Genomic DNA, 55767 nt, shown 5'->3' with positions numbered 1-55767 from the left:
CAGGCCTCTACCTGTGGCGGGGGCGCGGGCTGACCACGCCGGTCGCGGCGCCGGTCCGGATCCCGGCGCCCCGGCGGCCGGCCGGCGACGGGGTGCTCAGCCGCGGCGGGTCCTGAAACGGCGACGAGCGGCCGTACCCGAACCGGGTACGGCCGCTCGCGGCGTCGTGGGAGATCAGCCGGGCAGCGCGGCCAGGTGCTGCTTGACCTGGGTGATCGAGGGGTTGGTCAGGGCGCTGCCGTCGGTGAAGCGCAGCGTCGGGACGGTCTGGTTGCCGCCGTTGACGCTCATCACGAAGTCCGCGGCGGCGGGGTCCTGCTCGATGTCGACCACCTCGTACGCGATGCCCTCCCGGTCGAGCTGCGACTTCAGCCGGTGGCAGTAGCCGCACCACGGGGTGGAATACATCGTCAGCATGGTCTGCTCCTCCAAGGGGTGACTCGCGCCCGGTCCGATCAGGCCAGGCTAACCGCTGCAACGTCGGACGATGCTGGGATGATTCCCTGCTGTGGGCGTTCACTCAGGTGCGGAACGGGTGCTGGCCGGACTGGATCCGGAGCAGCGGTCCGCGGTGACCGCCCCGGCCGGGCCGGTCTGCATCCTGGCCGGCGCCGGCACCGGCAAGACCCGGGCGGTGACGTCGCGGATCGCGTACCGGGCGCTGACCGGCGACATCGCCGGCCGGCACGTGCTGGCGGTCACGTTCACCGCCCGCGCCGCCGCCGAGATGCGGAGCCGTCTCACTGTGCTCGGGGTGCGGGGTGTGCAGGCGCGCACCTTCCATGCGGCCGCGCTGCGGCAGGTCCGCTACTTCGCGCCCCGGCTGCTGGCCGGGCGGGCGATGCCGGAGCTGCTGGACAGCAAGGTGCGGGTGGTCACGCTCGCCGCCGCCAAGGTCGGCCTGCGCGCCGACCGGGCCGCCGCGCGGGACCTGGCCGCCGAGATCGAGTGGGCCAAGTCGTCGCTTGTCGAGCCGGGGGAGTATGTCGTCGCCGCCGCCAAGGCGCTGCGCGAGACGCCGTACGAGCCGGCCCGGGTCGCCGACGTGTTCGACGCGTACGAACGGCTCAAGCGCGGCAACGGCGTGATCGACTTCGAGGACATGCTGCGCGCCGCGGTCTGGGGCATCGAGGAGCACCCGGACGTCGCCGAGCAGGTGCGCAGCCAGTACCGGCACTTCGTGGTCGACGAGTACCAGGACGTCAACCCGCTCCAGCAGCGGCTGCTGGAGGCGTGGCTGGGCGGCCGGGACGACCTGACGGTGGTCGGCGACGCCAGCCAGACGATCTACTCGTTCACCGGCGCCACCTCGTCGTACCTGGTCGACTTCCCGCGACTGCACCGGGGCGCGACTGTGGTCCGGCTGGTCCGCGACTACCGCTCCACCCCGCAGGTCGTCGGGCTCGCCAACGCGGTGATCTCGCAGGCCCGGGGCGCCGAGGCGCGGCTGCGGCTGGAGCTGCACGGCCAGCGCCGGCCCGGCCCGGAGCCGGACCTGCGGATCTTCACCGACGAGCCGGCCGAGGCCAACGCGGTCGCGGCCCGCTGCCGGGCACTCGTGGCGGGTGGCACCCCGGCGCGGGAGATCGCGGTGCTGTTCCGCACCAACGCCCAGTCCGAGGCGTACGAGAAGGCGCTCTCCGAGGCCGGGGTGCCGTACGTGCTCCAGGGTGCGGAGCGGTTCTTCGAACGGCCCGAGGTGCGCCAGGCGATGATCGCGCTGCGCGCCGCCACCCGATCGGCCGACCCGGGAACACCGCTGCCGACCGCCGTGGTCGAGGCGCTCACCGCCGTCGGCTGGGCGCCAGACGCGCCCCCGCCCGGCGGTGCCGCGCGCGAACGGTGGGAGGCGCTCGCCGCGCTGGTCCAGCTCGCCGAGGAGTACGCGGCGCAGGCCGAGGAGGAGCCCGGCCTGACCGGGTTCACCGAGGAACTCGCCCGGCGGGCCGCCCAGCAGCACGTGCCCACCGTCGAGGGGGTGACACTCGCGTCGCTGCACTCGGCGAAGGGGCTGGAGTGGGACGCGGTGTTCCTGGTCGGGCTGGCCGAGGGCACGCTGCCCACCACGTACGCGAAGACGATGGAGCAGGTCGAGGAGGAACGGCGGCTGCTCTACGTCGGGATCACCCGGGCCCGGGAGTGGCTCTGGCTGTCGTACGCCACGTCGCGCTCGCCGGGTGGCCGGGCCCGGCGGCCGTCGCGGTTCCTGCCCCAGCTCGACCGCTCCGGCGGCGGTGAGCGGGCCGGCGGCGCGGGCCCGGCACGGCGGGCCGAGCGGCGCCGGCCGCAGGTGGTCTCCTGCCGGATCTGCGGCGCCACGCTGCTCGCCGGCGCGGACCGCAAACTGGGCCGTTGCCCGACCTGCCCCTCGGACATCGACGAGGAGCTGTACGAGCGGCTGCGCGAGTGGCGGCAGCGGGTGGCGGGCGCGCAGAAGGTGCCGGCGTACGTGGTCTTCACCGACGCCACGCTCACCGCGCTGGCCGAGCGGAAGCCCGGCCGCACCGAGGAACTGGTGGCGATCGCCGGGATCGGGCCCCGAAAAGTCGGGCTTTACGGGGATACGGTGCTAGCCCTGGTGGCGGGCGCCACGGTGGACGACGTCTGCCCACAGAAAACTTCTGAAAACTAGCCGTAAATCGTTTGCCCTCCCCCGAGGGCGAGGAATAGCCTCATGACACACCTCGCGAGCGGCGCCGTTCTGGCTGCTCAAAGGGGATGAGTCCACGGTCGGCACGAGGAGAGTAGGGAGGTGGCACCAATGAAGATCTTCACTTATGAGCGTCTTGCGGCGATGCCGTCTGCCGTCGCTCCGCTGTCGGCTGTCCGGGTGGCCCCGGCTGCTCGACCGTCGGCTCCGCAGGTGCACCAGGTTCAGGTTCAGGCCGAGCTGATCCTGACCGTTGCGCCGATCGCCGGAGTCGAGGGGACCAGTGGCTTCGCGGGCAAGGGCATCGATGGCGCCAAGAAGCGCACGGATGTCCGCGGCGTTCCACCTCGAGGTAGACCGGTCTGATCCATCAGACCACCGGCTCACCTCGAGGCCGCGGAACCCGCATACCGGGATCCGCGGCCTCAGTTTTTTGTCCCGCCGAAGTACGTCGGAATGCGATCCACGAGATCGAAGTGAGAGAGAGGTGACCGGAGGATGAGTCTGGCGTTGGCCCCCCTCGACGTGAGCGTCGACGTGGAGGCGAACCTGCCCTGCCGGAAGTTCGACCCCGACCTGTGGTTCTCCGACTCGCCCGCCGAGCTCGAGCTGGCCAAGTCGCTCTGCGGGGACTGCCCGCTGCGCGTCGAGTGCCTGGCCGGGGCGGTGGAGCGAGCCGAGCCCTGGGGCGTCTGGGGCGGCGAGATCTTCGAGCGTGGCGCGGTCGTCCCGCGCAAGCGGCCCCGTGGCCGTCCGCGCAAGGAGGACCTCGCCCGTGACGCGCAGCTCCGGGTCGAGGCGGAGGAGCGACTGGCGGCCAGCGGGCTGTCCGAGTCGCGGAACTCCGTCCGGCTGGCAGCCTGACAAACCTACGTTCCGAAACCGACCGATGCCGGTGTCCCTCCACCGGCCGACCTGAGAGAGAAATTCTGATGCTGAACATGCCGAACGGATTCGAGATGCAACTACTCCACGAAGCGTTGTCCAGGGCCCGAATGCGCCGGCCTCAGGCCGGTCGCACCACCACGAGCACTGAGGCAACCCGTTCCGCCCGTACCGTCGCCATGCGGAGTCGCAGTCAGTCGGCCCGCGACCTGGGCGTTCTGTAGAACGATCGTGAGAAGGGGCGGTGACCGACAGGTCACCGCCCCTTCGCTGTGCTCACTCGGCGGCCGCGCTCTCGCTCGCCGGCCCGCTCTGGTCAGGCCACCGGCGCGAAGCCTGGTAGCCAGCGTTCCAGGATCGACCGGTAGGACGCCTTCGCCTCCAGCTGGCAGAGCACCCCGATCGAACCCAGCGTGACCCGGTGGATCATCAGGTACGACGGGGGCAGGTTGAGCTGGCGGCTCAGCTGGTAGGCGGGGGAGCGGGGACTGGCCAGCCGGGTCGCCTCGGCGCGCAGCCAGGCCCGGGTGAAGCGGAACTCGTCGGCGGCGATCGGCTCCAGCATCGGGCGGAGGAAGTCGAGCACCGCCGGGGCGTCGATCGACTCGGTACGGCTGACGAAGCCCTCGGCGCGCAGCCCTTCCACCACCGCGTCGGCGTCCTCGCGCAGCGCCAGCGCCGCGATCCGGCCGATCGGCTCCGGCGTGCCCTGCGGCATCCGGGCCACCGCCCCGAAGTCGATCACGCCGAGCCGCCCGTCCGGGAGCAGCCGGAAGTTGCCCGGGTGCGGGTCGGCGTGCAGCAGCCCGGCCCGCTCCGGCGCGGACAGGTGCAGCTCGGCCATCAGCCGGCCGGCCTCGTTCCGCTGCTCCTCGGTGCCCTCGCGGATGATCTGGGACAGCGGGATGCCCTCCACCCACTCGGTGATCAGCACCCGCGGTGCGGCGTCGAGCACCTCCGGGATGAAGATGTCCGGATCGTCGGCGTACGCGGCGGCGAACGCCCGCTGCGACTCCGCCTCCAGCTCGTAGTCCAGCTCCTCGGTGATGCGTTCGCGCAGCTCGGCCAGGAGCGGCTTCACGTCCAGCCCCGGCTGGATGGCCCGGAACATGCCGCCGAGCCGGGAGAGCTGCTTGAGGTCGGCGAGCAGGGCGTCACCGGCGCCCGGGTACTGGATCTTCACGGCCACGTCCCGGTGCAGGGGGCCGCCGTCCGGCCCGTACCCCGGGTCGCGCCAGACCGCGCGGTGCACCTGCCCGATGCTCGCCGCGGCGGCCGGAGTGTCGTCGAAGGAGACGAACCGGTCGCGCCAGTCCGGGCCGAGTTGCTCGGCCAGCACCCTGTGTACCGTCGCCGCCGGCAGCGGCGGCGCGGCCTCCTGGAGTTTGGTGAGCGCCTGCCGGTAGGGCGCGGCGACCTCCTCGGGCAACGCCGCCTCGAACACCGAAAGGGCCTGGCCGAACTTCATCGCCCCGCCCTTGAGCTGCCCGAGCACGCTGAACAACTGCTCGGCGGTGCGCTGCTGGATCTCGGCGGAGATGACGTCGGACGCGAGGCCGGTCACCCGCTTGCCCATGCCGAGGACGGTTCGACCGGCGAACCCGAGCGGCAGGGCGGCGAGTTTGGCGGTGCGGGACACGGCCCGGCGCGGGATGTCGGTCACCCGGCCATTGTTACCGACTCGGGGCCTCCGCTGCTGCCGTGCGGCGGGTAGCGACCGGCGTCGACCGGATCGGGCGACGCCGGCAGCAGCCGCAGGAGGGGTGCGGCGGCCACCGTCGGTGACGGACGCGACCCGGACCGCGGATCTCCACCGCGCCGCCGAGCGTCTCCGGCTGGGCGCCGTCGAGCTGGGCCAGCACCTCCGCCGTCGCGAAGGCCGCCCCGGCCAGCCCGGTGGCGACGGCGCAGGCCCGCTCGCCCCGGTCGGCGGCGAGCTGGGCGGCGAGCGCGGGCCAGTCCGGATCCCGGTCGCCGCGATGCAGGTCGAGGCAGCGCAGGCAGGGCCCGACGGGCGGGCGGACCAGCGGACCGATCACCGGTACGCCGCCGCGCAGGTCGAGCAGCAGGTGGGGCTGGCGTCGGCGGGCGTACCCGGTGGCGAGCAGTTCCGCCGGACGGTCCACGCCGAGCTGCACCACCAGGTCCGGCCGGGTGCCCCGCAACGGGGCGGTGACCGTGCCGGGCGCGCACCGCTCCAGCGTCGCGCGTACCGCCGGGGCCAGCGGCCGGCCCAGCTCCGCGGTGGTCAGGCCGGTCCCGGCCAGGTCACCGGCGCCCACCGGGCCGGCCAGATCGGGTACGACGTGCCCGACGCCGGCGTGGGCCAGCGCGACGGCGACCGCCGCGCCGAGTCGTCCCGTGCCGGTGACCAGCACCCGCGCGCCCCGGCGGCGGCGCAGCAGCCGGGCCGGGGTGCCGGGCAGGTCGGGTGACGCGAGCGCCAGCGCGGCGGCCTCGGCGGCCAGCCGGGCCCGGGCCGAGCCGGTGAGGTCACGGGGGAGCAGCGCCTGCGCCGGCACCACCAGTCCGGCCTCCCGGAGCGTGTCGAGCAGGGCGCGGGCCTCGTCGGGGGGGATCCGGACGGCGCCCGCCTCGGCCAGCACGGCGCGTTCGCTGCGGGTGCCGTCGAGCAGGTCGAGCAGGCGGGCGGTCCCGGGCGAGGACATCTCCAGCAGCACCGCCCGGCCGGGCTGCTCGCCGAGCTGGAGCGTGTGCCGGTCGCGCCAGAGCCGGGTCAGGCCGGGTAGCAGAATGGGACGGACGAGCGGTGTCGGGTCGGTCACGCAACTGATGGTGACCGTCTCCACGCGCTCCGTCGCTCGTTGTCCACAGGTGCGGCGTGCCGTGGCCAGTGCTGTCCACAGGATCTCGCCGGTTTTCCACAACCAGCCGGTAACCGTGTCGGCTACGCGACGGGGGAGGGCGGCCACCGGCCGCCCTCCCCCGTGTGTGTCCTACGGGTCAGACCTTGGCCTTGCCCAGGATGCGGTTCACTGTTGTGCCGCACACCGGGCACTTGCCCTTGGCCATGTTCATGCCGGTCTTCGAGACCTCCACGTGCCCCTCGAAGTCCCGCTTCTCCTTGCACTTCACGCAGTAACCGTTGTAGGTCTGGGCCTGGTCGGCCACGGTAGCCTCCTCGTCTCGTCCGCCGGAGGTGTCCGGCGGGTCTCCCTGCGGCGGCCCACGCGTGGCACCGGCGCCGGGGGTTCTCCGCGGCCAGTCACCTGACCGTGGTTGGCGGACCCTACCCAGGTCTGGGCGGTTCCATGTCAGCTGTACGCCGACTCTGTGAGCAAGTCGACGTCGAGAGTGTGCATGCCGAGTAACGTCGGATAAGTCAGTTTCGCGCGGACACGCCGGATGAATGCACCCAGATCCGCTTCGCGCCGCCCCGCCGGCCGTCACCCGTCGTAGATCACTTAACGTGAACAGGGCCGGTCAGGTGATGGTCAGCTACCGTCGCAAAGAATTTTTTCCGGACTCCGGACAATCAACCATCATTTTCCGGGCGCGTGTCGTCGTGTTGACTCTTGCGGAGCCCTGGTCAGTACGCATTACCTTTCCCTCGTGACAGTCAACCGAGGCTGCGCGGACCGGTAATGGCCGTGACGCGGAAGCCCGTCGTCGAGGTGCGGCGCAGCCAGCGCCGGCGGCGCACGGTGTCCGCGTACCGGGACGGGGAGCGCGTCGTCGTGCTGATCCCCGACCAGTTCTCCCGGGCCGAGGAGAGCGAGTGGGTCGACCGGATGCTCGCCCGGCTCGCCGCCCGCGAGGGCCGCCTGGCCCGCTCGGACGCCGAACTGCTCGCCCGCGCCGCCCGCCTGATCGACAGCTACCTGACCGAGTACGGTTCGGCCGCCGCCCCGGCGAGCGTCCGCTGGGTCACCAACCAGAACGGCCGCTGGGGCTCCTGCACGCCCGCCGACCGCACCATCCGGATCTCGCACCGCGTCCAGGACATGCCCGACTGGGTGATCGACTACGTGCTGCTGCACGAGCTGGCTCATCTCATCGTGCCCAGCCACAACGCCGAGTTCTGGGCGCTCGTCGCCCGTTACCCGAGGTCGGAGCGGGCCCGCGGCTACCTGGAGGGCGTTGCCGCCACCGCCGCCGTCCCCTGACCATCCCGCCTTTGCGGTCGATCATGAAGTTGGCCCGGCGTTTCGTCCGCTTCGTCACCGCCAACCTCATGATCGTGCACGGAAGCGGGTCGGGGCGGGGGTTAAGGTCGGCGGATGTCGCGACGTGTGGTGGTGGCGCTGCTCGGCCCGGTGACCTGGTCACCGCCCGGAATCGATCCGACGCGATGGCGTGCCGCGCTCGCCGAGGACGTGGTGGACCTGCTGGCCACCCTGAACGAGGTGGAGACAGCGGTGGCGGTCACGGCCCGGGACCGATGGCTGGCCGACGCCGTGGTCTGGCCCGGCACCCAGGTGTACGAGGTGACCGAGCCGACGCCGAACGCGGTGTTCGCGGCGATCATCGGCGACCAGGCGGTCCACGAGGACGGCGCAGCCGGCTACGACCAGGTGGCGGTGGTGGCGGCGGACACGCCGGACCTGCCCGGGCTGACGCTCGGCAAGCTGCTGCGGCCGCTCACCACCCGGCCGGTGGCGGTGGCCCCGGCCGAGGGAAGCGGAACCGGGCTGCTGGGGGTGGCGGCGCGACTGCCCGTACCGGCGTGGCTGCCGGCGCTGGATCTGGACACGACCGCCCCGACCGAGGTGCGGCGGGCGGCACCGAGCCCGGGGGACGTGGCGGTCACCGCCGGCTGGCACCGGCTGCGCGGCCCCGCCGACCTGGCCGCCCTCGATCCGGCGGTCGAGGGCTGGGAGGCCACCCGGGCCCTGCTGTCCGGCCGCCCCGTCTGACCGCCGCCCGCCCCGCCCGCCGCCCGCTCCGCCCGCTCCCCGCCCCGTCGATCTTGGAGTTGTGGCACCTGACAGAAGCCGCCTTCGGGACATCCTGGGCGCCACAGCTCCAAGATCGACGGTGAGATGGGCGGGGTGGGGTGGCGGGCGGGGCGGGGGGTGGGACGTGGACGGGGCCCGCACGGTGATCCGTGCGGGCCCCGTCGCGTACTGCGTCAGCGCTTGTCGTCGTCCTCGCCGGGGGCCTTCTCCTCCGGGGCGCCGGGGGCGGAGAAGTCGAAGTTCGCCAGCTCGTCGTCGAGATCGGTGCTGGTCGTGGCGAACGCCTCCGGGGCGGCGAAGTCGTCGTCGGAGGGCAGCAGGTCCGGGTGGCCCCAGACCGCGTCCCGCCCGGCGATGCCGCGGTGCTCGGTCAGCGCCGCCCACAGCACCGACGCCTCGCGCAGCCGGCGGGGCCGCAGTTCGAGGCCGACCAGCGCGGCGAACGTCTGCTCGGCCGGGCCACCCGCGGCGCGGCGGCGGCGGAACGCCTCGCCGAGGCGTACCACGTTGGGCAGGCGGTCACCGGCGGCGCTGTCGACGACGTGGCAGACCCAGCCCTCGACCAGCGCGAGCACTGTCTCCAGCCGGGCCAGCGACGCCTTCTGCGCGGGCGTGTCCTCCGGCGTGAAGATGCCCTCCAGCGCGATCGCCTGCATCGACTCCGGGTCGGTCGGGTCGACCCGGCCCATCGCCTCCTCGATCGCCTCCCGGTTGACCCGGATGCCGGCGGCGTAGTTCTCCACCGCCGTCAGCACGTGCCCGCGCAGCCACGGCACGTGCTGGAACAGGCGCTGGTGAGCGGCCTCGCGCAGGGCCACGTAGAGGCGTACCTCGTCCTCGGGCAGCTCCAGGCCCTCGCCGTACACCTTGATGTTGGCGGGAACGAGCGCGGCGGTGCCGGCGGGGCCCAGCGGCAGGCCGATGTCACCGGCGGAGAGCACCTCGGCGGCGAGCGAGCCGAGCGCCTGGCCGAGCTGGCCGCCGAAGAGGGCGCCGCCGAGCGTGGCGACCATCGACTGCATCGGGCCGAGCTGGGCGCGGGCCTCCGGTGGCACCAGGTCGCCCATCGCGCCGACCATCCGGCTGGCCACCGGGTCGCAGAGCTTGCGCCACACGTCGAGCGTCTTGAAGATCCACTCGTTGCGGTTCCAGGCGACCGAGGTGCGGATGCCGGAGGGCCACGAGGTCGCCGGCTCCAGCCAGAGGTCGGCGATGCGCAGCGCCTCCTCGACCGCGTTGCGTTCGAACGGCGACACCGCCGGGTCGCCGGCGGCGGCGAGCTGACTGGCGGCCACCTGACGGGCGAGGTCCCAGTTGACCGGCCCGCTGCCCGGCGCCGAGAGCAGGTGCTGCAACTGCGACATGAACTGCTGCATCGCCGCGGGGTCGTTGGGGTCTGGTGGTTGACCACCCGGGAGCGCGAAGCCGAACGGAATATCAGGCACGACGTCTACGGTACGCGGGGCCCGCCGCAGGTCGGGCCACTCGGCGTTGCGCTGAGGGCGAAGTCCGCCGGTCACCGCGCCGGATGGCGGGGGTCGGATCGGTACGCTCTGGCGCATGAGACGTCGCGGCGTGACCGTCCTCCTCGGTGCCCTGCTCACCGCCCTGCTCAGCATCGGTGTGCTGAGCGTGCCGCTGCCGTACGTGGTGCTCGGCCCCGGTCCGACGGTGAACACGCTGGGCCGCGAGGACGGCAAGGAGGTCATCCAGGTGACCGGCCGCGCGACGTCCACCTCCGCCGGTCAGCTCCGGCTCACCACTGTCGGTGTGCAGCCGACGGTGCGGCTCCGGTCGGCGCTGGCCGGATGGTTCTCCTCGGACGAGGCGGTGGTGCCGCGGGAACTGGTCTACCCGCCGGGGGAGTCGCAGGAGGAGGTCGAGAAGCGCAACGCGGAGGACTTCCAGAACTCGCAGACCAGCGCCGAGACGGCGGCGCTGCGCCAACTGGGCTACCCGGTCAAGGTGCTGGTCAAGGCGGTCACGCCGGGCGGCCCGTCGGTCGACGTGCTGCGGCCCGACGACGTGCTCACCTCGGTCGACGGGGTGCAGGTGACGAGCGCGGCCAAGCTCACCGAGCTGATCCGGTCCAAGCCGGCGGGCACCGCGCTGAAGATCGGCTACACCCGGGGCGACACCCCGGGCACCGCCACTGTGACCAGCCGCGAACAGGACGGCCGGCCGCGCATCGGCGTGGAGATCGACCAGCAGCAGCCGCACCCGTTCAACCTCAAGATCGACCTGGGTGACATCGGCGGTCCCAGTGCCGGGCTGATGTTCTCGCTCGGCATCATCGACAAGCTGGAGCCGGCCGACCTCACCGGCGGGAAGATCATCGCCGGTACCGGCACCATCGACGACGAGGGCCGGGTCGGCCCGATCGGCGGCATCGCGCAGAAGCTGGTCGGCGCCAAGGACGCGGGCGCGAAGGCGTTCCTGGTGCCCGCCGACAACTGCGCCGAGGCGGTCCGCAACCCTCAGCCGGACCTGCCGCTGCTGAAGGTCGCCACGCTCGACGAGGCGTTGAAGGCGCTCGAAACGTTGCGGTCCGGGGGCCAGCCGACGCGCTGTTGAGGCGGGCCGGCCGGCGGCCACCGGGCGGATCGTGACGTGACCTTGACCCGACGTGCTCAGGAACACCCCGTACTCTTGGTGCCTGGTCGGAGCCGATCACATCGAGCGTGCGGAGCCAAACAGTGGTCATGCGTAGCAGTCCCTTACCGAGGATGAGCCGGCGCGGACGCGTCACCATCGGTGTCCTGATCGGGGTGTTCGTCTTGTTCACCCTCCTCGGGTGGGGCGTCAACGCCTGGACCGACTGGCTCTGGTTCGACGAGGTCCGCTACACCCAGGTCTTCACCGGCGTGCTCGCCACCCGGCTGCTGCTGTTCCTGGTGGTCGGCGTCGGCATGGCGCTGATCGTCGGCGGCAACTTCTGGCTGGCGTACCGGCTGCGGCCCCGGATGCGTCCGCACTCGGCCGAGCAGGCGACGCTGGAGCGCTACCGGATGCTGCTGAGCCCGCGGCTCGGCACCTGGATCGCGCTCGCCGCCGCCGTCGTCGGGCTGTTCGCCGGCCTCTCCGCGCAGAGCCGGTGGGCCCAGTGGCTGCTGTTCCGCAACGGCGGCGACTTCGGGGTGAAGGACCCGGAGTTCGGCGTCGACGTCGGCTTCTACGTCTTCCAGCTCCCGTTCTGGCGCTACCTGCTCGGCGTCGGCTTCACCGTCGTGGTGCTGTCGCTGCTCGGCGCGCTCGCCGTGCACTACATCTTCGGCGGGGTGCGGCTCCAGGGCGTCGGCGACCGGATGACGAACTCCGCCCGCGCCCACCTCAGCTCGCTGGTCGCCGTGTTCGTGCTGCTCAAGGCCGTCGCCTACGTGCTGGACCGGCGGGCCATGCTGCTGGAGTACAACGAGGGCGCCAAGCTCTACGGCGCCGGCTACGCCGACGTGAACGCGCTGCTGCCGGCGAAGGAGATCCTCGCCTGGATCTCGATCGTGGTGGCCCTGGCGATCATCGTGTTCTCCAACGCGGTCATGCGGAACCTGGTCTGGCCGGGCATCTCGCTCGCCCTGCTCGGCGTGTCCGCGGTGGCGATCGGCGGCATCTACCCGTGGGCGGTGCAGACGTTCGAGGTCAAGCCGAGCGCCCGGGACAAGGAGGCGCCGTACATCGAACGCAGCATCAAGGCCACCCGGTCCGCGTTCGGCCTCGACGGCACGAAGACCACGCCGTACGCGGCCAGCAACCTCGTACCACCCGCCAGCCTGGCCACCGACACCTCGGTGGTGTCGAACATCAGGCTGCTCGACCCGCAGCTCGTCTCCGAGACGTACACGCAGCTCCAGCAGGTCCGTGGCTTCTACGACTTCGGCTCGAAGCTGGACATCGACAGGTACTCGGTGAAGGACAAGACCTCCGACTACGTGGTCGGCGTCCGTGAGATCAACTACGGCGAGCTGACCGACCAGCAGAACAACTGGATCAACCGCCACACCGTCTACACCCACGGGTACGGCCTGGTGGCCGCCCCGGCGAACCAGGTGGTCTGCGGCGGCCAGCCGTACTTCGTCTCCGGCTTCCTCGGCGAGAAGGCGCAGGAGGCGTGCTCCGCGCCGACCGAGGAGATCCCGGCCCAGCAGCCGCGGATCTACTACGGCGAGCGGATGGAGGCGAACGACTACGCGATCGTCGGGCAGAACGGCGACCGCAACGTCGAGTTCGACCGCCCCACCTCCACCGGCGGTGAGCAGTACTACACCTACACCGGCGAGGGCGGCGTCAAGATCGGTTCGTTCCCGCGCCGGCTGCTCTACGCGATCAAGGAGCAGGAGTCGAACTTCCTGCTCTCCGAGGCGGTGAACGAGAACTCGAAGCTGCTGTACGTGCGCAACCCGCGCGACCGGGTGGAGAAGGTCGCGCCGTTCCTCACGCTCGACGGCGACCCGTACCCGGCGGTCGTGAACGGGCGCGTCCTGTGGATCATCGACGGCTACACCACCGCGGCGACCTACCCGTACGCCGAGCGGGTCAACCTCCAGGCCGAGACGGCCGACGAGCTGACCGGCCGGGGCACGTTCCAGCTCGCCCGGGAGAACGTCAACTACATCCGCAACTCGGTGAAGGCGACTGTCGACGCGTACGACGGCACGGTCAAGCTCTACTCGTACGACGACGCGGACCCGGTGCTCAAGGCGTGGAACAAGGCGTTCGGCGGTGACGTGGTGCTGCCCAAGGGCGACATCCCGGCCGAGCTGGCCGAGCACTTCCGCTACCCGGCCGACCTGTTCAAGGTGCAGCGCAACCTGCTCACCAAGTTCCACGTCACCGACCCCGGCGACTTCTACTCCGGCCAGGACTTCTGGCAGGTGCCGAACGTGCCGGACGCGCCGGACAGCGGGCAGAAGCAGCCGCCGTACTACCTGTTCACCCAGTTCCCCGGGCAGGAGGGGCCGCGCTTCCAGTTGACCTCGGCGGTCACCCCGAACGGGCGGCAGAACCTGGCCGCGCTGGTCTCCGGGTCGTACGTCGACGGGCAGCCGAGACTTGAGGTGCTGGAGCTACCGGACCAGACCCGGATCTCCGGGCCGACACAGGTGCACCAGCAGATGACGAACAACGGCGACATCCGGCAGCAGCTCAACCTGCTGTCGTCCAACCAGGCACAGGTGCAGTACGGCAACCTGCTCTCGCTGCCGTTCGCCGACGGCATGCTCTACGTCGAGCCGGTGTACGTGAAGAGCAGCAGCCAGGATGCGTACCCACTGCTGCAGAAGGTGCTGCTCTCCTACGGTGACGGCGGCTCGTACGTGGTGCTCGCCAACAACCTCAGCGACGGCATCAAGCAGCTCGTCGAGCAGGGCAAGCGGGCGCCGAACAACAACCCGCCGCCCAGCACCGACGACAGGCCCACGCCCGACAGCCCCACGCCGTCGCCGACCGCGGGTGACACCAACACGCCGCCGGTGAGCGGGGAACTGGCCCAGGCGGCCGCCCGGGTGCAGACCGCGATCGGTGAGGTCAAGGCCGCGCAGGCGTCCGGCGACTTCGAGCGGTACGGGCGGGCGCTGAAGGCGCTGGACGAGGCGATGAGCGCGTTCCAGCAGGCCCAGGCCGCGTCGAACGGCTCGGGCAACCCGGCGCCGTCGGGCAGTGTCTCGCCACCGGCGCCGACGTCACCCGCGCCGTCACCGGGCGGCTGACGCCCCGGCCGACAGCACGAGCCGACACCACGAGCCCGTGGTCCGGGACCGCAACGGTCACCCGGGCCACGGGCTCGTCTCGTCTCGTCCGTCGAGCGGGACGCCCGGCCGCGTCGCCACCGGGTACCCGTTTTGCGCCTCACCGGGTCGGTGCGCTACGGTTGTCGAGCCGACGCGGGGTGGAGCAGCTCGGTAGCTCGCTGGGCTCATAACCCAGAGGTCGCAGGTTCAAATCCTGTCCCCGCTACTCGTGACGAAGGCCCCGGAGTTCTCTCCGGGGCCTTCGTCGTTTCGCCCGGCAAGCGCCACCAGCCGGCCGCGTCGCCTTTCCGCCGGCCGCGCGCCGGATCGGGGGACCCGGCTGATCTCCAGGATCGGAGTGCGATAAGCTGTACGAGCCGACGCGGGGTGGAGCAGCTCGGTAGCTCGCTGGGCTCATAACCCAGAGGTCGCAGGTTCAAATCCTGTCCCCGCTACCAAAGTTCAGGCCCGGAATCCACGGATTCCGGGCCTGAACTCATTCCGGGGCCGTCTCGGTGAGGACGAGCAGTTCCGCACGGGCCAGCCGGAGCTGTTCGTCAGTGACATAGGCGGTGCCGATGGCGATGGCGAGCCCCTCCGCGGCGTACCGGACGGCCCAGACCCGGCCCGGTGGCAGGCCGTCGGCCTCGAAGGCACGGTTCCAGCGTGCCGGGTCCTCGGGGTCCACCGCCAGCACGTGCTCCATGCTGTCGACCCCGAGTTGGGCGAGCAGGCCGGTGGCGCTGCCCAGTTCCGCCAGGTACGCGCTGTCTCCGGTGAGGGCGCGCACGTAACCACGGGTGAAGGCGCCCGGCCGCTCGTCGCCGCTGTCGACGTGGGCGTTCACCTCTTCCCAGACGCGTGTGACCACCTGCTCGACCAGGGCGGCGAGCAGGTCCTCCCGGGAGGGGAAGTGGTGCATCAGGCCGCTCTTCGTGACGCCCGCCTCCCGGGCGACGGCGGCCAGGCTGACGTTGGCGCCGTGGCGGGTGATCATCCGTTCGGCGGCGTCCAGCACCGCTCGCCGGGTGCGCGCACGATCGCGGATGGGACGACGTTCAGTGGTCGACACGTGCACCTCCAGGAGACACGGGCTCGGAGGGAATGATCTTCCAGGCCACTACCGAGGCGACCACCAGGATCACGGCGGCGACGAAGGTGGCGGACTGCATCGCCTGGGCGAACGCGTCCTGCGCCGCGGCCACCACGCCGGGTGCCGGTGCCCCGTACACGGCCGCCGCCAGGGAGTCCTCCGCCAGTGCCCGATCGGCGGCGGTGGCCTCGGCGGGGAGGGCCAGCGACGAACGGTAGAGCAGCCCGTGCAACGAGCCGAGGACCGCGATGCCGAGCGCGCCCCCCAGCTCGTACGCCGTCTCGGCCACCGCCGAAGCGGCGCCCGCGCGCCGCTCCGGGACGGCGCCGACGACGGCGTCGGTGGAGAGGGTCATGGCGACACCGATGCCGAGCCCGATGACGGCGAGGCCGATGCCCAGCCCCCAGTAGGTCCGGAGGTCGACGCTGAGCCCCATGACGGTGAGCCCGGCGGCGGCGACCAGCAGTCCCAGCCCGATCGCGCGGCCCGCACCGAGCCGCGACAGCAGGACGCCGATCAGCGCCACGACGAGCACCGCGGCGAGTGTGCCGGGCAACTCGGCGACGCCTGCCTTGAGCGGGCCGAAGCCGCGAACCAGTTGCAGGTACTGGGAGAAGAAGAACAGCAGCCCCAGGAACCCGAAGATGGCCAGCACGTTGGCGGCGAGCGCACCCGAGAACGCCGGCACCCGGAACAGTGAGACGTCGAGCAGGGGCACCGCCAGGCGGTTCTGCCGCCGTACGAACCACCATCCGGCCAGCAGCCCGACGGCGGTGGCCGTCACGGTGAGCGCGTCGACCCCGTCGCTGAAGAGGCGCTTGAGGGCGAAGACCAGCGGGACGATCGTGGCGATGGACAGCGCCGAGGAGCCGACGTCGATCCGGGCCGGCGCCTCACCCTTCGACTCCGGCAGCAGCAGCCATCCCGCCACCAGCGCCAGCACCATCACCGGCACGTTGATCAGGAAGACCGATCCCCACCAGAAGCGCTCCAGCAGCACGCCGCCCACCAGCGGGCCGAGCGCGGCGCCGGCGGTGGCCCCGGCCGACCAGAGCGCGATGGCCCGGGCCCGCTGGGCGCGATCGGCGAACATCGACCGGACGATGGAGAGCGTCGACGGCATCAGCGTGGCGCCGGCCAGGCCGAGGAGGGCGCGGGCCGCGATCAGCACCTCCGGGGTGGTGGCGAAGGCCGCCAGCACGGACGCCGAGCCGAACCCCACGGTGCCGATCATCAGCAGCCGCTTGCGACCGATCCGGTCGGCGAGGTTGCCCATCGTGATCAGGAGCCCGGCGAGCACGAAGGCGTAGATGTCCCCGATCCACAGGATCTGGGTGGCGGTGGGCCCGATGTCCTCCGTCAGCGACGGGACCGCGAGGTAGAGGACGGTCCCGTCGACGGCCAGGAGGAGGACCACGAGAACGAGCACCACGAGGGCCGCCCACTCCCGCTTTCCGGCAAGGGCCCGTGCGGAGGTCGAGGGCAGGGAGGAAGTCACCAGGGAACCCTAACAGTCCAAATGGACGGTTAATCGTGAGTCGGGCCACGCGGACTGTGCCGGCGACCCCGCGCCGTGTCCGGCGACATCCGCCCTGTCCGCCGTGCCCCGGTTGCGGGTCTCGGCGAGGATGGGGGCATGTCTGCATGGAACAAGTGGTGGGGCCGCCTGGGCGCGGTCCTCGGTACGGTCGTGCTCTCGGTCTTCGTGCCGGTCGCGGCCTGGGCGTCGAGCGGTACCGGCGAGATCGTGGTGGAGGCGGCCCGCCGCCGCTCCCGTGGTGGGTTCGGCATCATCGGCCTGCTCTGCTGCCTCGTGGTGGTCGGCGGCATCGTGCTGCTGGTGGTGCTGCTCACCCGCGGCCGCCGCAACCGGCCCCCGCGCTGACGCCCCTGCCCACCCCGCCCACGCCGGGCGGGGTGGGGCGGGTCACCCGGCGAGAGCGGTGTTGGCCTGGGCCATGAAGCGGGAGGTGGCGGTGCGGGCGCCGGCCCGCTTGGCGCGGATGCTCTCGGCCGCCTCGATCAGCAGCGTGCGCACCGCCGCGTGCCCCTTGGGCGGCGGCGCGGGCGACGGGCCGGCCAGATCCGCCAGCTCGGCGCCGAGCGCGGCCATGCGCCTCTCGGCCCGGCCGGTCACCTCCTCGGCGACGAACGAGCGCACCTGCTTGCTGGCGTTCAGGCCGCGTTCCAGGCCGAGGAGACGGCCGGCCGCCACGTTCGTGGTCAGGAAGTCGAGCACGTCCACCACCGCCCCCGGGTGGCGGGTGCCCCGGAAACCGGCCCAGTACATCGACGCGCGCGGCCACTGCGCGGCGGGCGTGCCCGGGAAGGCGACCGCGCCCAGCTCGTCGTCGGTCAGGCCCTGCAGCTCCGGCAACTGGTGCGACCAGGCGAAGGAGGCGGCGGTGTGCCCGGTGACCACGAGCTGGCGGGCCAGCTCGCCGCTGTCGGCCTGCTCGACCAGGGCGGCGCTCGGTGTGGCCCGGTCGAAGCGCGCCACCTCCCAGAACTCGAACCAGGCGAGCAGTTCGGCGGAGCTGAACCCGAGCTGCCGCCCCTGGTACAGCTCGCTGCCCTGGCCGCGCAGCCACAACCAGAACGCCCGGTAGTCGCCGGAGGCGTCCATGGTGCCGGCCACCCGGTTGCCGGAGGCGCGCGTGACCCGGGCGGCCCAGGACGCGTACTCCTTCCAGGACATCCCGGTACGCGGCTCGGGCTGGCTTAGCCGGCGCAGCAGCCGGCGGTTGAACACCAGCGCCGCGCTCGTCTGCGCGGCCGGCACACCGACCGTCCGCTCGTCCACCTGGCCGTAGCGGGCCAGTTGCTCCGGCACCTCGCGCAGGTCGAGCCGCTTGTCGGCGACGTACCGGGTGAGATCGAGCAGGATGTCCCGGCCGGCGTACTCGGCGAGCAGGGTGTCGTCGATCTGGAACAGGTCCGGCGGGTTCCCGCCGGTGGCCTGGGTGGCGATCCGGTCGTAGTAGCCGCCCAGCCCCTGCCAGGTGACCCGGAAGCTGACTCGCGGGTTCTGCTGCGAGTACAGCCGCAGCGCCTGCTCGGTGGCCGCGGCCCGGCGGGCGCCGCCCCACCAGAACACAGACAGCTCGATCGGGCCGTCGTCGGCGGCCACCTCGTCCGGGCCGCACCCGGCGAGCACCGGCAGCCCGGCGGCCAGCGGCAGCCCGGTGAGCGCGCCGAGGAACCGTCGCCGGTCGAGCCCGGGACGGGGTACGGACTGCGGAGCGCGCACGGGGTCTCTCCCGAAGGTGGGGTGAACGGATCATTTCACCGGCCCCCGCCCGGGTGTCAACGCCGGGCGGGACGGCGGTGGGCGCGCCGGGCGGTCCACGCCGGTCATGGTGTACTAGCGCCGTGGAACTTCTGCACTCGGGCAAGGTCCGGGACGTCTACGCCGACGGCGACGACCTGATCCTGGTCGCCACCGACCGCGTCTCCATCTACGACGTGGTGCTGCCGACCCCGATCCCGGACAAGGGCCGCCTGCTCACCGCGCTGTCGCTGTGGTGGTTCGAGCAGCTGTCCGACCTGGTGCCGAACCACGTGATCTCCGCGACGGACGTGCCGGCGGAGTTCGCCGGCCGGGCGATCCGCTGCCGGCGGCTGGAGATGGTGCCGGTCGAGTGCGTGGCCCGGGGCTACCTGACCGGCGGCGGCTTCGCCGAGTACCAGCGCACCGGCTCGGTCTCCGGGGTGCCGCTGCCCCGCGGCCTGGTCGAGGCGTCGATCCTGCCCGAGCCGATCTTCACGCCGTCGACGAAGGCGCCGAAGGGCGAGCACGACGAGCCGATCACCTACGAGCAGGTGGTGGACAAGGTCGGGCCGGAGGTCGCGGAGCGGCTGCGGCAGATCACCATCGACGTCTACCGGCGTGGCGCGGAGATCGCCGCCGAGCGGGGGATCCTGATCGCGGACACGAAGCTGGAGCTGGGCTGGGCGCCGGACGGCACGCTGGTCCTCGGCGACGAGGTGCTCACCTCCGACTCGTCCCGGTTCTGGCCGGCCGAGTCGTACCAGCCGGGCCGCGCCCAGTTCTCCTACGACAAGCAGTACGTGCGGGACTGGGCCACGGCGAGCGGCTGGGACAGGCAGCCGCCCGCGCCGGAGGTGCCGGCCGAGGTGATCGAGGCGACCCGGGCCCGCTACGTCGAGGTGTACGAGAAGCTCACCGGCAACCGCTGGGACTGACGCTCAGTCGGCCCAGTCGAGCGTGCGCTGGACCGCCTTGTGCCACTGGCGCAGCTCGCGCTCCCGGTGCGCCGGGTCCATGGTCGACTCCCACTGCGCGTCCGAGCGCCACTTCTCGCGCAGCGTGGCCAGGTCGGGCCAGAACCCCACGGCCAGACCGGCGGCGTACGCGGCACCGAGGCAGGTCGTCTCGGTGATCCGGGACCGGACCACCGGCACGTCCAGCACGTCGGCGAGGAACTGCATGAGCAGTTCGTTGCCGGTCATCCCGCCGTCGACCCGCAGCCGCCGCAACGCCACGTCGGAGTCGGCGTTCATCGCGTCCACCACCTCGCGGGTCTGGAAGGCTGACGCCTCCAGCACCGCGCGGGCCAGGTGCCCCTTGGTGATGTAGCCGGTCAGCCCGGCGACCACGCCCCGGGCGTCGCTGCGCCAGTGCGGCGCGAACAGGCCGGAGAAGGCCGGCACCACGTAGCAGCCGCCGTTGTCGTCGACGGTGCGGGCCAGCTCCTCGACCTCCGGTGCGGTGGAGATCAGGCCGAGGTTGTCGCGCAGCCACTGCACCAGCGAGCCGGTGACCGCGATCGCGCCCTCCAGCGCGTACGCGGCGGGCTGACCCTCGATCCGGTACGCCACAGTGGTGAGCAGGCCGTGCCGGGACGGCACCGGGCTGGCGCCGGTGTTGAGCAGCAGGAAGCTGCCGGTGCCGTAGGTGCACTTGGCCTCGCCGGGCTGGAAGCAGGTCTGCCCGAACAGCGCCGCCTGCTGGTCGCCGAGCGCGCTCGCCACCGGCACTCCGGCCAGCACCCCCTGGGCGGTGCCGTACACCTCGGCGGAGCTGCGGATCTCGGGCAGCACGGCGGCCGGGATCCGCAGCGCGTCGAGCAGTTCCGGGGCCCAGTCGAGCGTCTCCAGGTCCATCAGCATCGTGCGGCTGGCGTTCGTCACGTCGGTGACGTGCCGGCCGGTCAGCTTCCAGATCAGCCAGCTGTCCATGGTGCCGAACAGCACCTCGCCGCGTTCGGCGCGCTCGCGCAGCCCGTCGACGTGGTCGAGCAGCCAGCGCAGCTTCGGGCCGGCGAAGTAGGTGGCCGGGATCAGGCCGGTGCGGGTCCGCAGCCGCTCCTCGTCGTACGTCTCGGTCAGCTCGCGCAGCAGCGGGCCGGTGCGGGTGTCCTGCCAGACGATCGCGTTGGCCACCGGGCGGCCGGTCGCCCGGTCCCACACCACTGTGGTCTCCCGCTGGTTGGTGATGCCGACCGCGGCCAGCGCCCCGGTGCCGATGTCGGCGCTCGCCAGCGCCTCGCGTACCACGTGCTCGACGTTCGTCCAGATCTCCTCGGCGTCGTGCTCGACCCAGCCGGGCCGGGGGAAGATCTGCCGGTGCTCGCGCTGGGCCACGGCGACGATCTCACCAGCCCGGTCGAAGACGATGCAGCGCGAGGACGTGGTGCCCTGGTCGATGGCGGCGACGAACTCTGCGGTCACGGCAGCACCGTACCCGCCGTGACCGCCCACCGTCTCCCTCCGGCGACCCGTACGATCATCAGACGTGCGTGACATTGCCGTGTTCAGCGGGACCGCCCACCCGGACCTCGCCGCCGAGATCTGCGCCCACCTCCACGTTCCACTGCACCCGGTACGGGTGTCCCGGTTCGCGAACGACTGCCTGGAGGTGCAGTTGCAGGCGAACTGCCGGGAGCGCGACGTCTTCCTCATCCAGCCGCTGGTGCCACCGGTGCAGGAGCACCTGGTCGAGCTGCTGCTCATGATCGACGCGGCCCGGGGCGCGTCGGCCGCGCGGATCACAGTGGTGCTGCCGCACTACGCGTACGCCCGGTCGGACAAGAAGGACGCGCCGCGCATCTCCATCGGCGGCCGGCTCGTCGCCGACCTGCTCACCTCCGCGGGCGCGGACCGGGTGCTGGCCATGACGCTGCACTCGCCGCAGGTGCACGGCTTCTTCAGCGTCCCGGTGGACCACCTGCACGCGCTGCGCGAGCTGGCCGCCCACTTCAAGGGGTACGACCTGAGCAACGCGGTGGTGGTCTCGCCGGACCTCGGCAACGCCAAGGAGGCCGCCGCGTTCGCCCGGATGCTCGGCACGCCCGTCGCGGCCGGGGCCAAGCAGCGTTACAGCGACGACCGGGTGCAGATCAGCACGATCATCGGCGACGTGACGGACCGGGACGTGATCGTGCTGGACGACGAGATCGCCAAGGGCAGCACCGTGATCGAGCTGATCTCGCACCTGCACGAGCGGCGGGTCCGTTCGATCCGGCTGGCCTGCACGCACGGCCTGTTCTCCAGCGGGGCGCTGGAGCGGCTGAGCGCACAGGAGGGCGTACTGGAGATCGTCTGCACGAACACGGTGCCGATCCCGGTCGAGAAGCGGGTGCCGAAGCTTGAGGTGCTGTCGGTGGCGCCGGCACTGGCCGAGGCGATGCGGCGGATCCACAACGGGGAGTCGGTGAGCGCCCTGTTCGCCTGACGGGCCGGGGTCAGCCCTCCAACGGGCCGGTGACGGGCTGCCGGGTGGTGAGCGCGGCGGTGATCCGGACGACGGTGCCGGCGTCGCCGCTGTCCACCTCCATCGAGTCGCTCAGCTCCCGGGCCAGCCAGAGACCCCAGCCGCCGGCGGTGTCCGGCGCGGGCCGGTCCCGGTCGCGCAGTCGCCGTTCGCTGATCCCGGGCCCGTGGTCGGCGACCTCGCAGACCAGGTCGTCGCCGCGCTGCCAGAGCCGCAGCCAGCCCTGCCCGCCGCCGTGCCGGACCGCGTTGGTGATCAGTTCGTTGACCGCCAGCACGAAGTCGTCCAGCCGTTGGCCGGACAGGCCCGCGCCGTGCGCGTGTGCGGTGACCGAGTGCCGCAGCCCGGTCACCTGCGCCTGGTCGAAGGCCGTGGCGAGAAGCAGGGAAGGTTCGATGGGCACAACCGTACGCGGTGCGGGGAGTTCTGCGTCTGTCATGACCCCGTCCCGACGATGGTTCTCGACGACTTTCGCGGCATTTCCACCGTACGTCAGGGTTTCTCGGGCCGCACCGGCCGGGGTGCCCTGGACGGGCTGTGACAGGGTGGCGCACATGCCGTCGTCCTCCGGCCTCGAGGGCCCGTTCTGGCGATCGATAGCGGTGTTCCGCTTCGCCGCGCTCGCGTACGTCGGACTTGTCGTGCTGCGTGACGCGGGCCGCTACGCGCACCCGGTCGCCGCGGGCGGTGTCCTGCTGGCGATGCTGGCCTGGAGCGGCGTGACGGCGGCCGGCTACGGCCGTCCGGCCGGGCGGCGCTGGCCGCTGCTGCTGACCGACCTCGGCGTGGTGCTGGCGCTCATCCTGGTCACCCCGTGGGTGATCGGGAGCGCGGCGCTGGCCGCCGGGGTGCCGATGCTGACCGCCGCCTGGCTGGCCGGGCCGGTGCTCGCCTGGGCGGTCGCCTGCGGGCGGCGTGGCGGCGTGGTGGCCGCGATCGTGCTCGGCGGCGCCGACCTCGCCACCCGGGACCGGATCAGCCCGTCCGCGCTGACCGGTGCGATCCTGATGCTGCTGGCCGGTGTGGTGGTCGGGCACGTGGCGCGGCTGGCGGTGGAGGCGGAGGAGCGGTTGCAGCGGGCGGTGGAGCTGGAGGCGGCCACCCGGGAACGGGAACGGCTGGCCCGCGACATCCACGACTCGGTGCTCCAGGTGCTGGCGCTGGTCCGTCGACGCGGCGCGGAGCTGGACGGCGAGGCGGCCGAGCTGGCGCGGCTGGCCGGCGAACAGGAGGAGGCGCTGCGGGCGCTGATCGGCCGGGCGGGGGCGGCGCCGGACCCGGCCGGGGCCGAGCAGGACCTGCGTGACCTGATCGACAGGTACGCCTCGGCCACGGTCGGGGTGGCCGCGCCCGCCACACCCGTGCCGCTGCCGGCGCGTACCGCCGGTGAGCTGGCCGCGGCGGTCGGCGCGGCGCTCGACAACGTGGCCCGGTACGCCGGCGGGCGGGCCTGGGTGCTGATCGAGGACGAGGAGGAGACGGTGACCGTCTCGGTACGCGACGAGGGACCGGGCATCCCGGAGGGGCGGCTGGCGGAGGCCGCCGCGCAGGGGCGACTCGGGGTGGCGCAGTCCATCCGGGGCCGGGTGGCGGACCTGGGCGGGGAGGTGCGGATCGCCTCCGCGCCCGGCGCCGGCACCGAGATCGAGCTGGTCGTGCCGAGGAGTCGCGGATGAGCGTCCGGGTGATGGTGGTCGACGACCACCCGATGTGGCGTGAGGGCGTGGCCCGCGACCTCACCGAGGCGGGCCATCAGGTGGTGGCGACAAGCGGTGAGGGGCGGCAGGCGGTACGGGTGGCCGCGGCGGCCCGCCCCGACCTGGTCGTGCTCGACCTCCAGTTGCCGGACATCTCCGGCGTCGAGGTGATCCGGGGCCTGCGCGCCGCGCTGCCCGACGTGCGGGTGCTCATGCTCTCGGCCAGCGGGGAGCCGCAGGGCGTGCTCGACGCGGTGAAGGCCGGCGCCACCGGCTACCTGGTCAAGTCGGCCGCCCCGGCGGAGTTCCTGGACGCGGTGCGCCGCACGGCTGCCGGTGAACCGGTGTTCACGCCCGGCCTGGCCGGGCTGGTGCTGGGGGAGTACCGGCGGCTGGCCGCCGCGCCGCCCGACCCGGACGACGACGCACCCCGGCTCACCGAACGGGAGACCGAGGTGCTGCGCCTGGTGGCCAAGGGGCTGTCCTACAAGCAGATCGCCGACCGGCTGGGCCTGTCCCACCGGACCGTGCAGAACCACGTGCAGAACACGCTGGGCAAGCTCCAGTTGCACAACCGGGTCGAGCTGACCCGGTACGCCATCGAGCGGGGCCTGGACGGCTGAGCGGTCAGCGCGCCTCCGGCGGCCGGGTCTCGTGCACCGCCAGCTCCTCCGCGCTGGCCCCGCCGCCGGCCGCCCCGGCGTCGTAGGCGACGTTGTCGGTCTCCTGGTCGGTGTGCGCGCCCTCGTCCGGCTCGACCAGCCGGCCCACCTGGTGGTCGGCGACGGTGCCAAGCTGCCCGTGGTCGTACACGGAGACCGGGGAGTTCGGGTCCGAGACCGGGCCCGGGTCGATCACGTCGGCGTCGAGCTGGGCCTGCGCGGCGGCCTCCTCGCTGTCCGCCTCGGCGGCGATGTCCGGGTCGACCGGGCCGGCGAGCGGATCGTCCGCGGGGCGCTCGTACCGCTCGCGCTGGAGCTTGTAGTCCAGCGACTCGCCGTCGAGCTGCTCCTCCGCCGTGGTGCCGAACTGGTCCACGGCGACCGGCGTGCGGTCACCGGGGAGCTGGGCCGGCTCGGGGCCGTCCGCCTCGCGCCCGGTCAGCACGTCGTCGTTCGCGGTGGAGTCGTCGTCGGCGGTGTCGGGCAGGCCCGCCGCCTCGGGATCGGACACGGGGGTGGGGTACTCGTCGTCGCGCATGCTCGGCATCTACCCACTGCGCTCCCCGCACTAACCGCGACCGGCCGGGTGGATCGGGAGTAACGGGGCGAAAAGGTGCCTCAGTTGCGGAACATCGCCTCGTCCTCGGCGTACAGCACGCACCACACCACCTTGCCGTCGGGCAGCGCGGTGCTGCCCCAGCGCCGGGCCACCGTGTCGATCAGCAGCAGCCCCCGCCCACCCACCGAGTCCGCCGGCGCCGGCCCCCGGTACGCGGGCCGCCCGGTCGAGTGGTCCCGGACGGCCAGGTGCAGCGCGCCGCCGCGCGGGGCCAGCCGCAGCGTCATCGGCGTGACGGCGTGCGCCACCACGTTGTTGACCATCTCGGTGACCGCGATGCAGGCCGGCTCCGCCAGCTCCGGCAGCCCCCACCTGGCGCACCCGGCGGTCACCAGCACCCGCGCCTCGCGGGCGGCCTCGACCACCGGGGGCAGGTCGGCGTCGAGCGGCTCGGGCGGCGCGTCCGGCGGCGGCGCGGCCGGATCGAGCAGCAGCTCGGCGGCGGGCCAGTCGGCGACCGCCCGGCAGACCTCGTCCAGCGCGTCGCGTGCGCCCGGATCGGGAATCCGCACTCCGGACAGGTCCACCAGCAGCACCCCGGGTCGCCGCCACAGCCGGGCGAGCAACGCGTCCCGCACGGTCTCCACCTCGGACCGGTCGAGCACTCCGGTCAGCCGGACCGTCGGGGAGGAGTCGTCGGTCTCCACCAGGCAACGCGCATCCGTCGGCATGATCGCCCCATTGTGCACGTCGGCCCGCGCCCGCGCACCGGTCCGGTCGACGGGACTCACGGCCGACCGGACCGCGACCGGCGGCTGAGCGCCGCCACCGTGCCGACGGCGGTGCCGGCGGCCAGCCCGACGGCCGCTGTCAACCGCAGCACCTGACCGCGTCGGCCGGACCACCCGTCGGTCCGCTCCGCGTCCGAGTCCGGCGTGAACACGGCGCCGGTGGAGCCGGCGCGAAGGCCGGGGCCGAACTGGGTGCGCGCGGTGTACCAGCCCAGCACCCGCTCGGCCACCGCCGGGGCGAGCCGCCACTGGAGCCCGATCAGCCGGGCCGCGCCGCCCGCGTACGCCTCCCGCCGGGGCCGGCGCAGCAGCTTGACGATCGTCTCGGCGACCATGTCCGGCGGGTACACCGGCGGCGGCGCGGTCAGCTCCCGGCCGGAGTGGTTGGCCGCGTGCCGGAAGAACGGCGTGTCGATGGTGGCGGGCAGCACCGTGCAGACTGAGATGTTCCCCCGGCCGGTCACCCGCAACTCCTGCCGTACGGTGTCGGCCAGCCCGCGGATCGCGTGCTTCGTCGCGTTGTACGCCGACTGGTACGGCATCGCCACCTCGGCCAGCACCGAGGCGTTGTTGACGAGCACCCCGCCGCCGGCCGCCTCCAGCCAGGGCAGCGCGGCCCGCGTCCCGTACACGGCGCCGAGCAGGTTCACGTCCACCACCCGGCGGAACTCGGCCACCGGGATCTCGTCGAACAGCCCCACGGTTCCCACGGCGGCGTTGTTGATCCAGGCGTCGATCCGGCCGAACTCGGCCACGGCCCGCTCGGCCAGCCGCTGGACCGCCTCCGGGTCGGTCACGTCGGTGGGCACGACCAGGGCCCGCCCGCCCAGTTCCCGGCAGAGCAGGGCGACCCGGCGCAGCGCGGACTCGGTCCGGGCGGCCAGCACCACGTCGGCGCCCCGGCGGGCCAGCGCGTACGCGGTGGACGCGCCGATCCCGCTGGAGGCACCGGTGACGACGACAGTGGCGTCGGAGAGACTGCGGGTGAGCGGCATTCCTCGTCGGTACCCCCGGCCCGGGCCGTCATGCCGACCGATTTCGCCCGTGATCGGGTTCGGTCGGCTGTCCCGTCGGCGGGACGCGGTGGCCGGGTGACCCCCCGATCTGTCAGGTTTGGGCGCACCGGACCTGGGTTAATGGGACGCTCTGACCGGAGACCCCGCTCGCGAGAACGCATGGAGGTGCACCATGCGCGTCGGCCTTGTATGCGCGCACGCCGGCTCGTCCACCGACGGTCCCGCCGTCGGGACGCAGGAGCACATTGCGCGCGTGGCGGCGGAACTCGCCGCCCGGGGCCATGACGTCCGCGTCTACGAGCGCCGTGCCGCGTCCGCCCAGCCCGCCCTGACCGAACTCGACGGCTACCGGGTGGAACGTGTCCCGGTCGGCCCGCCCGACACGCTCTCCACCGCCGAACTGGTCCCCTTCGTCGCCGAGTACGGCCGCTGGCTGGCCGGGCAGTGGGCCGGTGACTGGACCCCCGACGTGGTGCACGGGCACTACTGGATCGGCGGGCTGGCCGCCGCCCACGCGGTACGCGCCACCGACATCCCGGTGGTGCAGACCTTCCACTCGCTCGGCGTGGAGCAGTTGCGCCACCTCGGCCGTGACTACACCGGGCCGGGGGAGCGCATCCCACTGGAGCGGGCGCTGACCCGGGCCGTGGACGTGGCGGTGGCCCAGTGCAACGACGAGGTCGACGAGCTGACCCGGATGGGCCTGCAACGCACGTCGGTGGCGATGGTGCCGACCGGCGTGGACACCGGCCGCTTCCACCCGGACGGCGAGGCGGCGCCCCGCGACCGGCGGCCCCGGATCCTCTCCGTCGCCGGGCTCGCGCCCGGGCACGGCCAGGACGACCTGATCCGGGCGATGCGGCTGGTCGGTGACGCCGAACTGGTGATCGCCGGTGGCCCGCCGCCCGAGCGGCTGGACGGGCACGCCGAAGCGCGCCGCCTGCGCGAGCTGGCCGAACGCGCGGGCGTGGCGGAGCAGGTGAAGCTGGTCGGCGCGGTGCCGCACGACCAGATGGCCACCTGGTACCGCTCCGCCGACGTGGTGGCCTGCACGCCGCACTACGCGTCGGCCGGGCGGGTGTCGCTGGAGGCGATGGCCTGCGGCGTGCCGGTGGTCGGCTACGCCATGGGCGGCATCGCCGACGCGGTGGTGGACGAGGTGACCGGCAAACTGGTGCCGCCGGGTGACGTCCGCACGCTCGGGGTGACGCTGCGCCGGCTGCTGTCGGACAACGCCGGGCGGTTCGCGTACGGGCACGCCGCCGTGGACCGGGTCCGGTGCAGCTACACCTGGGAACGGACCGCCGCCGCGCTGGAGCGCCTCTACGAGCGGGTGATCGGGCGTCGCCGTCCGGCCACCCCGATCGAGCCGACGCCGGTCGAGGTGACCGCGCCGGTCGAGGTGGCCGCGCCGGTCGAGGTGGCTGTCTCGGAACGGGGACCGGTCGAGGCGGCCTGAACCGGCACCATCCCGGCGCCCACGATCGCCTTCTGGCGGGCGCTGGCGTGGTGGTGCTGCGGTTCGGCGTACCGGGTCAGGCCGACCACCGCCGCGAGCGTCACCAGGAAGCCGAGCCCGGCCAGCCACTCCCGGCCGGGCCAGATCTTGTCGTTGAGCAGCAGCAGCCCGACGACCGCCGCGGGCACCGCGCCGGCCGCGTCCATCGCGGCGACCGCCGCCGTGGTCGACCCGCGTTGCATGGCCAGCCCGAGCAGGAGCTGACCGATCACCGAGTGGACGACGAGCAGGTAGAGCAGCGGGTCGCGGAAGAACGCCTCCGCCGATCCGGCCGAGGCGAGCGGGCGGGCCGCCACCGCCGCGGCGGAGAACGCCATCCCGGCGAGCGAGCCGAGCACCACGGACCCGAGCGCGCCGTGCAGCCGGGCGGCGAAGAAGCCCGAGCCGGCGATCGCCACCACGGCCACCGCCAGGCCGACCAGCCCGGCGGTGCCGAGCTGCCGTGACGGCGCCGGCTGGGCCGACAGCACGAGCGCGGTGATGCCGGCGAACAACAGCACCAGCAGGACCACCTCGGCGGCCGGCAGCCGCCACTTGAGCACCAGCACGCCGAGTACGGCGGTCACCCCGAGCCCGGCCGCCACGCTGGCCTGGACCAGGAACAACGGCAGGTCCCGGCGGGCCAGGAAGGCCAGCACGAAGCCGACCACCTGGCAGGCCAGGCCGATCAGGTACGTCCGGTGCCCGGCGAGGCGCAGCAGCAGCCCCGGGTCGAACGTGTGGTGCACAGTGGTCCGCGCGGCGGCGACCGACTGAAGGAGGTTGGCGAAGCCGTACGCGATGATCATCGCCGCCAGGAAGCACCAACCAGAGGAAACCACCTGGCGAGGATAGAGGCTCCCCCCGGGTCAGCGCTCGGCTGGACGGCCGAGCCGGGCCAGGATGTCGTCGTGCAACGCGCCGTTGCTGGCCACGGCGCTGATGTCGGCCGAGTCGGTGCCGGCCGGCGCGGGCCGCCCGGCCAGGTCGGTGATCCTTCCGCCGGCCTCGGTGACGATCGGCACCAGCGCGGCGATGTCCCAGAGCGACAGTTCCGGCTCCACCATCACGTCCAGTGCGCCCTCGGCCAGCAGCATGTAACCGTAGAAGTCGCCGTACGCGCGGCTGCGCCAGGTGTCGCGCATGAGTTGGAGCACCGCGTCCAGCCGGCCGGCCTGTTCCCAACCGGTCAGCGACGAGTAGCAGAAGCTCGCGTCGCCGAGCGCGGTGACGCCGGAGACCCGGATCGGCGTGCCGTCGGCCGGGCCGGTGCCCGCGAACGCGCCCGCGCCGAGCGCGCCCCACCAGCGGCGGCCCAGCGCCGGGGCGGAGACCAGGCCGAGCACCGGCCGGTCGTGTTCCAGCAGCGCGATGAGCGTGGCCCAGACCGGTACGCCCCGGACGAAGTTCTTCGTGCCGTCGATCGGGTCGACCACCCAGCGCCGCCCGTCCGGTCCGGCCGGCGGCTGCTCGCCGTACTCCTCGCCGAGCAGGCCGTCGGCGGGACGGTGGGCGGCCAGCAGCGCGCGGATCTCCCGCTCGACGGCGGTGTCCGCGTCGGAGACCGGGGTCAGGTCCGGCTTGGACTCCACGCGCAGGTCGAGTGCGCGGAACCGGGCCGAGGAGACGGCATCCGCCGCGTCGGCGAGCAGGTGGGCGAGGGCGAGATCGTCGGCGTACCCGGTCATGTCCGACACGCTAGTGGCGGCGGCCCGGCCCGCGACGGCGGGTCGCCGCCGGTCCGCCGATCAGGACCCGGCGAGCGGGTCGCCGGGGTTGCGCTCCGGTTCGCGCGGGTCGCCCTCGCCGCTGCGCGAGGCCAGCAACCGGCGGTACGAGGCGAGCCGGCGCGCGTCCGCCTTGCCGGCGGCCACCCAGGCGTCGAGCGCGCAGTCCGCCTCGTCGGCGGTGTGCGGGCAGTTGGCCGGGCAGTCCACTGTCGCCTCGACCAGGTCGGGGAAGCCGTGCAGCAGGCTCTCGGCGGACACGTGGGCCAGCCCGAAGCTGCGTACCCCAGGGGTGTCGACGATCCAGCCGGTGTCGCCGTCGGCGCCGCGCTCGGCGGGCAGGCGCAGCGCCACCGCGCTGGTCGACGTGTGGCGGCCCCGGCCGATCGCGCTGACCGTGCCGACCGCCCGTTCGGCGTCCGGGACGAGGCGGTTGACGAGCGTCGACTTGCCCACCCCGGAGTGCCCGACCATGACCGAGACCCGGCCGGTGAGCAGCGCCCGCAGCGCGGCCAGGTCGGAGTCCGGGCGGATCAGCACGTACGGCAGCTCCAGCTCGGTGTAGTAGCCGAGCACCGCCTCCGGGCCGCCCAGGTCGGCCTTGGTGAGGCAGAGCAGCGGCTCGATGTCGGCGTCGTACGCGGCCACCAGACAGCGGTCGATGAACCCGGTGCGCGGCGGCGGGTCGGCGAGCGCGCTGACGATCACCAGCTGGTCGGCGTTCGCCACCACCACCCGTTCCAGCCGCCCCTCGGCGGTGGTCTCGTCGTCGTCGGCGGTACGCCGCAGCACCGAGGTCCGTTCGGCGATGCGCACGATGCGGGCCAGCGCGCCGGGTGCCCCGGAGGTGTCCCCGACCAGCCCGACCCGGTCGCCCACCACCACCGACTTGCGGCCCAGCTCGCGGGCGCGCATGGCGGTCACGAGCGGCGCGTCCGGCCCGGCCCCGGACAGCACGCACGTGTAGCGGCCCCGGTCGACGGCGATGACGAAGCCCTCGACGGCGTCGGCGTGCCGGGGCCGGGTGCGCGTACGCGGGCGCGACGACCGGCCCGGTCGGACCCGTACGTCGTCCTCGTCGTACTCGCGCCGCTTCGTCGCCAGGACGTCCCCCCGCTGTCAGTTCTTGCCGGTCACCATCCCCGACCATAGTGCCGGGAACTCCGGCATGGTCTTCGAGGTGCACGCCACGTCGTCGACCTCGATGCCGGGGACGGCGAGCCCGGCCACCGCCGCCGCGTGCGCCATCCGGTGGTCGGCGTACGTCTGGAACGTCCCGCCGCGCAGCGGCCGGGGCCGGATCTCCAGCCCGTCGTGGGTCTCGGTGATGTCCGCGCCGAGCGCGGTGAACTCCTTCGCCAGCGCGGTCACCCGGTCGGACTCGTGGCCGCGGATGTGGCCGATGCCGGTGAGCCGGGACGGGCCGTCGGCCAGCAGCGTGAGCGCGGTCAGCACCGGGGTCAGCTCGCCGACGTCGGAGAGGTCGGCGTCGAGCCCGCGTACCGTGCCGGTGCCCCGCACGGTCAGGCCGTCGGTGCCGAGCGTCACCTCGCCGCCCATCCGGTGCAGCAGCTCCCGCAGCCGCTCGACCGGCTGGAGGCTGCTGCGCGGCCAGCCCTGCAGCGTCACCTCGCCGCCGGTGACCAGCGCGGCGGCGAAGAACGGCGCGGCGCCGGACAGGTCGGGCTCGATCTCCCAGCCACGCCCGGACAGCGTGCCCGGCTCGACCGTCCAGACGTCCGGCGTGGTGTCGTCCACCGCGGCGCCGGCGGCGCGCAGCATCTGCACCGTCATCCGCACGTGCGGCGCGGACGGGACCGGGGGACCCTCGTGCCGGACCACCACGCCCCTGTCGAACCGGGGCGCGGCCAGCAGCAGCCCGGAGACGAGCTGGCTGGACGCGGAGGCGTCGATGACCACCTCGCCGCCGGCCACCCGGCCGGCGCCGAGCACGGCGAGCGGCAGGCTGCCCGTCGGCGGTGCGTCGATGCGGACGCCGAGCGCCCGCAGCGCGCCGATCAGCGGCCCGAGCGGGCGGGTTCGGGCGTGCGGGTCGCCGTCGAACGTGACCCGGCCGGCGGCCAGCCCGGCCACCGGGGGCAGGAAGCGCATCACCGTGCCGGCCAGGCCGACCTCGACGTGTGCCGGTCCGGCCAGCGGGTTGGGGCGGACCAGCCAGCGGTCGTCGTCCGAGATCGACACGTGGGCGCCGAGCGCGCGCAGCCCGCCGGCCATCAGCTCGGTGTCCCGGGCGCGCAGTGGCAGGGCGAGTGTCGACGGCCCGCCGGCGAGCGCGGCGAGCACCAGGGCCCGGGCGGTCATGGACTTGGAGCCGGGCAGGCGCAGCGTCGCGGCGACCGGGTCGCTCGCGGTCGGCGCGGTCCACTGCTGCGGCGGACGCGTCGCGGTCGGATTGCTCACCGTTACATTCTGCCAAGCTCCCGGCCCGGTGGCACCGTTCGTCGCCCCCGCTCCCGTTGGGCGGGACAGCCGGGACGTCCGAATGCGGCTAGCGTGGGCGCCATGTGCGGGAGGTACGCCACGACCCGGAGCGCCGCCGATCTGAGCGCGATCTTCGAGTCTGCCGACGAGACCGGCGGGGTGACGCCGGACTTCAACGTGGCGCCGACCGATCCGGTGCCGCTGGTCCGGCTCGCCCCGGAGGGGCACCGCCTGCTCTCCCTCGGCCGCTGGGGCCTGCTCCCGCAGTGGTCGCGCAGCGCCGCCGGGGCCGCCCGCATGATCAACGCACGGGCCGAGACGGTCGCCACCAGCCGGGCGTACGCGCCGTCCTTCGCCCGCCGCCGCTGCCTGGTCCCCGCCGACGGGTGGTACGAGTGGGTGCGCCTCGCCGACGGCGGACGCCAGCCCTACTTCATGACCCCGCGGGACGGCTCGGTCCTGGCCCTCGCCGGCATCTGGTCGGTGTGGGAGCCGGCCGGGGCGGCCCGGCTCACGTTCAGCGTGCTCACCACCGCCGCGGTCGGCGAGCTGGCCGAGGTGCACGACCGGATGCCGCTGCTGCTGCCGCCGGAGCGCTGGGCGGCCTGGCTGGGCCCGGCCGAGGAGCCGGCTGAGCTGCTCGCGCCGCCGCATGCCGGCCTGCTCGCCGGCCTGGAGATCAGGCCCGTGTCCCGGGCCGTGGGCGACGTCCGCAACGACGGCCCGGAACTGATCGTGCCGGTGGTTCCGGCGGGCACCGGGACGGCCGCCGGAGCGACCCTGTTCTGATCACGCTCTGCCACATTCACGCGGCCCTTTCTGTCGGGGTTGGGTGGGAAAGTCGCCCAGACGTTCAGTCACTTTCATCGAAGACCCTTGTCCTTACGCATGCGAATGCGATAGAACACAGCGCCGGTGATGGGCGTCTGTTCGCACGGGGCGGATGACATCCATCGATCTTTTAGAGATCTTCGCCGGTTCCCACGGGGGAGGTGGGTGTATTGACACGGGCACGCATGCCCCGTCCGCACGAGGTAGCCGCCGCGCGGCGCGATCCGCGACTGCTGCGGGCGCTTGACGAACGACGCCAGGACGACGCCTGGCGCACCAGGGGCACCTGTCAGAACGTCGATCCGGAGACGTTCTTCCCGGCGCCGAACGAGCCGGCCGACGCCGCCGTGGCGCTCTGCCGCACCTGCGACGTCCAGGGCTCCTGCCTGGCCTGGGCGCTGGAGGTGGGCGACTGCCACGGCGTCTGGGGCGGCACCACGCCGCGTGAGCGGCGGGCCATGCTGGTGGCCTGGCGCAGCGAGGTGCAGCCGGATCCGGACGCGCTCGACGACGCCGGCCCGCCGGTGCGCGACCGTCTGCTCACGCTGGTTCCGCTGAGCTGATCCCGACGTCGCCCGTGGCCCGCCGCAGTGGGCCACGGGCGACGTCGGCGTTTCCGCGCCCGGCCGCCGGTGGGCCGCCCGGCCCGCGCAGAATGAGCCGGTGCGGCACGACGACGAGATCGACACCCCGAGAGGCCCCGCCCGGCTGCGGTTCGATCCGCCTACCGGCGGCGCGACGGTGCTGGTGCTCGGGCACGGCGCCGGCGGTGACGTGGACGCGCCGGACCTCACCGCGGTACGCGACGCGGCGCTCGCCGCCGGGGCGGGGGTGGCCCTGGTGACCCAGCCGTACCGGGTGGCCGGACGCCGCGCGCCCGCCCCCGCCGGGCACCTCGACGAGGCGTGGACGGCGGTCCTGGCCGAGCTGCGCCGTCGCGCCCCACTGGTGCGCCACTGGGTGGTCGGGGGCCGGTCCAGTGGTGCCCGGGTGGCTTGCCGTACCGCCGCCGCCGTCGGGGCGGCCGGAGTCGTGGCGCTGGCCTTCCCGCTGCACCCGCCGGGGCGACCGGAGCGTTCCCGGGCCGGGGAACTGCGCACCGGGCTGCCCACGCTCGTCGTGAACGGCGACCGGGACCCGTTCGGCGTACCCGGGCCGGGCCCCGGCATCGAGGTGGTGGTCCGGCCGGGGGAGCGCCACGACCTGCGCGGAGATCCGTCCGGCACGGCCGCCGTGGTGCGGGACTGGCTGCGCGTACACGGGTGGTCGTCCTGACCGGCGGCGCGTGCCGTGACCGTCCGACGCGGCGGGTCGTTGCACCGGTTGGTGCCGGCCGCCCGGTTCGGGCGCGCCGGGGCCACCCTCCCAGGCCCTTCCTGGTCCCAGCCTCGGTCGCGGCCGAGGCCGGGACCAGGATCGGGTGGGGTGGAGGAATGCCGCACCCCGCACCTCGCGTTACCTCCCTTGGACGACGACAGAGCCAGGCGAGGGGGGTGACCGGTGCCGATCGAGACACGGAGCCGGGAACGGGACGAACGGGACGAGCGCCAGCTCCGGCGGCTGCTCGACGCGCCGGAGTGGCCCGCGGCGGCGTCGGTCGTGAGCACCGGCACACACTCCGGAAGTGAATCTGCCGGTAAGTGGGTACGCGTATCCTCGGCGGGAAAGCATCCGACGCGAGGGGATGTGCGGTTGACCACCGAGAAGACGGACGAGCGCAGGGCCCGCTTCGAGCGGGACGCGATGCCCTTCGTCGATCAGCTCTACGCTGCCGGGCTGCGGATGACCCGCAACCCGGCGGACGCGGAGGACCTGGTTCAGGAGACGTACCTGAAGGCGTACGCCGCCTTCCACCAGTTCGAGCAGGGCACGAACCTGAAGGCCTGGCTCTACCGGATCCTGACCAACACCTACATCAACACCTACCGCAAGCGGCAGCGCCAGCCCATCCAGGCGCCGACCGAGGAGATCACCGACTGGCAGCTCGCCGAGGCCGAGTCGCACACGTCCAGCGGCCTGCGTTCGGCCGAGACGGAGGCGCTCGACCGGCTGCCGGACAGCGACGTCAAGGAGGCCCTCCAGCAGCTGCCGGAGGAGTTCCGCATGGCCGTCTACCTGACCGACGTCGAGGGCTTCTCGTACAAGGAGGTCGCCGACATCATGGGTACGCCGATCGGCACCGTGATGTCCCGTCTGCACCGTGGCCGACGTAATCTGCGGAAGCTGCTGGAGCAGTACGCGGCGGAGCGGGGTTTCAGCGCCGCCTCGTCGAAGAAGGGTTCGACCGCCGCCGCCGGCCGGGAGGTGTGACCGTGAGCTGTGGACAACCGCACGAGACGGACTGCCGCGAGGTCCTCGCCGAGGTCTACCTCTACCTCGACCTGGAGTGCGCCGAGGAGCGCCGGGTGCTGATCCGGCACCACCTGGACGAGTGCGGGCCGTGCCTGCGCGAGTACGGCATCGAGCAGGAGGTCAAGGCGCTCGTGGCCCGGTGCTGCGGCAACGAGGCGGCGCCGGAGAAGCTGCGGGAGCGGCTGCGCCTGCGGCTGACCGAGCTGGTGGTCTTCGAGACCACCGAGTCCCGCGAACTGGCCGACTGACAAGCCACGAACGGCCCGGGTCCGTGATCGGACCCGGGCCGTTCCGCGTTTCCGGCTTCTGCCGCGCTGATCCGATGATCAGGAGTTGGGGCGCTTGCCGTGGTTGGCGCTGCTCTTCTTCCGGGCCTTCTTCTTCCGGGCCTTCTTCGCCATGCTCTGCCTCCTTGTGCTGGTCACGGTTCCGTCCGCGGCTGGGCGCGGCGGAGGTCGCGGTGTGGCCCCCGGGCTCGCCGTTGGCCGACCCGCACGATGCTAGTGCGGTGGTCGCCCGCCGGGACGCGGTGGGGCGGATCGCGCGCCCGGTGGTGCGCGGCCCGGCGTGACCGGCGTCATGATTGGATACCGTTCGCAGGATTGTCGGGGAGCTGTCGGAGAGGGAGGGCCACAAAATGGCCGAGGAGATCCGCGCCGAGATGGTGGCCAACGTCTGGAAGGTCGTCGTGTCGGCCGGCGACACGGTGTCCGAGGGCGACACCCTCGTCATCCTGGAGTCGATGAAGATGGAGATCCCGGTCGTCGCCGAGTCCGACGGCGTGGTGCGGAGGCTCGCGGTCAACGAGGGTGACGTGGTGCAGGACGGCGACCTGATCGCGGAGATCGGTTGACCGGCCTGCGGGTGCGCCGCGCCGAGCCGGCGGACCTGCCGGCAGTGGCCCGGCTGACGGTGGCCGCGTACGAGGCGGACGGCCAGCTCAAAGACGAGAGCGGGTACGCGCCGGTGCTCGCCGACGTGGCCACCCGCGCCGAGAGCGGCGAGGTTCTGGTGGCCGTCGACGACGCCACCGGCCACGTGCTCGGCGCGGTGACGTTCGTGCTGCCCGGCAGCCCGTACGCCGATCTCGCCGAACCGGGCGAGGCCGAGTTCCGGATGCTCGCGGTGGATCCGGTCGCACAGGGCCGGGGCGCGGGCGCGGCGCTCGTGTCCGCGTGCGTGGCGCGCGCGACGGAGCTGGGCTGCACGGCGTTGGTGATCTGCGTACGCGCCGGGATGGCGGCGAGCGCGCACCGCCTCTACGAGCGGCTGGGTTTCGTCAGGTACCCGGAGAAGGACTGGATGCCGATGCCCGGCATCGAGCTGCGCGGCCTGCGGCTGGACCTGACCGCGGCCCGCTGAGCGCGGCTCAGGCGTCGCCTTCCGCGCCGGTCTCGCCGATCTTGGCGAGCAGCTCGTCGGCGACCTGGAGCGCGATCCGCTTGCGCTCGTCGTCGGTGATGCCGGGCGCGCGTACCGCGAACCAACTGCTGTGCACCGCGAACAGCGTGAGCGCGGCGCGGAGCTGGGCGGCGGGGGAGTCGTCGCCCCGGCACAGCTCGTGCGCCAGGCGCATTATCCGGTCCCGCATCTGCTGGCCCGCGACAAGGCTCTTGAGCACCGTCTGGTTCTGCTCGAAGAAGCGCATCACCTGGGGCAGGTCGCCGGCGAACATGCTGTCGGCGTACCTGCCGATCAGGGCGCGCCGGGTGGCCAGCGTGGGTGGTTGGTCGGCGGCCCAGGCGATCAGCTCGTCCATCCGGCGCAGCCGGTCGTCGACCAGGCTGGTGACGATCTCGTCCTTGCTCTTGAAGTGGTAGTAGAGCGCCGCCTTCGTCACGCCGAGCCGCTCGGCGATCTCCCGCAGGGACGTCTTCTCGTAGCCCTGCTCGGTGAAGAGTTCCAAGGCGACGGCCTGGATCCGCTGCCGTGTGCCCCCTGTGGTCTCCCTCACCAGCCGACATCCTTCCAATCCGCTTGACGTGCGCCCGCCATCAGCTTACCGTCCGGCTAGTAAGTCAACTAGCCGGGCGGCAAGTAAGTCGATCATCCGATCTTCGGGGGAGCCTACCGATGAGTCAACCAGCCCAGGTGACCACGAGACCCAACGTCCGTATCGTCCTGTTCGGCCTGATGATCGCGATGATGCTCGCGATGCTCGACAACATGATCGTCAGCACCGCGCTGCCGCGGATCGTCTTCGAGTTCGGCGGCGCTGACCACTTCACCTGGGTGGTCACCGCGTACGTGCTGGGCACCACGGTCTCCACACCGATCTGGGGCAAGCTCGGCGACCTCTACGGCCGCAAGACGGTCTTCCTCACCGCGGTCGTCGTGTTCCTGGTCGGCTCCGCCCTCTGCGGCATGTCCGGCTCCGGCGTCTTCGGCGGCACGGAGACCGGCATGACCGAGCTGATCGCGTTCCGTGCCGTGCAGGGCCTCGGCGCGGGCGGCCTGATGGTCGGCGTCATGGCCATCATCGGTGACCTGGTCCCGCCCCGCGAGCGCGGCCGCTACCAGGGCATGATCGCCGGCATCATGGCCATCGCCATGGTCGCCGGCCCGCTCGTCGGCGGCTTCATCACCGACAACCTCTCCTGGCGCTGGGCGTTCTACGTCAACCTGCCGCTGGGCGGCGTGGCGCTGCTGGTCCTCGCCACCACCATGCACCTGCCGAAGTACCGCACCGAACACAAGATCGACTGGCTGGGCGCGGCGCTGCTGTCCGTCGGCATCACCGCCATCGTGCTGGTGACCACGTGGGGCGGCAACGAGTACGACTGGGTCTCGCCGCAGATCCTCGGCCTCGCCGTGCTGGCGCTGCTCGCGCTCGGCGCGTTCGCGCTGGTCGAGCGACGTGTGCCGGAGCCGATCCTGCCGCTGAGCCTGTTCGCCAACCGCAACTTCGCGCTGATCTCGGTGATCGGTTTCCTGCTCGGCTTCGCCATGTTCGGCGCGATGAACTTCCTGCCGCTCTACCAGCAGACCGTCCAGGGGGCCTCGGCCACGAACAGCGGCCTGCTGCTGCTCCCGCTGATGTTCGGCATGCTCGTGGTGTCGCTCGTGGTCGGCCGGACCATCACCAAGACCGGCCGTTACCGCCTCTTCCCGATCGTCGGCGGCGTGGTGATGGCCGCCGGGATGGGCCTGCTCAGCCTGCTGGACGTGGACACGAGCAAGGCGCAGTCCTCGCTCTACATGATCGTGCTCGGTGTCGGCATGGGCTTCCTCATGCAGACCTCGATGCTCATCGCGCAGAACAGCGTGGAACAGAAGGACCTCGGCGCGGCCAGCGGTGCGGCCACCTTCTTCCGGTCCATCGGCGGCTCGTTCGGCGTCTCCCTCTTCGGTGCGATCTTCGCCAACCGCCTTGCCGACTCGGCGGCCGGTCCCGCGTTCTCGGGCTCGGGCGGCGGCGAGGGCGGCGCGATGAATCTGGAGGCGCTCAGGAAGCTCACCGGCCCGGTGCGCGAGGCGGTGCTCGGCGGCCTGTCCGACGCCATCTCGCACGTCTTCTTCTGGGCGGTCCTGTTCACAGTGGCCGTACCGGTGCTCGCCTGGTTCATCAAGGAGGTGCCGCTGCGCGCGACGAACGACGTGCCGCCGGCCGGCGCCACACCTGAGGACGAGGCCGAGGCCGCGCTCGGCCGGGCCCCCGTCGCCTGACGCACGGTCGCGGCCCCGCCGCCCCTCCAGGGGTACGCGGGGCCGCGTCTGCCGCTCCGCGCGTGGTCAGCCGCGGCGGAACAGGGCGGCGAGGCGTCGCCAGAGACGCCGCAGCGGTCCGCCCTCGGCGTCGGCGATCAGCCCGTCGGCAGTGGCGCGTGCCGCCGGGTCGAGTGCCGGGGTGGCTCGCGCCAGGTACGCCAGCGACACCGCCACCGGGCTACGCCGGGCGGACCCGGCCGCCACCTCGGCGATCCGACCGGCCACCAGCGCGGCCACGTCGGTGCGCGTGTCCGGGTGCATCCAGGCGGCGGTGACCAGGGCGAACAGTGCCGCCTCGGCGGCCGGGCCGAGATCGCCGGCGGCCAGTTCCCGCAGCACCCGGCGGCGGGTGGACCGCTCCCACTGCTCGTCGGTGCGGTGGTGCAGCAGGCCGAGGCAGGCCCAGACCTGCGCGCAGCGCGTCCACAGTGCCGGGTCCTGCCCGCCGAGCACCCGGCCCAGCGCGGTCGCCGGCGCCTCCGGCGGGTGTGCCAGCAGGGCGAGCAGGTCGGCGAGGTCCAGCGTGGCCAGCCCGACGGCGGCGTCGTACGCGGCGGGTGGGTGCGGCCAGGCCGGGTGCGCGAGCTGCTGGAGCCGCCGTACCGCCTCGGCCGAGGGAGCGGGACCGTCAGGGGCCGGGGCGTCGTCGCCGGCCGGGGTCACCTGCCCGAGCCAGGGGCGGCCCCGGCAGCACTCGGCCAGGTCACCGTGCTCGTGCGTGTCGTCCGGGTGGTCGCGGACGAAGTCGGCGAGCGCCACCAGGTGGTCCACGTTCCCGTCGCGCAGGTAGCGCAGCCGGTGCGCGGTGTGCACCGCGCAGTCGAAGGACGGATCCTTCGCCAGCGCCCGGTCGACCCAGCCCAGTGCCGCGTCGAGCCGGCCGTGGTCGGCCAGCGTGCCGGCGATGTCCGCGTAGACAGCGAGGTCGTCCGGGTCGAGCGCGACAGCGCGTTCCAGTGCGGCGAGCGCCTCGGCGGTCCGGCCGGCGCTGCGGTACGCGTACCCGAGCCACACCTCGCCGAGTTTGGTGGGCTGTGCGCGTACCCCCCGGGTGGCCCAGGTGACGGCGAGGGTGACCTCGCCGAGGCGCCGGGCCAGCGCGGACGCCGCGCCCAGCAGCAGCGGATGGGCCGGATGGACGGTGATCGCGTTGCGGGCCAGCGTGAGGTACGGCGCGAGCGGCTCGCGCAGCCGGCGCGGCGCGGGGTCCGGCGCTGCCGCGCAGACCTGCATGAGGATCCGGGCGGTGCGCTCGGGGTCGAGGCGTTCCGGCAGGTCGGAGGCGGTCACCCAGGGCACGGCGGCCCAGGGCGCGGTGGGCGCGTAGCCGGTGGCGGCGGCCAGCAGGTCGAGCCCTTCGGCGGGGCGGCCGGCGGCGGCGAGCAGGTGCGCGCGGGCCACCACGGCGCCGACGAACGCCTGCTGACCGAGCGGGAAGAGGTCCAGGTCGCCACCGCTGGCCGCGTTCAGCCGGGCGAGCGTCTCGTGCGCCTCGGGCAGCGTGGGGGAGCGGACCAGCGCGGCGGCCACGTGGTCGGCGGCGTGCCGCAGGTCCCCCTCGCCCAGCGCCAGCCGGGCCAGTGCGAGTTCCTCCTCCGCGGAGAGCGCGGCGTCGTCCTCGGGCACGTCGTCCTCTCGCCGGTCGGGTCGGTCAGCCGGGCAAGCCTAGGGGATCTTCCGTCGATTAGTGATCCACTGCGCACTCCTGTTCGTTGCGTTGATTGAGGCTGCTCAAACGTGCAAGACTGAGCATCGAACGCGCGGGAAACGCGCAGAAGGAGGTTCTGGAGTGACGCTTCCAGGGGCCGGTATGGCCGCCGACATCGACGAGCAGCCCGCCGGTTACGAGCGTCTGCTCTCCACCGAGCACGCGGCGGCCATCGCCGAGGTGGCGGCCGTCGTCGCGCAACGGCGCCCCCGGCACGTCGTCTTCACCGCCCGGGGCACCTCCGACCACGCCGCGCTCTACGCGGCCTACCTGACCGAGATCCGCCTCGGCCTGCCCGCCGGGCTGGCCTCCCCGAGCGCGATCACCGTCTTCGGCGCCCGGCCCGACCTCTCCGACGCGCTCGTCGTCGGCGTCAGCCAGAGCGGCGGCTCGCCCGACCTCGCCGAGGTGCTGCGGGTCGCCCGCGCCTCCGGCGCGCTCACCCTCGCCGTCACCAACAACCCCGGCTCGCCGCTGGTGGAGACCGCCGAGCTGAGCGTCGACATCGCCGCCGGCCACGAACGCGCGGTCGCCGCCACCAAGACCTACACCGCCGAGCTGCTCGCGCTGCTCATGCTGATCGAGGGCGTACGCGCCGGCGACGGCGTGCTGCCCGCCGAGGAGCACGCCGCCCTGAGCCGCCTGCCCGAGCTGGCCGCGCAGACGCTCGCCGACGACACCCCGGCCCGGCTCGCCCCGCGCTACCGGTTCGCCGCCCAGCTCGTCACCACCGGCCGGGGGTACGCGTACCCGACCGCCCGGGAGGCGGCGCTGAAGCTGATGGAGACCTCGTACCTCCCGGCGCTCGCCTTCTCCGGCGCCGACCTGCTGCACGGCCCGCTCGCCATGACCGACCCGGACGTCCCGGTGCTCGCCGTGGTCGGCTCGGGTCCCGGCGGCACGTCGATGCGTGAGGTGCTGCCCCGCCTCGGCGAACGTCGCGCCGACGTGGTCGTGGTCGGCTCCGCCGAGGTCGGCGAGACCCGGATGGCGGTGCCCGAGGTCGACGAGCGGTACGCGCCGCTGCTCGACATCCTGCCGCTGCAACGGCTCGCGCTGGCCCTGGCGCTGGCCCGGGGCGAGGACCCGGACGCGCCGCGCGGCTTGAAGAAGGTCACGGCGACGATGTGAGGTCAGGCGTGGCACGCTGTGTGGCGTGTCCACCCTCCGTGACCTCGCCGAGGAGCACACCGCGCTCCGCCCGGCCGACATCGACCACCTGCACCGGATCGCCGGCGACTGGCAGCTGCTGTCCGACCTGTCCTTCGCCGACCTGCTGCTCTGGGTGCCGGTGGACGGTGACGGCACGTTCCTCTGCGTGGCCCAGGTCCGTCCCACCACCGCACCGACCGCCTACCTGGACGACCAGGTCGGGCGCATCGTCGGCGGGGCCGAGGTGGCCCACCTGGAGGTGGCCCACCGGCAGGGACGGATCTGGCGCGAGGGCGACCCGGTCTGGTACGGCGACGTCCCGGCCCGCCACGAGGCGATCCCGGTCCGGCTGCGCACCGGCGACGGTGAAGCCGGCGAGGTGATCGCCGTGGTGGGCCGGGACACCAACCTGTCCACCGCGCGCACCCCGAGCCAACTCGAACTGAACTACCTGACCACCGCCGACGACCTCGCCCAGATGATCGCCGACGGCACGTTCCCGCCGCCCCGGCACCCCGGCGAGACCACCTCGGCACCCCGGGTCGGCGACGGTCTGGTGCGGCTCGACGCCAACGGCAAGGTCACCTACGCCAGCCCGAACGCGCAGTCCGCGTACCGCCGCCTCGGCTACGCCTCCCACCTCGTCGGGGAGGACCTGGCCAAGCTGCACCGCCGGCTCGCCGGCGACCCCCTCGAAGGCACCGACGCGGGCAACGCCGTGCTCGCCGCGCTGCGCGGCGAGGCGCCGCCCCGCCGGGAGATCGACGCCCGCGGCGCCACCATGCTCACCCGGGCGCTGCCGCTGATGCCCGCCGGAGTGCCGATCGGCGCGCTGGTGCTGGTCCGCGACATCACCGAGGTACGCCGCCGCGACCGCGCCCTGATCACCAAGGACGCCACCATCCGGGAGATCCACCACCGGGTGAAGAACAACCTCCAGACCGTCGCCGCGCTGCTGCGCCTCCAGGCCCGGCGGGTCGCCATGCCCGAGGCGCGGGTGGCGCTGGAAGAATCGGTACGCCGGGTCGCCTCGATCGCGCTCGTCCACGAGACGCTCTCCCTGTCCAGCGACGAGGCGGTCGAGTTCGACGGCATCGTGGACCGGGTCGCCAGCGCCGCCACCGAGGTCGCCGCCACCGAGGTGAGCGTGGGCATGCGCCGCCGCGGCACGTTCGGCATCCTGCCCGCCGAGATCGCCACCTCGCTGGTGATGGTGCTCAACGAACTGCTGCTCAACGCCGTGGAACACGGCTTCCCGCCGGCCGACGAGGAGACCGCTGCCCCCTCGCCCGCGGAAGCCCCCCGGCCCGAGGCCGAGGTCACCGCGCCCCGGCCCGAGGTGGTGGTCACCGCGCACCGGGCCCGCAAGCAGTTGCACGTCACAGTCACCGACAACGGCCGGGGACTGCCCGAGCAGTTCGACGCCGAGCGCGGCGGCAACCTGGGCCTCCAGATCGTCCGGGCGCTGGTCACCGGCGAGCTGCGCGGCACCATCGAGCTGCGCAACGGCGCCGACGGCGGCACCGAGGCGGCCATCGTCGTACCGCTGGCCCGCGGTACCACCGACCGCCTCACCGGACGAGCAGGGCCACCGTGATCCCCGGCCGCGGCCACACCCGCCGAACCGTGTAGCCCGCGCGCAGCGCGTCGCCCTTCGCACCAGGCACCGCCGCCAGCGGGTCGGCGCGGCGGCCGGTGACCACCAGCCAGACCCGGTCCGTCCCGGCCAGGCAGCGCGCCGGGTCGTCGCACTCCACGGCCCAGAGACTCGCGTCCCGGCGCTGGTCGCGGACCACGAGCACGTCGCGCGGCAACCTCGGCCCCAGGTGGTACGCCATGCCCAGATCCGGGAACAGCCAGCCGTCGCGGGACGCGTAGACGATCGCGTCGCCCGGCCGCTGCTCGGCGCGGATGACCCCGGCGGCGCCCGCGTAGTCGACAGGTGCGCTGCGCGGCCACTCGTGGGTGCGGCGCAGGGCCGCCTGATCCGGCAGCCCGAGCAGCCCGGCCAGGACCACCACTGCCAGTCCGGCCGCGATCCGCCCTCCGGGCGGCGTCCGTCCCCGCTCTGCTGCCGTGGGTGTCGCCGTGTGTTCTGTTTCGGCGGGCGTCGCCGTCCCCGGCGTCGCCGTCGGTGCGGGAGCGGCCCGAGCGGCGGCCAGCGCGGTGCCGGCCAGCACGCAGGCGAACGGCACCGTGAACACCAGATACCGGGTCACCCACAGCGGCACCACCGTCCCGACGGCGAAGACCAGCAGCACCGGCAACAGCACGGCGGCGGCCGGCAGCAGCGCCCGGCGGCCCATCCTGGCCGAGCCGAGCGCCGCGAGCGCGAGCACGAACCCGCCGACGACGCCGCTCTGCGCCAGCGCGCCGGGCAACGCCGCCAGGTCGGGCAGGCGAGCCGGATCGACCCAGTCGAGTTGCCGTCCACGCTGTCCTCCGGCGACGAGAGCCAGCGGGGTGACCAGCAGGACGGCCGGCAGCAGCGCCACCAGCCACCAGGCGAGCACCATCGGCTTCCGCCGTGTGCCGTCAGAATCCGTGCGAGCATCGGCCGGGCGTGGCGGGTCGAGGCCCGCGGCGGACGGGCCGCGCGCGGCGACCAGCAGCACCACCAGGGCGTGCGCGGCGAGCAGCGTGAGCGCCAGCAGGTGGAACAGGCCGAGCGCGGCGACCGCTGCGGCGTACCCGGCCCAGCGCCACCGTCCCGGCCGGCGCAGCGCCTCGACCAGCAGCAGTGTGGACAGCACGGCGAGCAGCGTCGCGAGGGCGTACGGGCGGGCCTCCTGCCCGTACCGCGAGGTGACCGGCAGCACCGCGAACAGCAGCCCGGCCAGCAGCCCGGCGCGGCGGCCGACGAGCACCGCGCCGAGGCGGGCGGTGAGCGCGGCGGCCACTGTCATGGCCAGCGCCGACGGCAGCCGCAGTGCCGTCGGCGACGCGCCGGCCAGCGCGGTCCAGCCGTGCGTGAGCAGGTAGTACGGCCCGGTGGCGGCGTCGATGGTGCGGGTCATCCGGAACAGGTCCGGTACCGGCCGGGTCGCCGCGCTCCAGGTGGCCAGCTCGTCCCGCCACGGCTGGGCGTGCCCGATGCCGGCCAGCGTCACCACGAGCGTGAGCAGCCCGGGCACCACCCACACCACCACCGGCCCGGGCCGGCCGGGCGCGAACCTCCTCACCCCCGCAGCCTCACACGCCCAAGCCCCTCCACCCACCCTCTCCACCGATTCCACCCACCTCCACCCCGTCGATCATGAGGTTGACCGCGCTCACTGTCCCTTTTGTCCCCGCCAACTTCATGATCAACGCGTCGGCGGCGGGCCGGGGAGGGGAGGTGGGGGTGTTGACCAAGGAGATTGCGGGCTCGGATGGCGGGTTGGGGGACGTTAACTCCTTGATCACCGGGGCGGGGCGGGAGAGAGGGCGGGGTGGGGGTGGGTGGTGGGGGTGGCCCGTGATGTGGGATCACAGTGCGGAGCTGTGGTCGTGCGGGGCGTGGTGTGGCAGCATGAGGCACATGACCGCCGCTGTCGTCCGCCGCTTCGTGGCTCGCCGCCACGTCGATTACGGCCGCGTGCGCAGCGCGATCTGTCCGGCCCACTGACGACGCCCGACCTTTCCGTCTCGGGCGCGTACTTGCGCCGGCCGTCATCGACATCGCCGTCCACGGCCCTCTCCAGGGCCGGCCGCCGCGTCCGCGCTCCAGGCACCGCAGCAGACCATGGAGGACGCCGCGATGGCGGTCAGCAGCACCCCGACCCGTCCCGACAGCCCGGCGCCCGCCGCCCGTGCGCCCCGCCGGCCACGCGGCGAGGGGCAGTGGGCGCTCGGGCACCGTGAGCCGCTCAACCCCAACGAGCGGATCAAGAAGGACGACGACCCGCTGAACGTGCGGGACCGGATCGAGAACATCTACGCCCACCGCGGTTTCGCCTCGATCGACCCGCAGGACCTGCGCGGCCGGTTCCGTTGGTGGGGCCTCTACACCCAGCGCAAGGCCGGCATCGACGGCGGGCGGACCGCCGTGCTGGAGCCGCACGAGCTGGAGGACGAGTTCTTCATGCTGCGGGTCCGGGTGGACGGCGGCCAGCTCAACCTGGCCCAGCTCCGGGTGATCGCGGACATCTCCCGCGAGTTCGCCCGGGACACCGCCGACATCACCGACCGGCAGAACATCCAGTACCACTGGATCCGGGTCGAGGACATGCCGGAGATCTGGCGCCGGCTGGAGGCGGTCGGCCTGCAGACCACCGAGGCGTGCGGCGACTGCCCCCGGATCGTGCTCGGCAGCCCGGTCGCCGGTGTGGCCCGGGACGAGGTGCTCGACCCGACCCCGGCGATCGACGAGATCGTCCGCCGGTACGTCGGCGACAAGGCGTTCTCCAACCTGCCCCGCAAGTTCAAGACCTCGATCTCCTGGCTGGTCGACACGCCGTACGAGGCGAACGACATCGCATTCCTCGGCGTGGAGCACCCGGAGCACGGTCCCGGCTTCGACGTCTGGGTGGGCGGCGGGCTGTCGACAAACCCGATGCTCGCCAAGCGGCTCGGCGTCTGGGTGCCGCGCAACGAGGTGCCGGACGTGTGGGCCGGGGTGGTCGGCATCTTCCGCGACTACGGCTACCGCCGGCTGCGTAACCGGGCCCGGCTGAAGTTCCTGGTCGCCGACTGGGGCGTGGAGCACTTCCGGGAGGTGCTGGAGAAGGAATACCTGGGCCGCACGCTGCTCGACGGTCCGGCCGCCGACCTGCCGGCCAAGCCGGTGGACCACATCGGCGTGCACGCCCAGCGCGACGGCGCGAACTACGTGGGCGCCGCCCCGGTGGTGGGCCGCGTGTCCGGCACCCAGCTGGCGCAACTCGCCGACGTGGTCGAGGCGCACGGCAGCGACCGGGTGCGGCTCACGCCGTACCAGAAGCTGCTCGTGCTGGACGTGGCGCCGGAGCGGACCGACTCGCTGGTCACGGCGTTGCGTGGGATCGGCCTGGAGGCCCGGCCGTCGGCGTGGCGGCGCGGCACGATGGCCTGCACCGGCATCGAGTTCTGCAAGCTCGCCATCGTCGAGACCAAGCGGCGCGGCGAGGAACTGGTCGCGCGCCTGGAGGAGCGGCTGCGCGACTTCGACGCGGACATCTCCATCCACCTCAACGGCTGCCCGAACGCCTGCGCCCGCACCCAGGTCGCCGACATCGGGCTCAAGGGCCAGCTCGTGGTCGGCCCGGACGGCCGGCAGGTCGAGGGCTTCCAGGTGCACCTCGGCGGCGGCCTCGGCATGGCGCAGGGGCAGACGGCCGGCTTCGGCCGCAAGCTGCGCGGCCTGAAGACCACCGCCGAGGAGCTTCCGGAGTACGTGGAACGGCTCGCCCGCCGCTACCTGGCCGGCCGGACCGAGGGTGAGACGTTCGCCAACTGGGTGATCAGAGCCGACGAGGAGGAGCTCCGATGAGCGACGCCCGATCTGCGCCTCTCTACTGCCCGTACTGCGGGGAGGAGGACCTGCGGCCGCACGAGGCCGGGCACGGCGCCTGGGAGTGCCACGCCTGTGCGCGGGTCTTCGCGGTCAAGTTCACCGGCCTGCTGAGCCGGGCGGTGACCCGGTGACCGGCCTCGTCTCCGCCGCCGGCCTCGGCCTGATCGGCCCGGGTGGGCCGGCCCGCCGCGACCCGGAGGAGCTGCGCGCGCTGGCCGAGGAGGCCGGCCGGGAACTGGCGGACGCGCCCGCGCTGGAGATCGCGCGCTGGGCGGTGGAGACGTTCGGCGAGCGGTTCTGCGTGACCAGCTCGATGGCCGACGGCGTGCTGGCGCACCTGGTCTCCCGGGTCGCGCCCGGCGTCGACGTGGTGTTCCTGGACACCGGGCTGCACTTCCCGGAGACGCTGCGGGTCCGCGACGAGGTGGCCCGGCGGATGCCGGTGCGGGTGCGTTCGATCCGGCCCCGGATGACCGTGGGCCAGCAGGACGGCCAGTACGGCCCGCGTCTGTTCAACAGGTCCCCGGACGACTGCTGCCAGCTGCGCAAGGTGGAGCCGCTGGAGCGGGCGCTGTCCGGGTACGACGCCTGGGCCGCCGGGCTGCGCCGGGACGAGTCGCCGACCCGGGCGAACACGCCCGTGGTGGGCTTCGACGCGCGGCGCGGCAAGGTCAAGGTGAACCCGATAGCGGCCTGGACGCAGCGGGAGGTGGACGCCTACGTGGCCCGGTACGACATTCCGGTGAACGAGCTGTTCGCCCGCGGCTACGGCTCGATCGGCTGCTGGCCGTGCACGCGGCGGACCAGGGCGGGGGAGGACACGCGGGCCGGGCGCTGGGCGATGTTCGAGAAGACCGAGTGCGGCCTGCACACCTGAGCGCCGGGCCACCGGTGGTGCTGGTGGCCCACGGCAGCCGTGACCCGCGCGCGGCCGAGGCGACCCGGGCGCTGGCGCTCGCCGTGGCGGCCACCTGGCCGGGGCGTCCGGTGCTGCCGAGCTGGCTCGACCACACCGATCCCGGGCCGGCCGAGGTGCTGCGCGGGCTGTCCGCCGCCGGTCACTCCCGGGCGGTCCTGGTGCCGCTGCTGCTGACCGCCGCGTACCACCGGAAGGTGGACATCCCGGCGGCGGTCGCGGCGGCCGGCGCGGACATCGAGGTACGGGTGACCGACGTGCTGGGGCCGACCGGCGGCGGGGTGGACGGCGGGTTGCTGGACGGGCTGCGCCGCCGCCTGGCGGAGGCGACCGGCGACGGTCCGAGTGGGCTGGACGCGGTGGTGCTGGCGGCGGCCGGTACCCGGGATCCGGCGGCGCGAGCCTCGGTGGGCCGGGTCGCCGCGGCGTTCGGCGCCGGGCTGGGTGTGCCCTGCCGCGTCTCGTACGCCTCGGCGGCGCCCCCGGAGGTCGGCGGCGCGGTGGCGCGCCTGCGCGCGGCGGGCGCCCGCCGGGTCGCGGTGGCCGCCTACTTCCTGGCCCCGGGCCGGTTCCACGACGGGGTACGCGCGGCGGCCCGGTCGGCCGGCGCGGTGGCGGTGGCCGACCCGCTGACCGACCTGCCGGAGCTGGCCGACCTGGTCCGGCGGCGGGTGGACGCGGTGGCGGGCTGACCCGGTCCGGGCAGCAGAACGCCCCGGCCGGAATCCCGGCCGGGGCGCCTCACGTGGTACGGGTCAGGCGGAGTGAGCGCGCAGCACACGGAGGCCGCCGCGGCGCTTCACCGCGCGACGCTCCTCCTCGCTCATCCCGCCCCAGACACCGGCGTCCTGACCGGACTCCAGCGCCCACTGCAGGCACTGGTCGGTCACGGGGCAGCGCCGGCAGACGGCCTTCGCCTGTTCCACCTGAAGGAGGGCCGGGCCGGACGTCCCGATCGGGAAGAACAGCTCCGGGTCCTCGTCGCGGCAGACCGAATCGTGGCGCCAGTCCATGGCGGCAACACTCCTCATTCTTAGTGGGTGGCCAGATAACGCTTCGTTGCTATTCCTATATGCGTCCGCAATGCCGAATGGTGACGGTCAGCATCCATCAATTCGGCGCTGCGTGAGCAGGCTGTGGGCTCGTGAACCTGCTGGAACAGCTCAACCGAACGAGCATATCCAGGCAATGTCCCGGCAACACGAGTTCGCTTGTGAATACTTTCACGAACTACAGCGATGTCAAGGGTGACGCTCGGAAAAACTCCGAACAGTGAGCGGGCTCACCACCCATTTGTCCGGGTTTGCCAGTGCCCTGGTTACCCGGCGTGCCACAGTCGATAATCAATGTAGTACGGTCCGCGTGACGTTGCTGACATTTCCGGCACCCTTCCTCGGCGTGGCGGCCACCGTACCCGCGCGGCGGGGGGTCCGCGTCAACCGACTCAGATACCCGAGACCTAGCAGATTACTCTCAGTGCGGCCGGAACGGACGTGAACCGGACTTTCTCCCGCTCGCCGAGGTAGTCCCCGTCCAGTTGGAACGGCAGCGGACGGTCCGAGACGAGCGTGAACTCGGCCACGTCGTGCAGCCGCAGCACCTGCTTGCCGTGCGGATCCGGTCGCTTCGAGAAGAACTGCGCCGCCGTACGGGCCGTGCTGGCCACCCGCAGCCGCCGCAACGCGAGCACGTCGAGCCCGAGGTCGAAGGACGCCTCCGGGTTCGGATTGATCTCCCGGTCGCCCAGGTACGTCCACGGCGCGGTGTTCTGGATGATCGTGGTGGCCAGCTCCGTCGCGGGCGGCTCACCCGGACGCTCCAGTCTGATCGACGGGTGGCGGCGGTCCGAGCCGACGAAGTACTGACTCGCGGTGGAGCGGAAGTAGAGCGCCGGCGTGGAGACGCGCCCCTTCTTGCGGGCCTGTTCCACCCGGCGGATGACCGCCGCGTCCAGCCCGAAGCCGGCGCAGAACGTGAAGTAGCGGTCGTCGGCCCGCCCCAGCCCGATCGTGCGGGACCGGCCGAGCCGCAGCCCTTCCAGGATCATGCTGGTGCCGTCGGGCCACTCCCGGGGCAGCCCGAGCGCGCGGGCGAAGACGTTCGTCGAACCGCCCGGCACGGTGGCCAGCGCGGGCAGCCGCTCGGCCGAGGTCTGCCCGGTACGGAACGTCGGCGGCTCCGCCGCCATCAGACCGTTCACCACCTCGTTGACGGTGCCGTCACCGCCGAGCGTGACGACCAGGTCGACGCCCTCCTGGGCGGCCTCCCGGGCCAGATCCATGGCGTGGCCCCGTCGGCGGGTGTAACGCACCGACAGGTCGACTTCACTGCGCAACGCCCGGACCAGCACGTCCCGGCTGCGCTCGCTGGTGGTGGTGGCCTTCGGATTGACCACCAGGACGGCCCGCATGGGCGGCACAATACCGCGCCTACCCACCGGTATCGTGGCGGCCGTGACGATCGACTCCGACCCGCTCCCCGGCACGCTGCGCGCGGCGGTGCTCCTGCTACGTGCCCAGGCGGTGGCGCTGGGGCTGATCGCGGTGTGGCTCATCTGGTCCGACCTCACCGCCGACACCACGGATCTGACCTCGGCGCTGCTGGTGACCGTCTTCGCCGCCGGCGGCGCGGTGGCGCTCTGGGCGCTCGGCGGCGCGCTGTCCCGCCGCCGGGCCGGGGCCCGCGCACCGGCCATCGTGCTCCAGCTCATGCTGCTGCCGGTCGGCTGGTTCATGATCGAGGGCGGCATGGGCTGGCTCGGGGTGCCGCTGATCGCGCTCGGGATCGGCATGGTCGGGCTGCTGGTGAGCGGTCCGACCAACCGCGCGCTGGGCTTCGGCGAGCCGGCCCGCTGAACGCGACCCACCCCGGTCCGGCCTCCGCCGGCCGGTGTGGGCCGGACCGAGCCGGCCGGTGGCCGCCGGCCGAGCCGGTCAGTAGCCGCCGGCGCGGCGGGTCAGCAGCGAGATGGTGGCCCGGCCGGCTGATGCGTGGGCGTTCGCCCCGGTGGTCAGTGCCGTCAGCACCTTCCAGGCGAAGGACGACTCGGACGGGAGCGTGGCGCCCCGGACCGTCGGCACCGTCACCTCGACGGTGAGCGCGTCCTCGGTGACCGCGAACCGGCACTCCAGCTCGGCGTCGCGGGTGGCGATCGCGAGCAGCATGGCGCACGCCTCGTCGACGGCGATGCGCAGATCCTCGATCTCGTCGAGGGCGAACTGGAGCCGGGCCGCGAGGCCGGCCGTGGCGGTGCGGAGCACGCCGAGGTAACCACCGTCGGCGGGCACGGTGAGATGGACGACGTCGTCGTCGGTCGCCGGGTGCCCGGTCAGTTGAGTCACGGCTCCTCCCCCCGGTGCGGGACTCTACCCGGTCAGCGGACGGGCCGCGTGGGCACGGCCGTCGCGTGCGTGGCGAGCTCGCGCAACGCCGGCCCGGCCAGGCGGTACGGGGTCCACTCGTCCATCGGCGTGGCGCCGATCGCGGCGTAGAAACGGGCCGCCGGGTTCCAGTGGATCATCCACCACTCCAGCCGCTGGTAGCCGCGCTCGACGCAGATCGCGGCGAGCGTGGCGAGCAGCATCCGGCCCGCGCCGGTGCCCCGGGCGTCCGGGCGGACGTAGAGGTCCTCCAGGTAGATGCCGTGCACGCCGGCCCAGGTGGAGAAGTTGAGGAACCAGAGCGCGAAACCGACCGGCCGGCCCGACGCGTCGACGGCGACGTGGCCGTACAGCGCCGGGGCGGGGCCGAACAGGGCCGCGTCGAGCTGCGCCGTGGTGAGGTGGCACTGCTCCGGGGCGCGCTCGTACTCGGCGAGTTCGTGCACCATGGCGACGACGGCCGGTACGTCCTCGGGACGTACCGGCCGGATCGTCGGAGTGCCGTCGGGCGACGTCACGCCTGCTTGGTCTCCCAGAAGATCTTCGAGATCTCGTCGATCTTCGCCAGCAGCTCGTCGGCCTTGGCCGGGTCGGTGGCGCCCTTGGCGCCGGCCGCGCCGGCCAGCTTGGTGGCCTCGTTGAACAGCTGGTGCAGGTGGGGGTACTTCTCGAAGTGCGGTGCCTTGAAGTAGTCGGTCCAGAGCACCCACAGGTGGTGCTTGACCAGCTCCGCCCGCTGCTCCTTGATCAGGATGGCGCGGGTGCGGAACTCCGGGTCGGTGTTGGCCTGGTACTTCTCGCAGATCATTTTGACCGACTCGGCCTCGATCCGGGCCTGGGCCGGGTCGTATACGCCGCAGGGCAGGTCGCAGTGAGCGCTGGCCGTCACCCGGGGCGTGAGGATGCGGGGAAGGCGCATCAGGGTCCTCCATGGGTTGTTTGCGATGATCCAAGACGACATTACTCCTGGAGACGCCCTCAGGGGCCGGGAGGTGACGTGACGAGCACCGACGGGCATCCGGCGCTGCGCGGCCCGCTGGTTCCGGTGCTGGTGACCGGCCCCTCCATGGCCCCCACGCTGCGTCACGGCGACGCGGTGCTGGTCCGCACCGGCGGCCGGCCGGTACGCCCCGGCGACGTGGTGGTGGCGGTGTTCCGCAGCCGCCCCGACCTGCTCGTCGTCAAGCGGGCGGTGGAACCGCGCGACGGCGGGTGGTGGTTGCGCGGCGACAACGAGTTCGTCACCGACGACTCCCGGGCGTACGGGGTGGCCGACGTCCGGGGCCGGGTGGTGGCCCGCTGGTGGCCACGTCCGGGACGGGTCAGAGGACGGTAACGACCGAAGCGGATATGACCCCGCTCACATACTGGGCGCGGGTGCGTGACTATGCTCGAAAAGTGCCCGGGTGACCCCCGCACCGCCGCGCCGCCGGTCGCTGACCAGCGCTGACCACTGCCGGCCGGTCCGTCTGCTCGACAGATCCTGGAGTCACCATGTCTTCGTCCACCCCGGACCCCGCCGATCCCGTCTTCCGCCTGCACGTCGGCGGCAAGATGGCGGTCGCCTCCACCGTGCCGCTGACCAGCCGCGAGGACCTCTCCCTCGCGTACACCCCGGGTGTCGCCCGGGTGTGTGAGGCGATCGCCGCCGACCCCGCGCTCGTCGACACCTACACCTGGGTGTCGCACACCGTCGCCGTGGTCACCGACGGCTCCGCCGTACTCGGTCTGGGCAACATTGGCCCGCGCGCCGCGCTGCCCGTGATGGAGGGCAAGGCGGTGCTGTTCAAGCAGTTCGGCGGCGTGGACGCGGTGCCGGTCTGCCTGGACACCCAGGACGTGGACGAGATCGTGGCCACCGTCAGGGCGCTCGCGCCGTCGTTCGGCGGCATCAACCTGGAGGACATCAGCGCCCCGCGCTGCTTCGAGGTGGAGCGCCGGCTCGACGAGGCGCTGGACATCCCGGTCTTCCACGACGACCAGCACGGCACCGCGATCGTGGTGCTCGCCGCGCTGCGCAACGCCGCGACGCTGCTCAACCGCAAGCTCGGCGACCTGCGGGTGGCGGTCAGCGGCGCGGGCGCGGCCGGGGTGGCGGTCACCAAGATGCTGATCGCCGGCGGCGTCGACCCGGAGCGGGTGGTGGTGTGCGACTCGCGCGGCATCATCGGCCGGCACCGCGAGCTGACCGGCACCAAGGCCGAGCTGGCCGAACTCACCAACGCCGAGGGCCGGCAGGGCGACATCACCGAGGCGCTGCGCGACGCGGACGTGCTCGTGGGCGTCTCCGGCGGCCAGATCCCGGAGGCGGCGGTGGCCGGCATGGCCCCCGGCGGCATCGTGTTCGCGCTGGCGAATCCCACCCCCGAGGTGCACCCCGAGGTGGCCGCCCGGCACGTGGCGGTGGTCGCCACCGGGCGCAGCGACTACCCGAACCAGATCAACAACGTGCTCGCGTTCCCCGGCGTGTTCCGGGGCGCGCTGGACGCCGGGGCGACCCGGATCACCGACTCGATGAAGGTGGCCGCCGCCGACGCCATCGCCGGCGTGGTGGCCGAGTCGCTGACCGCCGACGCGATCGTGCCCTCGCCGCTGGACCCGCGAGTCGCCCCGGCGGTCGCCGAGGCGGTCGCCGAGGCCGCCCGCCGCGACGGCGTCGCCCGCCGCTGAGATGTAAGGAAGGGGCCCTTCCTAACGCCACCGGTAGAGGAAGGGCCCCTTCTTAACTGCTGCTCAGCTTGTTACCGTGCCGATCATGCGTGCTGCCTTCGCCTCGGCCTTCGACACCGACAACCCGCTCGCCGCGCTCGCCGTCGGCGACCGTCCCGAGCCGACCCACCCGCAGGACGACTGGGTCACCGTGCGGGTCCGGGCCAGCTCGCTCAACCACCACGACCTCTGGTCGCTGCGCGGCGTGGGCCTGACCGCCGACCAGCTCCCAATGATCCTCGGCTGCGACGCGGTCGGCACCGACCCGGACGGCAACGAGGTGGTCATCTACCCGGTGGTGCCCACCCCCGGCGACCCGCGCGGGGTCTCCATCCTCTCCGAGCACTACCAGGGCACGTTCGCCGAGCTCGTCGCCGTACCCCGGATGAACCTGCTGCCGCTGCCCGACGGCCTGTCGGCGACCGACGCGGCGTGCCTGCCCACGGCCTGGCTCACCGCCTGGCGGATGCTGACCACGAAGGGCCGGGTCGCCGACGGCGAGTCGGTGCTGGTCCAGGGCGCCGGCGGTGGCGTGGCCACCGCGGCTGTCGCGCTCGGCGTCGCGCTCGGCAAGCGGGTGTACGCGACCAGCCGCGACGCCGCCAAGCGGGAGCGGATCACCGAGCTGGGCGCGACCGCGCTGGAGCCCGGCGCGCGGCTGCCGGAACGGGTCGACGTGGTGATCGAGACGGTCGGCGCGGCCACCTTCGACCACTCGCTGAAGTCGGCGGCCCCGATGGCCCGGATCGTCGTCTCCGGCGCGACCGCCGGGCACGAGCCGAAGGTCAACCTCCGCCGGGTCTTCGCCATGCAGCTGGAGATCCTCGGCACCTCGATGGGCACGCCGGGCGAGCTGACCGAGCTGCTCGCGTTCTGCGCCGAGCACGAGGTGCGCCCGGTGGTCGACCGGGTGGTGCCGTTCAGCGAGATCTCCGAGGCGTTCGCCCGGCTGCACTCCGGTGAGGTCTTCGGCAAGGTGGTCGTCGACCACACCGCCTGAGCCGTGTGGCGCGTTGACAAGGGGCCCTTTCTCTACCGGAGACGTTAAGAACTCCTAACGTTGGAGTTGGCGCCAGCAGATGAGGGCGCAGGCGAGGCTGAGGAAGGCTTCGTGGATGTCGTCGCGGATTTCCCAGCGGA

General features: G+C 73.2%; 56 protein-coding genes, 2 tRNA genes and 1 pseudogene (1 of these 59 only partly in view). 34 read left to right on the top strand and 25 right to left on the bottom strand.

The features are described 5' to 3' along the window. Positions 1-116: the 3' portion of an MFS transporter gene (locus AB0C17_RS22830; RefSeq protein ID WP_357383643.1), read on the top strand. 1213 nt of this gene lie to the left of the window's left edge; the window shows 116 of its 1329 coding nt (coding positions 1214-1329); its start codon lies beyond the left edge, outside the window; its stop codon occupies positions 114-116. A gap of 58 nt (positions 117-174) precedes the next feature. On the opposite strand, the gene AB0C17_RS22825 is transcribed toward AB0C17_RS22830, so the two are convergent. Continuing rightward, positions 175-417: a mycoredoxin gene (locus AB0C17_RS22825; RefSeq protein WP_357383645.1), complete on the bottom strand. Its 243-nt coding sequence runs from the start codon at positions 415-417 to the stop codon at positions 175-177. A 91-nt stretch (positions 418-508) separates the two neighbouring features. On the opposite strand from AB0C17_RS22825, the gene AB0C17_RS22820 reads away from it, so the two are divergent. The 3 genes from AB0C17_RS22820 (at position 509) to AB0C17_RS22810 (ending at position 3514) form a co-directional block, all read left to right on the top strand. Further along, positions 509-2632, top strand: a complete 2124-nt coding sequence (locus AB0C17_RS22820; protein ID WP_357383647.1) for an ATP-dependent DNA helicase UvrD2 — start codon at positions 509-511, stop codon at positions 2630-2632. A 129-nt stretch (positions 2633-2761) separates the two neighbouring features. Next, entirely contained in the window at positions 2762-3016 is a 255-nt protein-coding gene (locus tag AB0C17_RS22815) for a hypothetical protein (RefSeq protein WP_357383649.1), read from the top strand. Between the two features lie 132 nt (positions 3017-3148). Continuing rightward, a complete protein-coding gene (locus tag AB0C17_RS22810; protein WP_357383651.1) occupies positions 3149-3514 on the top strand; it encodes a WhiB family transcriptional regulator in 366 nt (121 codons plus the stop codon). A 337-nt stretch (positions 3515-3851) separates the two neighbouring features. On the opposite strand, the gene AB0C17_RS22805 is transcribed toward AB0C17_RS22810, so the two are convergent. From AB0C17_RS22805 to AB0C17_RS22795, 3 genes are all read right to left on the bottom strand, one after another. Next, positions 3852-5198, bottom strand: coding sequence for an AarF/ABC1/UbiB kinase family protein (locus AB0C17_RS22805; RefSeq protein ID WP_357383653.1), 1347 nt, complete (start codon positions 5196-5198; stop codon positions 3852-3854). Between the two features lie 10 nt (positions 5199-5208). Then, positions 5209-6321, bottom strand: coding sequence for a hypothetical protein (locus AB0C17_RS22800; protein ID WP_357472393.1), 1113 nt, complete (start codon positions 6319-6321; stop codon positions 5209-5211). 178 nt (positions 6322-6499) lie between these two features. Next, positions 6500-6667 carry a DUF5679 domain-containing protein gene (locus AB0C17_RS22795; RefSeq protein WP_007464795.1) on the bottom strand — a complete coding sequence of 56 codons (168 nt, stop codon included), beginning with the start codon at positions 6665-6667 and terminating at the stop codon, positions 6500-6502. 473 nt (positions 6668-7140) lie between these two features. Here AB0C17_RS22795 and AB0C17_RS22790 point away from each other — a divergent pair, with 473 nt between their 5' ends. Both AB0C17_RS22790 and AB0C17_RS22785 read left to right on the top strand, forming a co-directional pair. Beyond that, on the top strand, positions 7141-7662 hold the full coding sequence (locus AB0C17_RS22790; RefSeq protein WP_357383657.1) for a M48 family metallopeptidase: 522 nt from the start codon (positions 7141-7143) through the stop codon (positions 7660-7662). Between the two features lie 114 nt (positions 7663-7776). Further along, on the top strand, positions 7777-8412 hold the full coding sequence (locus tag AB0C17_RS22785) for a hypothetical protein (protein WP_357383659.1): 636 nt from the start codon (positions 7777-7779) through the stop codon (positions 8410-8412). Positions 8413-8627: 215 nt separating this feature from the next. Here AB0C17_RS22785 and AB0C17_RS22780 read toward each other — a convergent pair whose 3' ends face one another. Next, the gene (locus AB0C17_RS22780) at positions 8628-9899 is read right to left on the bottom strand and encodes a zinc-dependent metalloprotease (protein WP_357472390.1); all 1272 of its coding nucleotides are present in this window, start codon (positions 9897-9899) and stop codon (positions 8628-8630) included. A gap of 115 nt (positions 9900-10014) precedes the next feature. Between AB0C17_RS22780 and AB0C17_RS22775 the strand changes: the two genes are divergently transcribed. The 4 genes from AB0C17_RS22775 (at position 10015) to AB0C17_RS22760 (ending at position 14635) form a co-directional block, all read left to right on the top strand. Further along, entirely contained in the window at positions 10015-11028 is a 1014-nt protein-coding gene (locus tag AB0C17_RS22775) for a PDZ domain-containing protein (RefSeq protein ID WP_357383663.1), read from the top strand. A 128-nt stretch (positions 11029-11156) separates the two neighbouring features. Continuing rightward, positions 11157-14156 (top strand): UPF0182 family protein, encoded by a 3000-nt coding sequence (locus tag AB0C17_RS22770; RefSeq protein ID WP_357480353.1) that lies wholly within the window; start codon positions 11157-11159, stop codon positions 14154-14156. 173 nt (positions 14157-14329) lie between these two features. Next, positions 14330-14403: transfer RNA gene (locus AB0C17_RS22765), tRNA-Met, on the top strand. 155 nt (positions 14404-14558) lie between these two features. Continuing rightward, positions 14559-14635, top strand: a tRNA-Met gene (locus AB0C17_RS22760). Positions 14636-14673: 38 nt separating this feature from the next. Here the strand turns inward: AB0C17_RS22760 and AB0C17_RS22755 are convergent. Both AB0C17_RS22755 and AB0C17_RS22750 read right to left on the bottom strand, forming a co-directional pair. Next, positions 14674-15249 (bottom strand): TetR/AcrR family transcriptional regulator, encoded by a 576-nt coding sequence (locus tag AB0C17_RS22755; protein ID WP_357383667.1) that lies wholly within the window; start codon positions 15247-15249, stop codon positions 14674-14676. Then, positions 15236-16768, bottom strand: coding sequence for an MFS transporter (locus AB0C17_RS22750; RefSeq protein WP_357383669.1), 1533 nt, complete (start codon positions 16766-16768; stop codon positions 15236-15238). Before AB0C17_RS22750 ends, AB0C17_RS22755 begins: the two co-directional genes overlap by 14 nt. 138 nt (positions 16769-16906) lie before the next feature. Between AB0C17_RS22750 and AB0C17_RS22745 the strand changes: the two genes are divergently transcribed. After that, positions 16907-17155 carry a hypothetical protein gene (locus AB0C17_RS22745; protein WP_013475255.1) on the top strand — a complete coding sequence of 83 codons (249 nt, stop codon included), beginning with the start codon at positions 16907-16909 and terminating at the stop codon, positions 17153-17155. Between the two features lie 42 nt (positions 17156-17197). Here the strand turns inward: AB0C17_RS22745 and AB0C17_RS22740 are convergent, their stop codons facing one another. After that, positions 17198-18520 (bottom strand): extracellular solute-binding protein, encoded by a 1323-nt coding sequence (locus tag AB0C17_RS22740; RefSeq protein WP_357383672.1) that lies wholly within the window; start codon positions 18518-18520, stop codon positions 17198-17200. A 122-nt stretch (positions 18521-18642) separates the two neighbouring features. Between AB0C17_RS22740 and AB0C17_RS22735 the strand changes: the two genes are divergently transcribed. Then, entirely contained in the window at positions 18643-19476 is an 834-nt protein-coding gene (locus AB0C17_RS22735; protein ID WP_357383674.1) for a phosphoribosylaminoimidazolesuccinocarboxamide synthase, read from the top strand. Positions 19477-19479: 3 nt separating this feature from the next. Here AB0C17_RS22735 and glpK read toward each other — a convergent pair whose 3' ends face one another. Then, complete coding sequence (gene glpK, locus AB0C17_RS22730; protein ID WP_357480350.1) at positions 19480-20964, bottom strand: glycerol kinase GlpK; 1485 nt, start codon at positions 20962-20964, stop codon at positions 19480-19482. A 64-nt stretch (positions 20965-21028) separates the two neighbouring features. Between glpK and AB0C17_RS22725 the strand changes: the two genes are divergently transcribed. Then, the gene (locus tag AB0C17_RS22725; protein ID WP_357383678.1) at positions 21029-21967 is read left to right on the top strand and encodes a ribose-phosphate pyrophosphokinase; all 939 of its coding nucleotides are present in this window, start codon (positions 21029-21031) and stop codon (positions 21965-21967) included. 10 nt (positions 21968-21977) lie between these two features. On the opposite strand, the gene AB0C17_RS22720 is transcribed toward AB0C17_RS22725, so the two are convergent. Next, positions 21978-22445, bottom strand: coding sequence for an ATP-binding protein (locus tag AB0C17_RS22720; protein ID WP_357383680.1), 468 nt, complete (start codon positions 22443-22445; stop codon positions 21978-21980). 115 nt (positions 22446-22560) lie between these two features. On the opposite strand from AB0C17_RS22720, the gene AB0C17_RS22715 reads away from it, so the two are divergent. After that, positions 22561-23682: a DUF5931 domain-containing protein gene (locus tag AB0C17_RS22715; RefSeq protein ID WP_357480347.1), complete on the top strand. Its 1122-nt coding sequence runs from the start codon at positions 22561-22563 to the stop codon at positions 23680-23682. Beyond that, entirely contained in the window at positions 23679-24326 is a 648-nt protein-coding gene (locus AB0C17_RS22710; protein WP_357383684.1) for a response regulator transcription factor, read from the top strand. Before AB0C17_RS22715 ends, AB0C17_RS22710 begins: the two co-directional genes overlap by 4 nt. 4 nt (positions 24327-24330) lie before the next feature. Here AB0C17_RS22710 and AB0C17_RS22705 read toward each other — a convergent pair whose 3' ends face one another. The 3 genes from AB0C17_RS22705 to AB0C17_RS22695 all read right to left on the bottom strand — a co-directional run bounded on the left by AB0C17_RS22705 (position 24331) and on the right by AB0C17_RS22695 (position 26710). Beyond that, the gene (locus tag AB0C17_RS22705; RefSeq protein WP_135241906.1) at positions 24331-24903 is read right to left on the bottom strand and encodes a DUF5709 domain-containing protein; all 573 of its coding nucleotides are present in this window, start codon (positions 24901-24903) and stop codon (positions 24331-24333) included. Between the two features lie 80 nt (positions 24904-24983). After that, the gene (locus tag AB0C17_RS22700) at positions 24984-25655 is read right to left on the bottom strand and encodes an ATP-binding protein (RefSeq protein ID WP_357480343.1); all 672 of its coding nucleotides are present in this window, start codon (positions 25653-25655) and stop codon (positions 24984-24986) included. Positions 25656-25711: 56 nt separating this feature from the next. Beyond that, on the bottom strand, positions 25712-26710 hold the full coding sequence (locus AB0C17_RS22695; protein ID WP_357383689.1) for an SDR family oxidoreductase: 999 nt from the start codon (positions 26708-26710) through the stop codon (positions 25712-25714). 193 nt (positions 26711-26903) lie between these two features. On the opposite strand from AB0C17_RS22695, the gene AB0C17_RS22690 reads away from it, so the two are divergent. Continuing rightward, positions 26904-28190, top strand: coding sequence for a glycosyltransferase (locus tag AB0C17_RS22690; protein WP_357472368.1), 1287 nt, complete (start codon positions 26904-26906; stop codon positions 28188-28190). A 20-nt stretch (positions 28191-28210) separates the two neighbouring features. Here AB0C17_RS22690 and AB0C17_RS22685 read toward each other — a convergent pair. The 4 genes and pseudogenes from AB0C17_RS22685 to aroA all read right to left on the bottom strand — a co-directional run. After that, positions 28211-29038, bottom strand: a pseudogene (locus AB0C17_RS22685) (hypothetical protein); the annotation flags it as partial. Between the two features lie 60 nt (positions 29039-29098). Continuing rightward, positions 29099-29917, bottom strand: coding sequence for a histidinol-phosphatase (gene hisN, locus AB0C17_RS22680; RefSeq protein ID WP_357480340.1), 819 nt, complete (start codon positions 29915-29917; stop codon positions 29099-29101). Between the two features lie 60 nt (positions 29918-29977). Then, positions 29978-30913 (bottom strand): ribosome small subunit-dependent GTPase A, encoded by a 936-nt coding sequence (rsgA, locus tag AB0C17_RS22675; RefSeq protein WP_357472362.1) that lies wholly within the window; start codon positions 30911-30913, stop codon positions 29978-29980. A gap of 162 nt (positions 30914-31075) precedes the next feature. Continuing rightward, positions 31076-32377: a 3-phosphoshikimate 1-carboxyvinyltransferase gene (gene aroA, locus AB0C17_RS22670; protein ID WP_357472359.1), complete on the bottom strand. Its 1302-nt coding sequence runs from the start codon at positions 32375-32377 to the stop codon at positions 31076-31078. Positions 32378-32479: 102 nt separating this feature from the next. On the opposite strand from aroA, the gene AB0C17_RS22665 reads away from it, so the two are divergent. From AB0C17_RS22665 to AB0C17_RS22635, 7 genes are all read left to right on the top strand, one after another. Next, positions 32480-33187, top strand: coding sequence for an SOS response-associated peptidase (locus AB0C17_RS22665; protein ID WP_357472356.1), 708 nt, complete (start codon positions 32480-32482; stop codon positions 33185-33187). Between the two features lie 212 nt (positions 33188-33399). After that, positions 33400-33792, top strand: a complete 393-nt coding sequence (locus tag AB0C17_RS22660) for a WhiB family transcriptional regulator (protein WP_354871564.1) — start codon at positions 33400-33402, stop codon at positions 33790-33792. Between the two features lie 100 nt (positions 33793-33892). Next, entirely contained in the window at positions 33893-34504 is a 612-nt protein-coding gene (locus tag AB0C17_RS22655; RefSeq protein ID WP_357480338.1) for an alpha/beta family hydrolase, read from the top strand. A gap of 225 nt (positions 34505-34729) precedes the next feature. Further along, positions 34730-35539, top strand: a complete 810-nt coding sequence (locus AB0C17_RS22650; RefSeq protein ID WP_357383704.1) for a sigma-70 family RNA polymerase sigma factor — start codon at positions 34730-34732, stop codon at positions 35537-35539. Between the two features lie 2 nt (positions 35540-35541). After that, a complete protein-coding gene (rsrA, locus tag AB0C17_RS22645) occupies positions 35542-35829 on the top strand; it encodes a mycothiol system anti-sigma-R factor (protein WP_026267729.1) in 288 nt (95 codons plus the stop codon). Positions 35830-36218: 389 nt separating this feature from the next. Continuing rightward, a complete protein-coding gene (locus AB0C17_RS22640; protein WP_357383706.1) occupies positions 36219-36434 on the top strand; it encodes a biotin/lipoyl-binding carrier protein in 216 nt (71 codons plus the stop codon). After that, entirely contained in the window at positions 36431-36943 is a 513-nt protein-coding gene (locus AB0C17_RS22635; RefSeq protein ID WP_357480335.1) for a GNAT family N-acetyltransferase, read from the top strand. Before AB0C17_RS22640 ends, AB0C17_RS22635 begins: the two co-directional genes overlap by 4 nt. Before the next feature lie 7 nt (positions 36944-36950). On the opposite strand, the gene AB0C17_RS22630 is transcribed toward AB0C17_RS22635, so the two are convergent. Further along, positions 36951-37535 (bottom strand): helix-turn-helix domain-containing protein, encoded by a 585-nt coding sequence (locus AB0C17_RS22630; protein ID WP_357383711.1) that lies wholly within the window; start codon positions 37533-37535, stop codon positions 36951-36953. A gap of 119 nt (positions 37536-37654) precedes the next feature. Here AB0C17_RS22630 and AB0C17_RS22625 point away from each other — a divergent pair, with 119 nt between their 5' ends. After that, the gene (locus AB0C17_RS22625; RefSeq protein ID WP_357472347.1) at positions 37655-39247 is read left to right on the top strand and encodes an MDR family MFS transporter; all 1593 of its coding nucleotides are present in this window, start codon (positions 37655-37657) and stop codon (positions 39245-39247) included. A 66-nt stretch (positions 39248-39313) separates the two neighbouring features. Here AB0C17_RS22625 and AB0C17_RS22620 read toward each other — a convergent pair whose 3' ends face one another. Then, the gene (locus tag AB0C17_RS22620; RefSeq protein WP_357480332.1) at positions 39314-40915 is read right to left on the bottom strand and encodes a tetratricopeptide repeat protein; all 1602 of its coding nucleotides are present in this window, start codon (positions 40913-40915) and stop codon (positions 39314-39316) included. A gap of 184 nt (positions 40916-41099) precedes the next feature. Here AB0C17_RS22620 and AB0C17_RS22615 point away from each other — a divergent pair, with 184 nt between their 5' ends. Then, complete coding sequence (locus AB0C17_RS22615) at positions 41100-42128, top strand: SIS domain-containing protein (protein WP_194800719.1); 1029 nt, start codon at positions 41100-41102, stop codon at positions 42126-42128. Positions 42129-42153: 25 nt separating this feature from the next. Next, positions 42154-43746 (top strand): PAS domain-containing sensor histidine kinase, encoded by a 1593-nt coding sequence (locus AB0C17_RS22610; RefSeq protein WP_262013944.1) that lies wholly within the window; start codon positions 42154-42156, stop codon positions 43744-43746. On the opposite strand, the gene AB0C17_RS22605 is transcribed toward AB0C17_RS22610, so the two are convergent. Next, positions 43721-45331, bottom strand: coding sequence for a glycosyltransferase family 39 protein (locus AB0C17_RS22605; RefSeq protein WP_357480329.1), 1611 nt, complete (start codon positions 45329-45331; stop codon positions 43721-43723). The genes AB0C17_RS22610 and AB0C17_RS22605 overlap by 26 nt on opposite strands. A gap of 557 nt (positions 45332-45888) precedes the next feature. Between AB0C17_RS22605 and AB0C17_RS22600 the strand changes: the two genes are divergently transcribed. Genes AB0C17_RS22600 through AB0C17_RS22585 form a run of 4 tightly spaced genes read left to right on the top strand, consistent with a single transcriptional unit; the run spans position 45889 to position 49230 of the window. Beyond that, entirely contained in the window at positions 45889-47598 is a 1710-nt protein-coding gene (locus AB0C17_RS22600) for a nitrite/sulfite reductase (protein WP_357472335.1), read from the top strand. Beyond that, positions 47595-47753 carry a hypothetical protein gene (locus AB0C17_RS22595; RefSeq protein ID WP_013288361.1) on the top strand — a complete coding sequence of 53 codons (159 nt, stop codon included), beginning with the start codon at positions 47595-47597 and terminating at the stop codon, positions 47751-47753. Before AB0C17_RS22600 ends, AB0C17_RS22595 begins: the two co-directional genes overlap by 4 nt. After that, entirely contained in the window at positions 47750-48499 is a 750-nt protein-coding gene (locus tag AB0C17_RS22590) for a phosphoadenylyl-sulfate reductase (RefSeq protein ID WP_357472332.1), read from the top strand. Before AB0C17_RS22595 ends, AB0C17_RS22590 begins: the two co-directional genes overlap by 4 nt. Beyond that, complete coding sequence (locus tag AB0C17_RS22585; RefSeq protein WP_357472330.1) at positions 48481-49230, top strand: CbiX/SirB N-terminal domain-containing protein; 750 nt, start codon at positions 48481-48483, stop codon at positions 49228-49230. Before AB0C17_RS22590 ends, AB0C17_RS22585 begins: the two co-directional genes overlap by 19 nt. 63 nt (positions 49231-49293) lie before the next feature. Here the strand turns inward: AB0C17_RS22585 and AB0C17_RS22580 are convergent, their stop codons facing one another. After that, entirely contained in the window at positions 49294-49551 is a 258-nt protein-coding gene (locus AB0C17_RS22580; protein WP_013288358.1) for a WhiB family transcriptional regulator, read from the bottom strand. A gap of 446 nt (positions 49552-49997) precedes the next feature. Next, positions 49998-50948: a diacylglycerol kinase family protein gene (locus AB0C17_RS22575; RefSeq protein ID WP_357383728.1), complete on the bottom strand. Its 951-nt coding sequence runs from the start codon at positions 50946-50948 to the stop codon at positions 49998-50000. 43 nt (positions 50949-50991) lie between these two features. On the opposite strand from AB0C17_RS22575, the gene AB0C17_RS22570 reads away from it, so the two are divergent. After that, on the top strand, positions 50992-51393 hold the full coding sequence (locus AB0C17_RS22570; protein WP_357383730.1) for a hypothetical protein: 402 nt from the start codon (positions 50992-50994) through the stop codon (positions 51391-51393). A gap of 78 nt (positions 51394-51471) precedes the next feature. Here AB0C17_RS22570 and AB0C17_RS22565 read toward each other — a convergent pair whose 3' ends face one another. From AB0C17_RS22565 to sodN, 3 genes are read right to left on the bottom strand one after another with little or no spacing between them, the layout of a single operon-like run. Further along, positions 51472-51879: an ATP-binding protein gene (locus tag AB0C17_RS22565; protein WP_357383732.1), complete on the bottom strand. Its 408-nt coding sequence runs from the start codon at positions 51877-51879 to the stop codon at positions 51472-51474. Between the two features lie 32 nt (positions 51880-51911). Beyond that, positions 51912-52436, bottom strand: coding sequence for a GNAT family N-acetyltransferase (locus tag AB0C17_RS22560; protein WP_357383734.1), 525 nt, complete (start codon positions 52434-52436; stop codon positions 51912-51914). Next, a complete protein-coding gene (sodN, locus tag AB0C17_RS22555; RefSeq protein WP_128138300.1) occupies positions 52433-52837 on the bottom strand; it encodes a superoxide dismutase, Ni in 405 nt (134 codons plus the stop codon). The genes AB0C17_RS22560 and sodN overlap by 4 nt, the downstream gene beginning before the upstream one ends. Before the next feature lie 78 nt (positions 52838-52915). Here sodN and AB0C17_RS22550 point away from each other — a divergent pair, with 78 nt between their 5' ends. From AB0C17_RS22550 to AB0C17_RS22540, 3 genes are all read left to right on the top strand, one after another. Further along, positions 52916-53254, top strand: coding sequence for a S24/S26 family peptidase (locus AB0C17_RS22550; RefSeq protein ID WP_357383736.1), 339 nt, complete (start codon positions 52916-52918; stop codon positions 53252-53254). A gap of 158 nt (positions 53255-53412) precedes the next feature. Further along, a complete protein-coding gene (locus tag AB0C17_RS22545) occupies positions 53413-54588 on the top strand; it encodes an NADP-dependent malic enzyme (protein ID WP_357383738.1) in 1176 nt (391 codons plus the stop codon). 85 nt (positions 54589-54673) lie between these two features. Further along, a complete protein-coding gene (locus AB0C17_RS22540) occupies positions 54674-55627 on the top strand; it encodes a zinc-binding dehydrogenase (protein WP_357383740.1) in 954 nt (317 codons plus the stop codon). Positions 55628-55767: the final 140 nt, after the last annotated feature.

The sequence above is a fragment of the Micromonospora sp. NPDC048887 genome (assembly GCF_040649715.1).
Taxonomy (GTDB): Bacteria; Actinomycetota; Actinomycetes; order Mycobacteriales; family Micromonosporaceae; genus Micromonospora.
This window is presented reverse-complemented; position numbering and strand designations above follow the sequence as displayed.

Excerpts from the sequence above, each read along its gene's own strand:
- AB0C17_RS22825 (WP_357383645.1), bottom strand. The coding sequence starts at position 417 with ATGCTGACGATGTATTCCACCCCGTGGTGCGGCTACTGCCACCGGCTG.
- AB0C17_RS22815 (WP_357383649.1), top strand. The coding sequence starts at position 2,762 with ATGAAGATCTTCACTTATGAGCGTCTTGCGGCGATGCCGTCTGCCGTC.
- AB0C17_RS22810 (WP_357383651.1), top strand. The coding sequence starts at position 3,149 with ATGAGTCTGGCGTTGGCCCCCCTCGACGTGAGCGTCGACGTGGAGGCG.
- AB0C17_RS22790 (WP_357383657.1), top strand. The coding sequence starts at position 7,141 with ATGGCCGTGACGCGGAAGCCCGTCGTCGAGGTGCGGCGCAGCCAGCGC.
- AB0C17_RS22785 (WP_357383659.1), top strand. The coding sequence starts at position 7,777 with ATGTCGCGACGTGTGGTGGTGGCGCTGCTCGGCCCGGTGACCTGGTCA.
- AB0C17_RS22775 (WP_357383663.1), top strand. The coding sequence starts at position 10,015 with ATGAGACGTCGCGGCGTGACCGTCCTCCTCGGTGCCCTGCTCACCGCC.
- AB0C17_RS22770 (WP_357480353.1), top strand. The coding sequence starts at position 11,157 with ATGCGTAGCAGTCCCTTACCGAGGATGAGCCGGCGCGGACGCGTCACC.
- AB0C17_RS22745 (WP_013475255.1), top strand. The coding sequence starts at position 16,907 with ATGTCTGCATGGAACAAGTGGTGGGGCCGCCTGGGCGCGGTCCTCGGT.
- AB0C17_RS22720 (WP_357383680.1), bottom strand. The coding sequence starts at position 22,445 with ATGACAGACGCAGAACTCCCCGCACCGCGTACGGTTGTGCCCATCGAA.
- AB0C17_RS22715 (WP_357480347.1), top strand. The coding sequence starts at position 22,561 with ATGCCGTCGTCCTCCGGCCTCGAGGGCCCGTTCTGGCGATCGATAGCG.
- AB0C17_RS22710 (WP_357383684.1), top strand. The coding sequence starts at position 23,679 with ATGAGCGTCCGGGTGATGGTGGTCGACGACCACCCGATGTGGCGTGAG.
- AB0C17_RS22705 (WP_135241906.1), bottom strand. The coding sequence starts at position 24,903 with ATGCGCGACGACGAGTACCCCACCCCCGTGTCCGATCCCGAGGCGGCG.
- AB0C17_RS22700 (WP_357480343.1), bottom strand. The coding sequence starts at position 25,655 with ATGCCGACGGATGCGCGTTGCCTGGTGGAGACCGACGACTCCTCCCCG.
- AB0C17_RS22695 (WP_357383689.1), bottom strand. The coding sequence starts at position 26,710 with ATGCCGCTCACCCGCAGTCTCTCCGACGCCACTGTCGTCGTCACCGGT.
- AB0C17_RS22690 (WP_357472368.1), top strand. The coding sequence starts at position 26,904 with ATGCGCGTCGGCCTTGTATGCGCGCACGCCGGCTCGTCCACCGACGGT.
- hisN (WP_357480340.1), bottom strand. The coding sequence starts at position 29,917 with ATGACCGGGTACGCCGACGATCTCGCCCTCGCCCACCTGCTCGCCGAC.
- AB0C17_RS22665 (WP_357472356.1), top strand. The coding sequence starts at position 32,480 with ATGTGCGGGAGGTACGCCACGACCCGGAGCGCCGCCGATCTGAGCGCG.
- AB0C17_RS22640 (WP_357383706.1), top strand. The coding sequence starts at position 36,219 with ATGGCCGAGGAGATCCGCGCCGAGATGGTGGCCAACGTCTGGAAGGTC.
- AB0C17_RS22625 (WP_357472347.1), top strand. The coding sequence starts at position 37,655 with ATGAGTCAACCAGCCCAGGTGACCACGAGACCCAACGTCCGTATCGTC.
- AB0C17_RS22615 (WP_194800719.1), top strand. The coding sequence starts at position 41,100 with ATGGCCGCCGACATCGACGAGCAGCCCGCCGGTTACGAGCGTCTGCTC.
- AB0C17_RS22600 (WP_357472335.1), top strand. The coding sequence starts at position 45,889 with ATGGCGGTCAGCAGCACCCCGACCCGTCCCGACAGCCCGGCGCCCGCC.
- AB0C17_RS22595 (WP_013288361.1), top strand. The coding sequence starts at position 47,595 with ATGAGCGACGCCCGATCTGCGCCTCTCTACTGCCCGTACTGCGGGGAG.
- AB0C17_RS22580 (WP_013288358.1), bottom strand. The coding sequence starts at position 49,551 with ATGGACTGGCGCCACGATTCGGTCTGCCGCGACGAGGACCCGGAGCTG.
- AB0C17_RS22575 (WP_357383728.1), bottom strand. The coding sequence starts at position 50,948 with ATGCGGGCCGTCCTGGTGGTCAATCCGAAGGCCACCACCACCAGCGAG.
- sodN (WP_128138300.1), bottom strand. The coding sequence starts at position 52,837 with ATGCGCCTTCCCCGCATCCTCACGCCCCGGGTGACGGCCAGCGCTCAC.
- AB0C17_RS22545 (WP_357383738.1), top strand. The coding sequence starts at position 53,413 with ATGTCTTCGTCCACCCCGGACCCCGCCGATCCCGTCTTCCGCCTGCAC.
- AB0C17_RS22540 (WP_357383740.1), top strand. The coding sequence starts at position 54,674 with ATGCGTGCTGCCTTCGCCTCGGCCTTCGACACCGACAACCCGCTCGCC.